Genomic DNA, 55,281 nt, shown 5'->3' on the forward strand with positions numbered 1-55,281 from the left:
GCGCCTGTACGCGCTGGTGGTCATGGAGATGTCCACCCGACGAGTCCACCTCCTCGGCATCACCGCGCACCCCACCGGGCAATGGCTCGCCCAGCAGGCCCGTAACCTCGCTATGAAGCTGGGCGAGCGTGCCAACCAGTCCCGGTTTCTCGTCCGCGACCGCGACCGCAAGTACACCGCCGCCTTCGACCACGTCTTCGCCGCCGAAGGCATCACCGTGGTCAAGACCCCACCCCGCACGCCGCGGGCCAACTGCTTCATCGAACGCTGGGGCCGCAGCCTCCACGACGAATGCATCGACCACGTGTTGATCTACAACGTTGCCCCCGACCCCAGCGGCATCCGCTCACCAGGTCCATGCCTCCGCTGGCCCGCGGCCCGCAGCGACGCGCGATCCCGCGGCATGAGAGTGTTCCTGATCTTGAATGCACCAGCCACCAGCCACCAGCCACCAGCCACCAGCCACCAGCCACCAGCCAGCCTAAACCCGCCCTCCCAGCGGCGTCTTGACATGAAGGGGTGCCATGAGAGTGCGCCGGAGCAGGACTCGCATAAGCGGATTTAGTTGCTGAGCGGTCCGGTAAGCCTTCCTCCCGAGAGTCGGCAGTGTTGCATGAGACCACGGTTTCTCGTTGGAGAGACCGTGGTCTGCGCACGTGCGGTTTTGCCGGTGTCAACCCGTTCGTTCGCTTATCCGGCGATGATGAGCAGGGGCGGTCTGGGCTTGGCTTCCTCAGCGTCACTGATGGAAGCGAAGCTGATGAGCAGGGTGACACTCGCGGCCAGGACCAGCAGGCGTTTCATACATCTCCTCCGAATCGTTCACGGCGCCACCGACCCTACATAAGGAATCGACGGACGCAACATCGACCGTTCGGACTCGACTGAAGGGCCCTCTCGAATCAGTTGCGCCGCCCCGGCCCGAGCAGCAAGGTCGCCCGCACGCCGATCAGCCGTCCGCACGCTACGCCAACGGTAGCCTGCGGGGGCACCGCGACTCCGGCAGCAACGTCGCCGTTGCGCGGAATGGCTCAGTGATGCTCGTAGGGCTCGGATCGCGGCATGACAGTGAGCCGGGATGCGCCGTGTCGATCAACCAACATGTCCCGCACCGGTAATCTGTCCGGATGAGCCGTGACTTCGCGTTGATCCTGCGTGGTCTCGTGGCAAACCGTCGTCTGACTCCACGAGTGATAAGCCGTGCCTCTGGCCTCGCTGAATCGACGATCCGGTAACTTCTCAGTGGTGCTATCCCGCCAAGAGTGGAAGTTCTCCAGGACATCTCAGATCGGGCGAACCTGACAGGAGCGTGCTCGACAGCCGTGACGCACCGAACGCGCGCACGATCGGCGGCATGGCCCATGAAGTTGACGGCGCCACACGCGCACTAATTTCGGAGCGGCCTTCAGTTCCTCAGCAACTGCAACTCTTCGCCCCAGCCATCGATTATGGGTTTGAGGACTGGTTCGGCGCGTCCGCTGTCGAACGCGCCGCACAGCGTTTCGATCCGCTCGGAAGTTGTTCGAATCGCTGAAGGGTCGCCATCCAGGGTGGCCGGCAGCAATGCCAGCAATTCCTCGGCGCGCCAGTGCAGAGACGGGTGCCGGCGGAGTTCCCATGGGCTGCCAGGCAGTCGGCGCCAGTTGCCGGACGTCATCGGTAGGATCGGGCCGCCACGCTCTGACTGTGGACGTCCACATATGCCCAGCGGGTGACACCGTCCGAGCCGTGGGCCCGCATGACGGTGCCTTCCTCGTCGAGGTCTTCGTAACGCCACCTTCGGGCTTGTCCACCTGCTGCTCCAGCCGATCGACTACGGCCGTAAGCCATTCGCTGTCGACCCGCGCCACCGCGCGGTGCCGTCGCCCGACCTCCACGCTGCCCGCGCGCGCTCCTGCGTGCCGTTCTCTGCCGGTCGCTTCCGGTACCAGCGATCGTGACGCCGGCGAACAAACCGAACGGCGTTGCCCGGCGCTGCCACCGCAGCAGATAGCCGGCGACGGAGATGACGGCCCGGCGAACAACCTTGGCCGTCGCCGTGTCGGGGCCTGCGCTGATGCGGTCGAGCTGTCCTGCCAAGCTGGGGCTCGCCAGGGCGAGAGCATCACGGACGTCAGCGCGAGCCCACGTCCTCATCAGCCACGTCAGACCCTCACCCAGCACCGCAGTGTCGCTGGCCTGGCAACGGCCTGATCTTCTGGTGAACGTCACCGCGAACGTCCCTCGCTCCTGCTGCCAAACGGTGGGCCTCGGAGCCATCTCCGCCGTGAGTCCCACACACCGTGGAGCGGGCCAGGGGCCAGGGTGACAAGGTGGAGCGCCCTACCGGACGAACGACCTTGGCACCCTGGCCCCTGGTCTGCTCGGCTCTGCCTGGGACTCATGGTGGAGATGGCGACCCGCGCAACCACCGACTACCGCACCGTCCAGACGGGCTTCGCCCCATATCTGTCGTAGATCCCCGCCCGGAGGGCAAACAGCTCTTTGCAGTCCGCCAGCGTGGCCGGCCGGCGCGGCCCGCTTCGCGGGCCGCCTTGATCCTTAAAGAGGTCAATTCGGCAACGCCACGTGCGTCCCCACCTGACGTTGCCTACGCGGTCTGGGATGGCTGGGCGTTCGACCACTCGGGCTGGGATCGCGAGCCGGAATGCTGGCGGCTAACACAGACATCGGAGGCCGCCCGCTGGAGCGCGTCAAGATCGTGGACCCGTGCTGGTCGCCGTCATCAACGAGTGGCTGTGATCATCGCGCTCGCCACGGGCCTAGTCGGCGCTGGGGACCATCTCGGCGAACGAGGTCACGAACGCGGTGATGAGGCGGGCGAACGCGGACCGGTCGGCGTCCGACCAGTCCGCCATCACCCGGGCGAAGATCTCCTGCCGAAACCGGTGCGTCCGGTCGAGCTGTTCCCGCCCGCGGTCGGTCAGGGTGAGCAGCGAGCGCCGGGCGTCGGACGGATCGGTCCGGCGATCCAGCCACCCCTCCTCGACGGCACGGAGCACCAGCCTGCTCGCCCTCGGCTGGTCCACGCCGAGCGCGGTGGCGACGTCCGTGACGGCACACGGCTTGTCGCGGTCCTCGATGACGTCCAGCACGCTGAACAGCGTGGGGTCGAACGGCTTGCCGCCGTCGGGCGGTGCCAACCGACCCAGCGATCGGCGGGTCTGGCTGCGGCGAATCGCCACCATTGCCCGTTCGACGGCAGCGATCGCCTCGTCTTGTTCCCTCTTCAACATGCATGCTATGTTACACCCAATGTAAAAATACATTCATTGGAGATTGTCGTGACCGACCTGACTCAGCTACCCAACGTCCGCGAACAGCGGCCGCTCGGCTACTGGTTGAGGTACATCGATGGCGCCATCGAGGAGAGCCTTGGGCGGCTGTTCGCCGCGGACGGCCTGAACCGGCGGGGGTGGCAGGTGCTGAACACCATCTCGTACGACCCGATTACCATCGCCAAACTCGACGAGACCATGGCGGCATTCCTGTCCGTCGACGAGCCGACCATGCGCCCGTACGTCGACCGTTTCGTCGAGTGGGGCTGGGCGCACGTGGCAGACGACGGCGCCGTGGCGCTGACCGACGAGGGCCGACAAGCACACCAGCGGGTTTCCGAGCAGTCCGGGGCCCTGAGGGTGCGGATGATGGAGTGCCTGTCGTCTGAGGAGCACGAGGCGTTGATGGAGCTGCTCCAGCGGCTCGCCACCCACCTTGACGCCCTGGCGGCCGAAACACTCCCGCAGTAGTCGTCGGCGCACTTCTCTCTGCGAGATGGTGGCTATCCACCTGGACAATCACCCTAAGGGACGTCTCGTAACTCGGTGAGTGGTCCATGGTGGATCATGTCGGGGTGCAGGTGATCTCGGCGTCCCGCCAGGAGTGGATCTTCACGTTCACCGGGCTGCAGCCCGCCCAGTTCCGCAGGCTGGTCCGTCTGGTCGCCGAGCGTGGCGGGAATGCGATCGCTGACGGCCGGCCGGGCCGGCAGTGGTCTCTCGACCTCGCCGATCGGGTGTTGCTGGTCGCCGCGTACTGGCGCACGAACCTGACCATGCGGCAGATCGGTCCGCTGTTCGGGGTGTCGCACTCCGCCGCGCACCGGGTCATCGACACCCTCGGCCCGATGCTCGCCCTGGCCCCGGTACACCGGCGTCAGGTCGACCAGCTCACGATCGTCGACGGCACCCTGGTCCCGACCCGCGACCACCGGCTGGCCGCACCGAGCAAGAACTACCGCTACAGCACGAACCTGCAGGTCGCCATCGACGCCCACACCCGCCTCGTGGTGGCCCTGGGTGACCCGCAACCCGGCAACCGCAACGACACCATCGTCTACCGCACCAGCGGCACCGACCAGAAACTCGCCGGACGGCCGGTCATGGCCGACGGCGCCTACCGCGGCAACCCCGACGTCATCATCCCGTACCGCAAACCCACCGACGGCAGCGAACTACCCGACTGGAAAGCCGACCTCAACAAGCAACACCGCAGGGTCCGAGCCCAGGTCGAACACGCCCTGGCCCGCATGAAAACCGTCAAGATCCTGCGGGCCTACCGGCGAGCCGCCCACACATTGGCCGACACCGCTCCCGGCATCGCCCACCTCCACAACATCATCCTCGCCGGATGACGCCGACGCCGCTGGAAGGCAACGCCTTCACCGAGTTACGAGACATCCTTTAGGGTGCTCGTTGCGGCCGTCCAAAATCGACTGGGACCAGCACTTTCGCAACACTTCTAGTTCTTGAGGTCCTGGGCAGCGCGGACGATGAGTCTGCGGGCGTCTTCTCCGGTGACGGCTTCGTTCCAGAGTCGTTCGATGGCCTTGGCGTAGGCGGCGGCTTCGTCGTCGCGGTGGGTGGTTTCGCCGACGAGGGTTTCAACGATGGCGACGTCGTCGTACATCTGGAAGGAGTTCTGCGGTGTGGTGGCGAGTTAAGGTACTTGTGGTACGGAACGCACTCGTCCCTCCAGCGTGAAGATCACATCGAGTAGCCATGGCACGGACTCGGCAGCGTCGAGGCGACGTTCCAGCGGACGCCCCTCGCGATGGTACTTGAGGGCGCGATAGGCGTAGTTGAGCCAGCCATCAAGTCTGACATGCCGGACGAGGATCGATTCCGCTTCGTCGGCCGTGACCGTGGCTTGACGACGCAGTGTCGACGCCAGCCGCCCTTCGGTTCGGTCGAACAGCACCGGGGCCCACGCGAACGCCCGTTCGGAACCACCAACAACGACGAACTGTTCGGGCGGAGCACGTAATTTCCGCCGCCGATCGAGCGAGAGGGGTGAGTGCCGAGCAGGAAAGTTCTGCAGGGCCGGGTTCGTTCCGGCTATCCTGCCTCGATAGTCGATCCACAGTTGGGAGTTGGCATGCGCCTCCTCAAGGTCACGGTCACCGCTTCGCCGCGAGAGCACACCGCGCGTTAGTCGGTCCACCGTCGGGCTCTCGCCCACGGTGTGGTGCTCCTCGCCGCGAAGCGGTCGCTCACGCGACGACCGTTTCCCCTTGCTCGAGGAGCTGTTTTGCGTGCCCTTGTCTCCGCGCGTCTCGGCGCGAACTTCACCAAACTCTGGACCGCCTCGGCCGTCTCCAACATCGGTGACGGAGTCACCATGGCAGCCGGCCCGCTGCTGACCGCCTCCATCACCACCGACCCAGCGCTCATCGGCGGCGCCGTCTTCGTCCAACAACTACCCTGGCTACTGTTCTCCCTGATCAGCGGCGCCTACGTCGACCGGCTCGACCGCCGCAACCTGGTTGTCACCGTCAACACACTGCGCGCGGTGACGCTCGCCGCGTTGACCGTCGCCGTCGCTACCGACACCGTCACGGTCGCTGTGGTCTACGCGGTGTTCTTCCTCCTCGGTACCGGGGAAACCCTGGCCGACACCGCCTCCGGCGCGTTCCTGCCCGCCATCGTGGCACCGGACCGGCTGGCCACCGCCAACGCCCGGTTGATGGCGACCTTCACCATCGCCAACCAGTTCGTTGCCAAGCCGCTGGGTGCGTGGCTGTTCGTGATCGCCGCCGCCGTGCCATTCGGCGTCAACGCGCTGACCTTCGCCGTGGCCGCAGCGCTGGTAGCCACGATCAGACCAATCCCCGCGCTCCCGCCCACACCACGCAGGAGCCTGCACGCGGAGATCGCCGACGGTGTCCGCTGGCTCTGGGAACACCGGCTGCTGCGCACGCTCGCCGTGAGCATGGGGCTGGCGAACGTCGCGTTCTGCACCGCCTTCGCCACCCTGGTCCTCTACGCCCGGCAACGGCTGGGCCTATCCGACGTCGGCTACGGCTTCCTGCTGACCACCTTCGCCGTCGGCGGGCTGCTCGGCACCGCGCTCGCGCCGAGGCTGCAAACGACTTTCGGGGCGGGCACACTGCTCCGCGCCGGCCTCGTCGTCGAGGTCATCACCCACACCACCCTGGCGATCACCACGACACCGCTCATCGCCGCCGCCATCCTGATCGTCTTCGGGATACACACCATGGTCTGGGGCGTCATCGTGGTGACCCTGCGCCAACGCGTCGTGCCCCAGAAGCTGCTCGGCCGGGTCGGCAGCGTCTACTCGCTACTCGATCTCGGCGGCGCGGCCATCGGTTTACTCCTCGGCGGCACCCTCGCCCGCGCCTGGGGGCTCACCACACCATTCTGGATCGCCGCCGCCGTGACGGCACTCATCGCCACCGCCGCCTGGCGACCGCTGCGTCAGGCATCAACCGGCTGACGCACTCGACGGGTTTCGGCTGGCCGATCGCCTACACGCCGGGCGGAACCCGCGCGGCAATGCGATCTGCGCTTCGCACTCATCGACCCATCACGGCGGACAGCCGACGGCTTCGCTGTCGACGCGACCTACCAGACAGGTACACCAATGGCAGACTTCGCGACATTGGCGGACCTCATCCGTCATGCACTGCACCGCAACGAACTCCAGCGCGCCGTCCTCAGCGGAGCCGCGCACGGCACACACAGTCTGTGGCGTCGCGTCATCGTGCGGAAAGCCGCGCTCCGGCACGCGGCGCTAACGCAGGTCAGTTGGCCGTGACACCGCTACCGACGATGTACCCGCGCTCGCTGTCCACCACGACGTGAACCACGTACTCGCATCACCGCGCTGTCACCACGACCTACAGCGACAGCTACGGCGTTCCGAACGATGCCTCCGGCCTTCCGCGACCTCACCCGCGACGGGATCGTTAAGGAGCAGTTGGGTGGCGTCATCACCGACGCGCTGCGCGCATCGCTGTTGCGGGTCGTCGGCTACACCGCTGACGGATATGGCCCAGCTCTCGCCCTACCTGACCTCCCAGATCCTCCGGTTCGGCGCCTACGCAACCGACGAACTCCACATCCCGCCGGGCGTGTTCGACCCCGCGCGGGACGAGGTCGACTTTCGCGGCGAACAGCCCGCGGCCGCGTAGCAGGGCACGATCACGCAGCAGAGGGTGCCCTCCCCCATGCAGCGCGACACTGGAGAGCCGAGAATTCTCCATCGCTCACGCAGCGACGTATCCCACGCAAATGTCTGCGGCCGAGCGCTCGTCCGGGATCGGCGCCGGCTCGATGCTGGCGGCAGCGCGACTGGAACCATCCCGGCGCTTGATGCCGGCGGGGCATCGGCGATGCTGTGGGCGTGGAGTACGTGTCCAGAGTGCCGCGACCGCCGCTGGACGGGCTTGTCGACGACCTTTACTACCTGGAGGGTGCGTCGCCGTACGCCCGGCTGACGCTGCCGCCGATGCCGGGGGCGTTGCTCATCGTCAACCTCGGGGCGCCGTTCCGCATCCGCGCCGGCACCGACATCGAGTCGGCCGAGTTCGCCGACGGCTGCGTGGTCACCATGCCCACCCGCGCGTTGGAGTTCGGCTACCCACTCCGGACCCGGTCCGTCGGCGTGCACTTCAAGCCGTGGGGGCTGGCACCGTTCCTGCCGATGCCCGCAGCCGAGCTGTGTGACCGGCCGGTGACGGTGGAGCAGGTCTGGGGCCGGCCCGCCATTGCTGAGCTGCGAGACCGGCTGGCCACGGCGAACGGACCGCACGAGATGCTGACGCTGCTTGAAAAGGAGCTAACACGACGGCTGTGCGAGACCGCTGGCCTGGGACTGGTCCGTCATACGAGCAGCGTCATCGCGGCGACCAGCGGGGCGGTGGCGATCGGCGACCTGAGGGTGGCAGCCGGTGTCAGCAGCACTCATCTGGCACAGCGGTTCAAGGAGCTCATCGGCGTCACGCCGAAGCGGCTGGCCCGCACCTACCGCTTCGCCGCCACCGTGTTCGCGATCAACCCCGCCGGACCGATCGACTGGGGCGACCTCGCCGGTCGCGCAGGCTACTTCGACCAGGCCCACTTCGGCCACGAGTTCCGAGCGTTCACCGGGCTCACGCCGACCCGGTACGTCGAAGTCCGGCGGCGGTTCCTGCGCGAGCATCCCGGGCACGTGCTGGACAGTTGGCCGCTGCCGGCCGATTGATTTCTTACAAGAGCGACAGCTCACGACACACTAATTTGGGGGCATCCCAAAGCAGAGGAGCGCCCCATGGGCAAGGTGGTCATGTACAGCTCGGTGTCGGTGGACGGCTTTGTCGCGGACGAAGATGACCAGCCCGGACCTCTGTTCGACTGGTTGTCCAGCGGTGACGTCCCGTTGGACGAGAGCGGCGAGGTAAAGGTGTCGCAGACGTCCTACGACTACACCCGGACGTACTGGGACCAGATCGGGGCGACAATCGTCGGCCGCCACGTCTTCGACATGACGGACGGCTGGGGCGGAAAGCCTCCGGGCGGGGTCGACCACGTGGTCGTCGTGACGCACCGGCCGGAGCCTGAGGGCTGGGACCCCGAGGCGCCGTTCCACTTCGTCGACGGCGTCGAGGCAGCCGTGGCCAAGGCGCAGGAGCTTGCGGGTGACCGCATCGTCGAGGTCGCCGCTGGCGAGGTCGGTGGCCAGGTGCTTGCCGCAGGCCTGGTCGACGAGGTGCGCATGGACGTCGTACCCGTCGTGTTCGGGTCCGGCAAGCGCTACTTCGGGTCCGTCCACGCGCAGCACCTGTTGGAGGATCCTAACGTGGTGATTCAGGGCAACCGGGTGCTTCACCTGCGCTATCGGGTGCGCCGCTGACCGATCCGAGCGGGTACGCGAAGAAGTCCACGACGATCGGTGACACAAGATCGGGCCTCGGGCTGCGTCTCCGCCTCGCTGTCCCTGGTCGGGCCGCCGACGCCGATTCGCCCCAGCACCTCACCTGCGGCAACTTGCCCTCGGGCACCCTTAGGAAAGCAATCGCGGGGCCCCGATGATCTGTGTCGACGATGAACGCGTTATCGGGCTTCTCGAAGCCAGATTTTTTGCCATAGCCGAGGGCCAGCGTCCAGAAAGCAGCGCTTCGCTGCGGATCCTAGGCATCGCGTCCAAGGTCTTAAAAGTCGCCCTGACGCCTACGTTCGGGGGGCTGCGGCCCGCAGTCGTCGGCGAAGCCGTGAGCGTCGGCAATGTCCCGAAGGCCATGTACGCGGCGAGGATGTAGTTGGGGTGCCGGTCGAGGTTCTTGCGGGCGCGGTCGTAGCGCATGGTGGTTCGCGGGTCGGCGTGGCGGGCGGCAATTTTGCATGTCACGAAGGCTGAGGCCAGCGCGCCGGTCGCTGCGACACCGACCACGCTGGGCATCGACACCGACGCGATGGAGGGCCGCGCGGTGTTCGGCATGCTGTCGGTCCTGTCCGAGCTGCAGCGCGAGCTGACAGCGGCCAACACGATGGACGACTTGGCCTCCGCCCGCGCCCGCGGCCGGGTCGGCGGAAGCCGGCCCAAGCTCACCGCCGACCAGGCCGCCCTCGCCCAGCAGCTGGACGACACGCGTGACAAGACCGTCCAGCAGATCGCGGACTTGTTCGGGTTGCCGCACTCGACGGTGTACGGGCATCTGAAGGGCGAAACTGTGCCCTGCCAGCCAAAAAAACCCTGGAAAGGGCGTAGTCGGGACGGGGCCGAAGTTTTGTTTGTCGTGGTCGACGTACCGGCCTCAACGCAGCGAGACCCGGAGGAGGAATCCGTCCACCGCGCACTGGAGGGCTACTACCGCACCGGCAAGCCACCGTGGGACACCGGCGTGACGCCGCCCGAGCTGGTCGACCTGGTAGAGGGGCACGGCGCGCTGCCGCCCGGCCGCGTCCTCGAACTCGGCTGCGGCACGGGGACCAACGCCACCTACCTCGCACGGCACGGCTGGGAGGTGGCGGCCGTCGACCTGATCGACCGCGCCGTCGACCAGGCCAGGAAGAAGGCGGCGGCGGCGGGAGTGGCGGTACGGCTGCTGCACGGAGACGCCACCCGCCTCGACGAGCTGGATGTGCCGGGTCCCTTCGACCTGTTCTTCGACCTGAGCTGCTACTGCGGGGTCCCGCTGCACCGCCGCGACGCCTACGCCGCCGGGCTCACCCACCGCGCCGCTCCCGGAGCACGGTTGCTGATGTTCGGATACGGCCCCGAGCCGCTCGGCAATCCGATCCCCGAGGTCACGTCGTGGGCGGCGGGCGTCACAGCCGACGAGCTCCGCGCCAGGTTCCCCGGCTGGGAACTACTCGACGTCACACCGGGCACCAACTCGGTGCCGACCTTCTGGTTCACGCTGCGCCGCGATGCCTAACAATCTCCCGGTCGCGGTTTTCGCGGCCGGGGCTCCAGCGGCTGAACCCCGAATCACCTGAACGGCGAATCCGTGCTGTTCAACCGGCTCGAACACCCTCGCCAAACACCGCGGTGCCCTCGGGAGCTACTAGAACGTGGAGATCACCATGACAACCGACACCGTGACCCTGCGACCAGTCGGCCGGGTGGTGGGCGGTCGCAGCGAGATACTCGAAGACGACTGGCACGACGTTCGAGCCGTGATCCGGCTGGACGGTGATACTTTCACCGCCTCAGCCGTGCTCGGCCTGGAGGGCTTCTCCCACCTGGAGGTCGTCTTCCTTTTCGATCGGATCGACCCAGCCAAGGCACCCACCGATCCCCGTCCCCCACGAGGGAACCCGAGCGCGGCCCCGTTAGGGATCTTCGCCCACCGGGGGCCATACCGTCCCAACCGAATTGGTGTCTCCCGCTGCCGACTCCTCGCCGTGGACGGCCTGGACCTGCACGTCGCCGACCTCGACGCGCTGTCATGCACCCCCATCCTGGACATCAAGCCGTACCTGATCGAGTTCGCCCCCCGCCATCCGGTCACCCAACCGACCAGGGCCACCGAGCTCATGAGCTCCTACTACTGAGGTTGTGGTGACGCGCACGGTCGGCGGCTAGAAGAGGATGTCCGCGGGTTAGTTGCGGCTGGCGTACAGGTACACCGTGACCACGTCGGGTGCGTCGAGGTTGAACAGGACCGACCGGCCCGTGCCGTCGGCGGTGGGTTGCTCCTCGACGACGCCGGAGACGGTCCAGGCGGCTTCGGGGTCCCACAGGTTGCCGCCGCCGACGTTGTGTCTCGCATCGACTGCCCGAACCCCTGGTGCCGGAGCCGCCGTGAACTTTGCCTCGGCGATGAAGGCGTCGAGCGCAGTACGGGGGATGCGGAATTTCGCCGAAAGCTGGGTTTCCAGGCCGTTGCTGTAGGCGGCGGACAGCAGCACGGTTCCGGGAGGCAGGGTCACGTGAGCGACGGCTTCCACCTGAGCCGCGCTGGCGACCTGCGGCCCGGACTGCACCGGCAGCGGATCTAGCTCGTTGCCGAATACCAGCCCGGCCACACCGCACGCGATCACCGACAGCACCAAGCTGACGCACGCCAGTACGAATACGCTGTTGCTGCGCCGATTGCGGGTCGTCCGCGCAGCAGTCTCGATCATGGTCAACACGATAGGGTGCGCACGCACGTCGGCCGAGTGGGCTCATCGTTGCGGCACGTAGCGCGCGGATCGCCGCCGACCGGGAGGTCAGACGCACGCCTTCGGCCAGCTCGGGCAATGCTCCCCCTGGCTCACCGAAACCGGGTCGTGGACCGGCTCACCGACCTCGGCGAGACGATGACCCACATCGGGGTCGCCAGCCTGCTCAAGGCCGGCGGAAACCCGTCCCCCGGCCTCGCGCTGGCCCGGCTCGTGAACCGCGACGCCGGCGACGACCATCCCGGCGACCCCGTCGCCGACCGGCCGGCCCGGCGCCGCATCACCTTGCTGGCACGCGGCGCCGGTCACACGGTCCCACAGCCGACCGGCCGGCGCCGACCGCGCTGGTGAAATCCGCGCGGTGGCTCGCCGGGCATGCCGCCTTCACTGCCACCGCCACGAGTTTGCTGGTCGACCTCGGACGGCTGGACAACCTCGACGAGATCGCCGACTTGTGTGCGGGCCGGCCCGTCCTCGCGGTCCGCACCGCCGAGCACGTCGCCGACCGGCTGCGCAGCCTCCGTGAGTGGCCCGCCCCGGCCGTCCTGACCGCCACCATCGCCCGGCTGGCGCACCACGGCGACCTCGCCGGCGGGCTCTTCGCCGTGGCGCTGATCCGAACGGAGCCCGGCTTCTGGAAGACACCGTGGCGGGACCTGCTGATCGGGCTACGCCGGCACTCCGTCCCCGACGTACGCGACGAGGCTTACACCATCGACATGAGCTGAACGCCTCGCTGACGACCGGACGTCCACCGGCGAGCCTGCCTGATTGCGATGCCCGGCATCGCCGTCGCCCGGCCAACGGTCGTCGAGTGGATCCCAGTGGTGGGCGTAGCGCAGCAGGGATTGCGCCAGGTGGGGATGACTGGCCGCCCATCTCGTATCGAACAGGTACCACTGCTGGTAGCCGAATGACTCGCCGCAGTGCATCGCCATCTGTGCCAGGTGCCCGGTGACACGCAGCAGCGAGGCATCCGATTGGCGGCGGTCGGTGAATTGGGCGGCATCGACCCGTTGGACAGCCTCGCGGTGGGCGGCGGCGTGCTCGTCGGGTAAGTCGGGCCAGGGAAGCCGGGCCATCGGTTGCAGCGGCCCAATGCCGGTCCGATGCTGTCCTCGCCGGAGGCGCTGAGCGCTCGCAGGACCCGAAGCTCGGGCGGCCACTGCCCGTCGGCGTCGGGTTGTGCGCCGCGCAGGTGTTGGGCGAGCGCGGGCAGGCCGACGCCGGGGAAACGCCAGTGTCGGCGCGACGGCCAGGCTCTGCCCATCGTAGAACGTGAGGAACACGGCGAACGTGGTGAACGTATCGGGTCCCGGTTCGGTCACCACGTTCACCGGCGCCTCGACAGCGAACGCCGCGCGGTGATCGGTTTCTTCCGGCAGTGGCCATGACGGATGCAGCAGGTACGTCAGCCGCTGCGGCGCCGCGGCCACGATGTGGTCGTCGAGGAAGAAGTAGGCCAGCTCCACCTCATCGTCGTCGGTGCGTACCCGCAGGCTGTGCTCATCGAGCCGGATGGAGTCTTCGTCGCCCTCGACGTAGAGATGCTCGTGCAGCAGCACGCGAAGCTGATCGGCCGTCTCGGGGCGGGGCAGCCGCTCCCGGCGGGCGGCTTCGAAGATCGAGTCCAGCCCGTACACGTCGCACCCGAGTTCGGTGGTGACCCACTCTGCGGGTTCGACATGGGCTGCCCAACCGCGCTGGAACCAGGCGAAGCACCGTCTGGTTCGGCAGCCGGACGACGTGCTTGCTCAGCAGGCCCTCGTAGTGGGAGCGGTACACGAAACGCATCCCCGCGACGGTACGGCATCGCTCTGCCCAGCCAGCCACCTCACGCACGCACCGACAGCTTGTCCGCTGCCCGCGCAAGCATCGGACGCCACGGCAACCGACCGGCGCGAAAGCGTTCTGCTCCGAAGATATGCGCTGATGGGCCGTGCGCGGACGCGGGTCAGTCTGGCTGGCCGTCGGTCAGTTGGATGTGCTGGAAGCCGGGGCCGAAGGTGGCGACGTGGTCCGCGGTGCCGTGGTGCGGCTTTGGCGGCGTGAGGCGGCCTTCGCTGACCGCAATGTCGTAGGCACCTCCGTAGGAGTACTCGGCGAGGATGCCGGTCACACGGTGCTGTTCCGCCCAGGCGAGTGCGGCCTGCGGCGTGTCGAACACCGCGGAGGAGAGTCCAAGTTGGTGCCGCTGCGTGATGGGTGTTTGCTGAGCCAGTTGTTCCCTCGGCATGCGGATTTGCCGAAGAGTGCGCACCCTCGTGCTGTCGGCCGGAGTTGATCGGCTGCGACGGATCTCTGACGACGTCATGGGTCGGGTGAGCCGTTGCGACAGGAGGACCCTGCGCGGCCGCCTTGTACTCTCCGGCCGGTCGACGCTGATCTGACGCTTCTGATGACTGGTCTGCAGCGAGGCCACGGGGGCATCCGGCCGTGCCGCGGGCGGGGGCCGTGAACCAGATCGGTCTCCCAGGCGACTGTCATTGTGCGGCAGGTCGACCGGATGGGAGGCGACGTGGATCGGGTCGGACGTGATGCGCTGCTGGTGGTGCGCGCGCAGCTCGGAGACCGGAGGGCGCTGGCCGAACTGGTCGGGCATTGGCACGACCCGGTGTGGCGGTATGTGCGGCGCATGCTCGACGGGCCGGGCCAGGCAGACGACGTGAGCCAGGACGTGTGGGCGGGTGCGCTGAAGGCGCTGCCACGTCTGCAACAGCCGGAGCGGTTCGCCCCGTGGCTGTTCACCATCGCCCGGCGTTCGGTGATGGACCACCTGCGGGAGAAGTACAGCCAGGCGGACCCAGTCGACGGCGACGGGGCCGGCGACGACGATGTTTCGGCCGTATTGAACCGGGCGCAGGTGGCCGAGGGCCTGGCTGGGTTGCCGGTCCGAGAACGCGAAGTGCTGATCTTGTTTTATCTCCATGACCTGGCATTGGAGGAGTGCGCGCAGGTGCTGCAGATTCCGCCGGGAACGGTCAAGTCCCGGTTGTTTCGGGCACGGCGACTGTTGCGTGACTCCCTGCTCGAGAAGGGGTACTCGTCATGACCGAACGACCTGGATACACCCCGGACCAAGTCGTACGCGCGATGTCACTGCCGCGCCGCGTCGGTGTCCTCGTGGCCGGACTGGGCGGCCTGGCCGGGTCCACCACCATCGGCCTGTTGTGGGCCACCGAGCCCAAGGCGTTGCCGGCGGGGACCCAGCTCGCCTTCGCTGCGATGATCCTCATTGGCGTGACCTGGGCGGGCTTCGCTGGTTGGGCGCTGGTCCGCCGCCCACTGTTCGCGGTGGATCGGGTGATCACAGGCTGGCTCGCGGCCATCTTCAGCACACTCACGACCGTCGGCACGGTCGCGATCGCAGTCACCCGCACGAGCACCGCCGGTGTCCTGGCCGCTGGGGGCCTGGGCCTGATCCTGATCGTCGTCTCGAGCACGATGCTGATCCGCGCCCGCGCCTACCGCGCGGCCCTGCTCGCCCGCAAGCGCGAACTGGAAGGCCACCAGTCGTAAGCGAGCACGCCATCGATGCTCAGCCAAGCCAGATCACAACTCACCACACCGCAGAGGGAGAAACCATGAACGCACGCAAGCCCGCCCCCATCGGCCCGCTGGCCCTGGCCCTGCGCCATCTTCGACCCGAGTCCGCCGGCCGCCATGTCGCCGTACTCGCCGCGGTCTTCGCCGTGGCCCTGCTGGCCGGTATCGCCCTACTCCTACGCTGATCACTGGCGGACAGCCACCAACTCAACGGTAGCGGCCATCTCCGACAACGACTCACTGGAGTGTCGTCGGGACGTCACCACTCGTCAGTGCCACGCTCGGAGCGTCACGATCCACGGCATCCGCATCTGCCGCAGACCGAGCGGTTGAGGTGCGCGGCTGGATCGCGGGCGTAGCCGGCTCGTACGGCGTCTGGCCGTCAGATCCTGCCCCGACGGTTCGCCGAGCGATCGGCTTCCCCGCAGTCCGGCGAGTCGGTCTGGGCCCACCGGCAGAGGCTGCGGCAACGGCGCGCGATAGCCTGCCCCCATGGCGAGCGTCGATCTGGATGAGTTGATCGTCGCAGACGTCGACGCGCTTCGCGCATGGTTGGCAGCCAACCACGCTACGTCGCCCGGCGTCTGGCTCGCCCTGACCAAGAAGGGCGGCACAGTTACCACCCTGACGTGGCAGCAGGCGGTCGACGAGGCCCTGTGCTTCGGCTGGATCGACGGGCAGGCCCGTAAACGGGATCAGGAAACCTCCTGGATTCGGTTCACCCCTCGCCGGCCCCGCAGTTCCTGGTCACAACGCAACGTCGCCCACGTGGCCCGGTTGGAGGCACAGGGACGAATGCTGCCCCCAGGTCGCGCCGCGGTGGAAGCCGCGAAGGCGGACGGGCGGTGGGCGGCGGCCTACGCCCCGCCGTCGGAAGCCGAGGTACCGGCCGACCTCCTTGCCGCCATCGCCGCCAATCCCGCCGCCCAGGCCATGTTCGACGTACTCACCAAGACCAACCGGTTCGCCCTCATCCACCGACTCAATGCCGTCAAACGGGCGCAGACCCGCGAGCGGAAGATCGGCGAGTTCGTCGCCATGCTGGCCCGCCACGAGACGATCTACCCGCAGAAGGTCAGGCCTCCGAATTCACTCTAATCGCCATCTTGAACCGCCCCGGGTTCCGTGGAGACTCTGATGTTCCCCGGGTTTCTCGGAGCCGTGTTGGTTGGCGTCAGGCTGCGGACAGGGCGATCGGGTGGAGCCTTTCATACTCGATCGGGGTGAGCATGCCGAGCGAGCTGTGGCGGCGTTGCCGGTTGTGGAAGATCTCCAGGTACTCGAAGATCGCGTTGGCCAGTTCGATGCGGGTGCGCCAGCGCCTGCGTTTGAGCAGTTCGGTCTGCATCCGGCCCCAGAAGGACTCGATCATGCCGTTGTCGTAGCAGTCGCCGATCGTTCCCATCGATGGGGCCAGGCCGGCTCGTCCAGCACGACCGCGCAGTACACCTTGCCTTCTCGGGTCGGGTGCTCGGTGATGTCGGTGACCCGCAACTGGTTCGCCGACGATCTGGCGAAGTCGCGGTTGACCAGATCACTGGCGGTCGGCTTCTGGTGCCCTGGCCGGGGCGGCGACTGCCCGGAAGGCCGCGGATGCCGGCACGGCGCATCAGCATCTCCACCGCGTGATAGCCCACGACAAGGCCGCGGCCCAGCCGCAGTTCGGCGTGCACCCGGCGAGAACCGTACGTGCCGCGAGACGCCTGATGCACCCCGCGGATCTGTTCGGTCGACCACGCGTGACGCAGCGCCCGCTGCGAGAGCGGCCGGTTGCGCCAGGCGTGGTACCCGGACGCCGGACCGTCGAGGACACGGCAACAGACCTCGACAGGAAGCCCCTCAGCGGCCATGTGCTCGGCCAGAAGGCACCGTACGCGCGGCGACGGGGAGAACATGGCCCTGGTGAGCCGGGTGGCGAGGTCGTCCGGGACGGGGTCGGCGCGTTCGAAGGTGGCGTGTTCGGCGCACAGCCGCGCGAGGGCGGGCATATCGGACGCGGCTGCGGGGCGAATGGTGCCGCCCGCATCCTGAGGGTTACTCAGCATGCGCAGGAGATGGAGTCGACCGGTGCCGTGAGGCGGTCAGCGGGCTGCTTCTCGATTCCGTGATCCGTTTCGATCGGCAGCCCTTCCCGAATCCAGTACTCGATGCCACCGATCATTTCCTTGACTCGATAGCCGAGTTGAGCCAGGGCCAGGGCGGCACGCGTCGCTCCGTCGCAACCGGGACCCCAGCAGTAGGTGACCACCGGTACGGACGGGTCAAGCAGGCCCGCCGCCTGGGCGGGGATGGCCGATGTGGGCAGGTGGATCGCCCCGGGCACGCGCCCTTGTCGCCAGCCCGCCGGGCCCCGCGAGTCGACCACGACGAAGCCGGGGCTCGCCAATCGCAAGGACGCAAACACGTCGGATACATCGGTCTGGAACCTCAGGCGTGCGGTGAAGAATGCGGCGGACTCCGCCGGTGGAGCCGGTGGTACCTGCAGCACCGGGCTGGTATCAGTGATCGTCATAACGGACACGCTATGCGGCAGGTTGCCAACGCGGAACCGACGACCGCGCGTGAGGGCCTTGATTTGCCGGGGGATTCCCTGTATTCAGCGTCCATGACCGTGGAACCCCCGGACGAGGTCGACATGCGCATCCTCGAAGTCCTCCAACATGACGGACGGACCACCTTCGCTGACCTGGCACGCGCGGTGTCCATGTCCGCCAGCGCCGTCTCCGAACGCGTGCGCCGACTCGAAGACACCGGCGTCATCACCGGTTACGCCGCACGCGTGGACGCCGAACGACTCGGCCTGACCATCCTCGCGTTCGTCCGGCTGCGTTATCCGCTAAGCAACTACAAGCCCGTCCACGACCTCCTCAACACCACCCCGGAGATCCTGGAAGCGCACCACGTCACCGGTGAGGACTGCTTCATCCTCAAGGTCGTCGCCAAGTCGATGCGCCACCTGGAACAGGTCACCGGCCGTATCGCCGGACTCGGCGCCGTGACCACCACCATCGCCTACTCCAGCCCGTTGCAGACCCGCGCCATCACCATCGACGCCGTGACCAACAACGCAAGCCTCTGAACTAATCGATGGTTTTCGCTGGAGGCTACGGCCGGGCCCACCACGAACGCGCCGGAGGTCAACACTGACGAAGGTGAAGGGCAGGGGCTGTCTCGCCAACGACTCTGTCCCATATTCGGTGGTGACCGAAGGCAGTCGATGTCGTTGAGGTCATGTGTGCAAGATCGGTCTCCTTACGAAGATGGTGTTCTCGGGGCTGCTGCCGCTGGTGATCGACGATGTGACGGACGAGGGCGAACGGATTCTGGTGCGGGCTCGGACTCCCGGAGGGTTGGTGGTGTGTCCGGGCTGCGCGGTCGTGTCGGGCCGGGCGCACGGGCATCACCAGCGAACTGTCGCGGACGTGCCGGTCGGTGCCCGGCCCGGTGGTGGTCCGTGTGACCTGCCCGTACGAGGTGCTCTGCCCGACCTGCCACGCCCTGCCGAATCAGCCGTGCACCCGGCCCAGCGGGCACAATCTGGCCGAGAACTTCGTCGGCATGCACAAGACCCACGGCAGAGCCGGCAACGTGTCCACGGCGTATTCACATCCTTCGTGACAACCTCAAGAACGCTGCCGGCTCGATGTGCCGCAAGCCAAGCCCGCGGGTGCGTGGCAGATCGTCCAGCCTCGACGGCGGCACCGAGGAGGGCGTACGCGCCAACTTCGTCCGCGGCCCGGACGGGACGGTCCAGTGGTTCCGTTTCGGCGGCCGCCTCTCCCGCCGCGGCGCGCCTTCCGCCGCCGCCCGTGGCGGACGGCGGGCCACCACCTTCAAACCGTGGTCGCTCCTGTCCTAGCTTGGCGGGGCTGCCTGGATGGGGGGCCACGGTCGCATCGTTCAGTGTCGCGGCCATCCGGCACCCTCCTCACCGGGCACATCGCCCGGCGGGTCAGGCCGGAAACACCGTTCGATCCACACACCCGGTCTGCGACGTTGTCCGCCACACGTACCATGCCGGCGTGCGACAGCTTATGAACGTCGTGTCTGGTGCCGGCGCCCTCGGGGTACGACTGGGGCTCCTGGTGCTGGCGATCGCCGCGATCATGTTCCTGGTCGCGGCGCACCGCCAGGCATTGTCAAAGGCGCTGGCCAGCACGATGGTCAGTGGGTGCGGCGAACTGGCTTCGGCGCGGAGTTTACCGAAGCGGGTGATTGTCGCGGGCCGGGCACGACCGCACCCGGCTAACGCGTTGATAGCGCCCATCTCCGGCAAGGCGTGCGTCTGGTACCGCGTCGTCGTGTGGCACGGCGGCCCGGGACACAGCCCCAGGAGCCGCTATGTGTACAGCACGTCCGATCCGTTCAGTGTCGAGGACGACACGGGCACGGTCCACGTCTCGGGCCGGCTGGTCTCCCGATTCCTGCACGACGATGACATCTACAACGGGGTCGCTGCCGACCTGGTGGAGATAACCGCGCTCGCCGCCGGTCGGCACGCGGACGCATTGGAACGGTTGGAGCGTGCGGGCGTCTTCTCCTTCAACCACCGTCGGGACGTCTACCAGATCACCGAGTACCGGTTGGAGCAGAACCGGGCGATCACCGTGCTCGCCCGGCCACAACGGGGCCGGCTCGGTGTCATGCTTACCGCGGGTGTCGGCGTCTGCGGCGTCGCGGGCCCGCCGCTCGACGAGCTTCTTACCGACGCCCGATATCAGGCGAAGGGCACCCGCTCGATGACCCGCGGCCTCACCTACGGCGGCGGCGCGCTCCTCGCCGTCGGACTGCTGCTCCAGGTGCCGACCTGGATTGCCGGTTGAGGTCGAGAAGCCGGGAGGAGGCTCGCCTCCGTGCTTTCACAGGTCTGTGACGTAACAGGCTCCGTTACCCCAGCCCTTGTCAGCGTGTTGTCGGTAGTCGCTATCGCTCGACTACCCCGCAGCAGCGGATCAAGCGTGCCACTTCGCAGTTGGCCGGCCGCACGGGATCGATGTTGAGGCGCTACCGGACGAGGGCTCGCTGCCCGGTATGAGGGCGGCGCCACGGGGACAGCCGAGATGGTCGTACTCTGCTAAGACTTCCTCATGTCGACCATCATTGCGCGCCGATTCACCCATGCGGCGTTGGCGCTCGTCGTCACGGTTGCCGCGACCGTGCTCGGCGGAGTAGTCGCCCACGCCGCAGCGCCGCGACTCGCTCTTGCCGCTCTCTCCTTCGAGCAGCCCACGGTGGATGCCACGGAGGGGTATGTCGCCAACAAGCTCACATGGACCGTGACCAACACCGACCCGGATGCGCGGTCGGTCCACGGCACGGTGACCATGCGCATGCGCAGCTCGGTCACCGGCCAACTGGTCGGCCACGACTGGGTTGTGCGCTACGAGTTCGAACAGACCTGCTGTGGTGACGCCAGCTACGAGTCTGGAACACCGCAGGAATCCACCTACACCTACCATCTCCCGGTCCGCAGGTACGCGGACGCGGCGACCGCGGCCTGGGAGGTCACCAGGGTGACGATCACCGCCGGCGGCACCACGGCGACCGTCTCGGGCACGCGGCTGCAGTCGTTCGGTTATCGCTTTACGGCACAGACAATGATCGATTCTACCGGGCCGACCATTGATTACATCAGCCTGGCCCCGTCGCGAAGGCCCTACGTCTACGTCGGCGCCGGCCCGGTCACGGTGGCCTACGACTTCACCGTGCAGGACGGCGAGTCCGGCTTCTGGAAGGGCACGATCCGCCTGAACGGCCCGGGCGGACAGAGCGTCACCACCCCGTTCAGCTGGGAACGTGAGGTCTACAGCACCGGCTTCCGCTGCGGCGCGGTCAGCGGCGGTGAGCAGGACGGCCGGTACATGCCGTGCTCCATCGGGATCACCCTGCCGGCCGGTGCGGCGCCCGGCAGCTGGCGGATCGCCCGTCTGGTACTGCGGAACAACGCCGGCGGCACCACCACGTACCAGAACCCGAGGGCGCCATCGCTCACCGTGACGTCGAACACGACGGTCCAGGCGAGCGGTTTCGCGGTCAGCCCGAACCCGGTCGACAACTGGCGCGGTGCGGTGCAGACGGAACTCAGCATGTCGGTCACCGGCGCGACCAAGGGCGTCTCGGCGGTCCACGTCGACTTCGACAGCGGCTGCCAGCAGTGGGGCGGCCCGACCGCCAAGGCGGACGGCCGGATCGTCGTACCGGTGATGGTCTATCAGCAGACCCAGAGCTGCCGGGTCGAGGGCATCGCGGTGATCGACGGTGCCGGCAAGGCGGCCCTGTACGGCGACGCGTACGGGGCACCCGATCCCGAGCTGACGATCACGCGGGTGCCGAGCACCAACCCGCCGGTGGCCCTGGGCGCGACCCTGGACCCGTCGTCGCTGCCGGCGAGTGAGGTGAACCAACGCTCGATCCAGCTCACCATTCAGGCGCAGGTGCAGGTGGCACCGATTGTCGGCCTCGGCGTCTACCTGTACGACAGCGACGGCACGGTGGTTTACCAGTCGTTTGGCGGCACCAGTCAGGCCACCAACGGCACCGTGACGACCTGGTTGCACCTCTGGGAGCCGCTGGAACCGGGCGACTACACCGTCGGCTTCGCGCTCGACGACGCGGGCCGCCTGGGCAGCCGGTGGAACATGCCGGACAGCGCGGACAGCCAGACCCTGCCGGGTGGGCCGCTGGTGCTCACCGTCACCGCGGGCTGAGGCAGCACGAGAGGGCGAGCCGGCCGACCGCCGGCTCGCCCTCTGCTGTTCAGCGCCAGCGGGCGGGCCCGCCCCGCCTCCGCGCCCGCGCCCGTCGCCGGACCGGCCACCGCTTGAGAGAACGGAACGCGGGTCGAGGCCGGCCCGGAGCAAGCACTCCCCTGGCGGACCGATCACGTGCGCCACGGCCAAATTTCTTACCGCTGAGCGGAATCTGCCGCTGCGCCAGGAGCCGGAGGGCATACCGCTCGATGAGCCGGCGGTGGCAGGCCGGGGATCGCCCGGTAGCGGCATGAACTGGACGTACGCGGGCCCGGCACCAGCGAGCGACAGGCCGCGAGGCGATGGAGTTGGCCGCCGCGACGTACGCCTCGGCGTTTCACGGCACAGACGCGAGCGGTGTCCGGCCGCCTCACTCGCGCTGAACGCCCGTCGCCGAGCCACTACGATCGGTTAGGTGACGCGTTTTCTCCTCGTGCCAGGCCGAGGTATCCCCGGGCCGGAGCACTGGTCACGACGGTGGGCCGACGCTCATCCGGCGTACCGCTGGGCGCCTGAGCCGCCAGGCCCACCGCTGATCCTCCGAGAACGTGTCGGCGCGCTACACGCGGCGGTCAGCGAGTCGGATGAAGCCGCAGTGCTCATCGCGCACAGTGCCGGCTGCATCACCACGGCCGCGTGGGCGGCCAACCACACGGGCCCGGTACGCGCCGCTCTGCTGGTCACACCCCCACGTATCGACGGCTTCAAGCCGGACGATCCTTCGGACATCCCCTGGGTGACACCTCGAGGCAAGCTGCCGTTCCGCGCCGTGCTGGTCGCCAGCCGCACGGACCCGTACACGACCTTCGAACAGTTCGAGCAACTCGCTGAGGACTGGGGCGCGGAGCTGGTCGATGCGGGCGACGTCGGCCACCTCGACACTGCCACCGGCTTCGGTCCCTGGCCGCAAGGCGAGCGCCTGCTCAACGAGCTGCGGTGAGTTCCACGCGGGCATCCTGCGGGCGCAGCTGGATGTGCACGGAACCTGTATCCCGGGCAGGTACGTCCGGACCAGTCTGCGGCCGCCGCCGCGTCGCGACCAGCCGGATCGGCAAGCCCGGGTTCAGCCTGCCGGGCAGCGGCCGTAGTCGCGGCCGAGGCTCCGGATCGGCCGTCGCCGCTCCTTCCAGGCAGCGGCGGTGGCTGCTTCGAGGAGTCGTCAGGTGATGCCGAGGGGCCAGGGGCGGGTGCCACGCCGACCTGAGCCGCTTCCTCCGCGCGCTTGCGGCGGGACAGTTGCTCAGACCAGCTCGGCTCGCTGAGCCGAAACCAGCAGTTTGCGCGCCTCGCCGCGCTCGGGTGCACCGAATTCCGTGAATCGGGTCTGAGCTTGTCGCCAGCGGGCTCGTGCCGACCGGAGGTTACCGAGACGGTGGTACGCGTGCCCCATGGTGAGCAGGGTTTGCGCGTACGCGAGCCGTTGACCGTAGCGTTGTTGGGCCTTTTGCGCTTGACGGCAGTGTGCGAGGCACGCGGTCAGGTCGCCGATGCCGAGGCTGGCGGTGGCGAGTTGGCTGTGTGCCTGCGCGATCGCCAACGCGTACCCGGAGGTGCGGGCCTGGTCCATCGCCGCGGTCGCGTGCTGCGACGCGCCGTGGTGATCGCCCTGTGCGTTGTGCAGTTCGGCGCGGGTCAGCACCGCCTCGACCTTGCCGGGTCGATGTCCGGTCCGGTCGGCGATGTCCATGGCGAACTCGAGCGACACCGCCGCGTCCGCGAACCGGCCCTGTCGGATCTCGACGCTCGCGAGGCCGGTGTGTGCGAAGCCTTCCACCCTGGTGTCGAAGCCTCGCCGCGCGAGGTCCAGGCTCGTGGTGAGCGCGTCAGTGGCTTCGTCGTACCGGCCCGCGTCGCGATGCACCAGGCCCAGTGTGTGCAACGCGGAGGCCTCCTCGCGGTACGCGCCGATCGCCCTACTGATGGCCAGGGACCTGTTGAGCGCGGCGAGGGCATCGTCGAGGTGGTACTGCTGCCGCCGGACCATGGCGAGGTTCTCATGGGCGATGGCCTCACCCTGGTGCTGGCCGATCTCGGCCAGTATGGTCACGGCGAGTTCGGCGCACTCGGCCGCGGTGGCCAGGTTACCGACCTGCTCATAGGCCGCGGCGAGATTGTTCAACATGGTGCCTTCGCCGATCCGGTCACCGGTCTTACGGTCGATGGCCAGCGACCGGTTGAACCGGCGGATCGCGGACCAGGTCTGCCCGAGCTGGATCAGTGCGATACCGCTGTTGGCGAGGCCCGCCGCTTCACCCTTCGCCCACTGCACACGCCGAGCCAGCGCAGTGACCCGATCGCCCTCTTCGATCATGGCCGGGTAGTCGGCCATGCGCCAGCGCAGGTACCCGAGGCTGTGCCGCATCGCGGCCTCACCGAACACGTCGCCGGCCGTTCGGGCGGCGGCGAGACCGGTCTCCACGATTCGCAGCGCCTGGGCCGGCGGCGCCTGCATCTGCATGAAGCCGCGCAGGGCGTCGGCGAGCTGCCAAACAAGGCGATGGCGCTTGAGTTCGACGGCATGGTCCAGCGCGGCGATGAGGTTGGTCCACTCGGCGGCGACCCATTCCCGCGCGTCGCTTTGCTCGACGAACTCCACCGCGGTGACACCTGCTGGTGCGCAGTCAAGTGACGGCTGCAACCTCGTGCGTCCGATCAGGACGTTCGCGGCACGGTTGGCGGTGTGTAGGTAGAAGTGCAGCAAGCGAACCGTGGCGGCGTCTCGTTCAGCGGGTTCGTCGGTTTCGGCGGCGAGTTCAGCGGCGTATTGCAGCAGCAGATCGTGGCAGAAAACCCGCCCGGTCGCGGTGACCTTCACCAGGTGCAGGCGGGCCAACGCGTCGATCAATGATTCGACCGCGTGTACCGGCAGACCGGTCAGCGCGGCCGCAGCCGTGGTGACGAGCCCGGCCGGCGCGGGCACCAGGCTGACCAACCGGAACACCCGCCGCGCTTCTGACGACAATGCCTGGTACGACAGCTCCAACGCGCCTCGCACCGTGGCGGTGCCGCCGCCGTCCACGCGCAGCCCGGCGATCCGGCCCTGCGTCGCCAGCTCCGTGACATGCCGCCGCAGGTCCAGGTCCGGCCGGTCCGCGAGCTGGGCCGCAGCGATCCGCAGCGCCAACGGCAGATGTCCACACAGCTTTGCCAACTCGGCGACGGCGGTCGGATCGGCCTGCACACGTGCGGAACCTGCGGAGCGGGCGAGCACAGCGATCGCGTCGGTCGGTGGTAGCCCCTCCAGGGTGATCCGGTGGGCGCTGTCCAACGCCACGAGCGTGCTGAGCCGGTCTCGACTGGTCACCACGACCAGACAGCCGGAATCGCCCGGCAGCAACGGCCGCACCTGATCGACATGGGCGACGTTGTCCAGCACCAGAAGCACCCGCCGACCGGCTAGCACAGAGCGATAGAGAGCGGCCTGCGCATCCATGCTGACCGGCACCTGGTCGGCGGCCCACCCCAATGCCGTCAGCAGTAGGGGCAACGCTTCGGCGGCCGGCATCGCTGGCCCGGTATGGAATCCCCGCATGTCGACGAACAGTTGCCCGTCCGGGAACCGGTCCCGGACCAGATGCCCGAACCGCACCGCCAGGGACGTTTTTCCGACTCCGGCCGCACCGGTCAGAACGCAGACGGTCACCGTCGCAGGCGGGGCGGTTTCGGCCCGCGACAACGCCTGCAGCGCCGCGAGTTCGGACGCACGCCCGGTGAACCCGGCGCTGTCGGCCGGCAACTGTCGAGGCACTGGAGTGGCTGGCGTCCGCTGTGCGCCGTCCACGCCGAGTCCGACTGTGTCCGCGATGACAGACGCGTGTACCGCTTGGAGTTGCGGCCCCGGTTCCAGCCCGAGCTCGGCGAGCAACACCCCGCGGGCTCTGCGGTACACCTCGAGCGCGTCGCCGCGACGGCCGCTTCGGTAGAGGGCGACCATGAGTTGGCCGTAGAGCCGCTCCCGTAGCGGGTGTTCGTCGGTGAGCCTGGACAGTTCGGCGATCACGCCCTCGTGCCGGCCCGCGTCGAGTTCCGCGTCGATACGGTCCGAGTTCGCCGCGAACCGCAGCTCCTCCAAGCCTCCGCACAGCCGTTGCCGCACCACACCCGTCGCGGCGTCGGCCAACGCCGGCCCCCGCCACAGCTCCAGTGCCGAGGCCAGGCGTGTGGACCGCAACGTCGGCTCCGTAGCCGCACGCGCCTGCTGGACCAGCCGGGCGAACCGGTGTACGTCCACCTGGGTCGGTTCGACGCGCAGCAGGTACCCGCCGCCACGGGCCACCAACGATGGCGGTTCGCTGCCGTCGGTTACCGACGCCAGCGCAGCCCGGACCCGGGACATCAGGGCCGGCAGCGCGGACCGTGCCGCCGACGACGGAGGTTGTTCCCACAGCAGGTCGACGAGCCGTTCAGCGGTGACCACCCGTTCAGGCTCCAGCAACAGCACGGCCAGTGCGAGGCGTTCCTGGCGACGCCGCAGCCGGACCGTTTCGCCGGTGCCGCTATGAATCTCGACCGGGCCCAGCACGCGGAACTCCACACGCGAGACGTTAGCGCCGTCGCCCGGCGAGCGGCCATCCACGTGGCAAACAACTGGCAACCTTGATCGGCGAACCTGGTCGCCATGAGATCCGTACGTCTCCGGCGGCTCGCGCGTGCCGCACTGCCCGGCGTCGTTGCCGTCAGGGCCAGCGCACTGCTCGCCCCTGGCGACGGGCGGGCACAGCCGGCCGACGCCGGTGTGCCGGCCGCAAGCGACGACTCCGGCGCCGCGAAGGCGGTGACCGACGCGGGCGCGACCGCCGAACAGGTCGCCGACAGCACCGCTCGGCTCCAGGCGGTCGTCGGCGAGTTCGATCGCGTAGCCGGCATCCCCCACACCGCCTGGGGTGTGGACGTGGTGAACCGCCAAGTGATGGCCGAGGTGGGCAGCGGGGCCGGCCAGGCCGATCTGGCGAAGCTGCGGGCCATCGCCGTGACCCATCGAACGCTCGTGCGGATCGCTCGATTCGGCGGCACGATCGCACTCGGCGTCAACGGCGCAGACCACATCGAGTTGCGGGACGGCAAGAGACGTCCGGCCGACTCCAACGTCCCTGACAAAGGTAACCGCCACGGCCGATTCCTTGTCAGCGCGGTCCACTGAACTCAGTACACCGGCGACTGGTTCAACTCACCGCGACCGGGCCCGGATCACCCCAGAGCCGGCAACCCTTCCCGCAGCAGAGACTCACGCCAGCAGCGTGAACAGTGCACCAGAAACAGGTAGGAGTAACACATGCGACGAATCCTGGCAATGGCCTTCGCGGCGCTCGTTGCCACCACCGGGGTCGTGGTGACGAGTGCCGGCCCGGCAAGCGCGGTCAACGTGCGCTACCGGGCGGCGCAGTCCTGCACCGTCAACGGCAAGTCGTTCCACGCCGACATTCACACCTACGGCAAGCCGACGCCGGAAGGGGCTCCCGCCTACACCGAAGTCCAGCTCTGGGGCTTCTACTTCGAGGCGGGCGCGCAGCCCAGGCGCGTCGAAGCCCGCAAGGCGGTCTGGCGGGATGGCTCCTGGCAGGACGCCGGACCGCTCGGCTACGAAACGGACGTGGTCTCCGGCGGATGGCGAGCGGGCAACATCGACACCAAGCAATCAATTGGCTACATCACGCGCACCATGCCGACCGCCATCCTGATCCGCGGCTTCGCGGGGCCCCTACACAACATCGACATGTGTCGCGTCATCCTGCGGCCGTACGACCTGTACTGGGTAGGCTGACCTTACCTCGGGAGACTGGAACGTTCGAGCGTGCCCGCCAACGTGCGGGCACGCTCGCCAGCGTCGGCCCCCACGCCGTACCTGGTCGCGACCATCGTGCGCGCTCGACGAACGGCCCGGCTTCTGTGCATCGTGTGATGATGCGCGCCGCCACCCCCACGCGTGGCCGGGGTCGCCGACACTGCAACGGCTGCGGCGACGGGCCCGGGAGGACGCCAGGGAACGTCTAAAAAAACTCCAGCGTGACCAGCTCACATCCCCATGCCGGCTCTTCGGAGAAATCACTTCCCGGACCCGCCAAACCCCAACCTAGAACCCCACTTCCGACGGCGGCTCTACACACAGAGGAAAGCCAATAGAGTGCATCTGATCTTGTCGGTCCGGACGGTTGAAGTCGCGGCCGATTAGTCGCCCGCGATCTCGGCGAGTCTGCCGAGCACCGCACCGGCTTGGGCTTGGCCCCAACGGTCACCGACCCGTTGGAACAGGGTGCGGCTTTTTCGGCGTCCTCGGCGGACCCGCTCATGTCGCCGCGGACGTGGCGTTGTAGGGCGCGGACGCTGAGGGCGGCGGCGAGGCCCCATCGGTCGCCGATGTCCTCGAACGCGGCCAGCGCGGCATGGACGAGTGTCTCACCGACCGGCATGTCGCCGAACCTGGTCGCGGCGTAGCCGAGGAACCAGCCAGCCATCGCGCGTTCGCGAGGGTCGGTGACGGCGTCGTGCAGACGCAGCGCGGCGGTGCTGTCCGTGGGCTCGCCGGTGAGAAGCCGGAATCCGGCGTGCCAGGCCGCGAGCGTGGTACTGCCTGCGACTGCCGTCGCTCGCCGTGCCTCGGTGAGCCGCCCACTCAGGAACCAGTACCACACCAGCGCACGCGTCAGGCGAGGCGCGCAGCGGTCGTCGCCGAGCGCGCGGCGCAGGTTGCTGCTCTCGGTGTCGAGATGGCGCAGCCAGCGCTGCTGGTCTGACCCGCAAATCGTGCGCGTCTCGCCGAAACTGATGGCGCACGCCCGGGATGGCGCACGCAGCTACGGCGAGTCCGACCCGATCGACGCCCTGGCCGTCGCCCGCGCCGCCCTACGCAAACCGGGCTGCGCCACCCTCACCGTCGCGAAGGTCCTCGGGCGAGACCGCTGACATCCCCCGCTTCCGCTCCCGACACGCCTACGCCTGCCACAACAGCACCACCGCTGTCGGTGTGGTCCGGTAACCCTGACCGACATCGCCTATCTCGAACGGGAAACCGGCAGCTCAATGCCGCCCTACACCTCATTGTCCCTCACCCAGGCCCACTACCACCCCAACGCCCGCGCCCATCTACAGCAACGCCGCACCATCAAGGAGTCCCTCCGAGCATTCGTGCGCCGCCTGTCCGACGTCGTCTACCGAGCCCAGCTTGCCGATATCACCCGCCTACCAACCCTGACTCCTCAAGCTGTTTGACATAGGAGCAAGGGGACATGCCCACCGTGGGCGACGCGGCTGCGGCGCAGCACGAGCCTGGGAAGAAAAGGTCCAGCCCTCTGGTGCGCCGTTCGGTCGGTTCGCTTGCCCGAAACGCTACGGCCGCTCGCCGGACTGAACGGACCGGACGGCGCGGCTCGTCGAACGCCCATGCGCCGGCGGCTTGGTCACGGTCGAGGAGCTGGACTGTCGAAGAATTTCGGTTCACGGTTGCCCGCTAGCCACTGCCACGCCGAACGACACCCCTATACATCGAGGTGCCACTATCTTCGATGCTCGGGAGGCACCCATGGCCCGTACCTTGCGCTGGACCGCCGCGCTGCTGGCCGCTGTCACCGCCGTCACCACCCTGACCGCCGCTCCCGCCTACGCCGAGACCTACTCCGCCGACCTGCGCACCGCGGTGGCAGACCTGCCCGTCGCCGCCGAGGTCCGTACCGGCTACAGCCGAGACCTCTTCCCCCACTGGAAAGACGCCGACGGCGACGGCTGCAACACCCGATACGAAGTCCTCATCGCCGAAGCCACCACCACACCGACCATCGGCTCCGGCTGCACCCTCTCCGGCGGACGCTGGTACTCCTACTACGACAACACCTACTGGACCCAGCCCGCCGACCTCGACATCGACCACCTGGTCCCCCTCGCCGAAGCCTGGGACTCCGGCGCCCGCACCTGGACCACCAGCCGCCGCCAGTCCTACGCCAACGACCTCGGCGACAACCGCCCCCTGGTCGCCGTCACCGACAACGTCAACCAAGCCAAAGGAGACCAGGACCCCGCCACCTGGATGCCCTCCCACAGCCCCGCCCACTGCCGCTACATCACCGAATGGGTCGCGGTGAAGATCCGCTGGCACCTCACCGTCGACACCACCGAGAAGAACACCCTCACCAACTGGGCCAACACCTGCTCCAACGTCACCATCACCGTCGTCCACGCTTTCTGACAGCCCCCCCTTGCACGCTGGTTCGACAACCCCAAGCGCGCAGAGACGAGCTGAGACGGACGGGCCGAGACCGGTCCCCGCGCCGCATCGGCGCGGGGACCGGTCGCCGTTGGCCTGCGGCCGACGCTGCTCCACCTGCACATAGCCTGGCCAGCAGCCCAGCGGCGACCCCGCGACCTGCTCAGATTCGCCGGCAACCCACCGCACCCGCCACCTCCCCGCGATGAGCTGTGGACAACTGTGGTGGATGTGGATAGCCCCCTGATCATGGCCGGTTGTGGTAGCAACCTCAGTGTCGGCGTACAGGTTCCGAGTGCAGAGGTAGGTACGGCTGCAGCTGCACACCGCGCCGAGTTCGGTCTACTCCGGCGACTCGCCGCCTGACAGCGGCAATCCAAGTTGGTGACGCTGCGAGACGGGTGTTGCTAAGTCAGGCGTTCCCTCGGCAAGTAGCCGAGCCGCTGGCCGTGGATTAGGTGCCGGCGGGACCACCGCTGTCGGTCGACGCGCCCCGGGCCTAGTGGCCGTCCGGCTGGCTACTAGACGGAGCTGAGGTGGTGGGCGGCGCGAGCGAACGATCGGACGAGTTCGGTCTCGTTGCCGGTGCGCCAGATCAGGCCCCATCGAGCCGGCGGGGCGTCCCGGATCGGCACATAGGCGATGTCTGGCCGCGCGTAGTAGCGGGCGGCCTGGGCGTGGACGGGCGATACGGCTTCGCCGGTGGCGAGGATCGGGATCATCTTTTGGAAGCTGGACACGGACGGGCCGACTCGGATCAGATGTCCACCTGGGGTGCGTATGGGCACCAGGATTTGGCGCCAGTAGTCAGGCCGGACCTCGCCCATGACCGTCTGGTCCGCCGGATCCTCGCAGCAGACCGACTCACGGCTGGCGCGCAGCCGGGCATCATGATCTGCCGCGAGTCGCGTGCCGCGCCCTGGTCGCCATGTCACCCTCCGTGACTTCGGTCAGCTCTGCTATGGCGCACGCTCGTGCCGAGATGAGGGCGCTCGGTCCATCCTGGAAGTGGGTCAACGGGTGCTCGCCCGAGTCCGTACGCTGAGTTCTGGCCGCGCATCGATTTCACCATGACCGAGGGGTGCCGTGAGTGATCTTGACGACCGGACGCAGGCTGGCGCACGCCGATGGGCGCGGCAGGCGCTGACACGGCTACGTTCCGAGGCCGCCGCCGAGCAACCCGTTCCGTTGCGCCGCTACCCGTTGCCGGAGCGGTGGCGCGTCTCGCTGTTCTTTCGGGACGAGTCCCGGCGTCCGACTGGAAGCCTGAAGCACCACTTGGTCCGGCGACTCATGGAAGATGCGGTCGCCCGAGGGGATATTCGGCAGGGCACCACCGTGATCGAAGCCACCGCCGGTAACACCGCGATCGCTACCGCCTACTTTGCGCAGATGATCGGCGTGCCTTTCATTGCCGTGGTGCCGGGCAAGACCTCGCCGGCGAAACGGGAACGGATCGAGCGATACGGCGGACGCTGCCATACGTTCGATCCGCCAGCGGCTATCTATGAGGAAGCCGCCCGTCTCGCCGCCGAACTCGACGGCCACTACCTCGACCACCTCGTCTGCGCGGTGCACGCTGAGGACTGGCGTGGCCCAGACAGTGTCGGTGCGGCTATGTTGGCACAGGTCATGGCCCAGGAAGGCTGCCCGCCTGCCTGGGCGGTCGTAGGCGCCGGCACAGGATCAACCAGCGCGGCACTGGGACGGCACATCCGTTACCACGGCTATCCCACCAACCTCGTGGTGGTAGATCCCGAGAACTCGGCTTATTGGCCCAGTTGGGTCACCGACTACACCGGCTACGGAACCGGAATGCCGTCCCGGATCGAAGGTATCGGGCGGCCTCGTGTAGAGCCAGCATTCCTGCCCTCAGTCATCGATCTCGCAATGCCGGTACCGGATGCGGCCAGTATCGCCGCCATGCGCTATCTCTCGATGGCCACCGGCTGGTCGATCGGTCCATCTACCGGCAGCAACTTCTGGGGTGCCCTGCGCATCGCTCACCGGATGCGGGAGGACAGTGAAATAGGCAGTATCGCCACGCTGATCTGCGACGGCGCCGACGCATACCGCGGTACCTACTATGACGACAACTGGATCCGCGCGAAGCACCTCGACCCAGGCCCATACACCGAGACGATCGACCGGTTCCTCACCGACGGCCAGTGGACCGAGCCCTCTTGACATGTGCTCGGTGCACGGATCTTCCGCAGATCGTGCGAGTGCTCGCCCGGCGCGAATCGTGGATCGATGGCGGGAAGTCAGGCGTCAAAAGCCTGCCATGGCCGAGCGAGCGGCAACGATGGTCGAGATCCCCATGGTCATGGCCGGCGCCGCCGGCGTACAGCACCTCCCACCCAGCCTGGAGGCGGCCTATCAGGTCGGAAACCGACCTGGCCCGCTTCTGCATGGAGCTGAAAGACTCCCTGAAGCTGGCCCGGACCGCGACCCCTCCTGGGTGTGCTTCCCCGCCATGACCCGGGGCCTGACGGGGTCGGACATCATCGAGGCATGGACGACCTTTTGATCAATCTGCTGGCAAGCGTCATCGCCGGGACGGCCGTCTGGCTCGCGGGGTTCCTGCTGCGTCGGCGCAAGCTGAACCGGGCACGCGCCTTCTTCGGGCTCACCGCCGGGGCGAGCTGTCTCCTGGTGGCATCCCGGCACGCGTCGTCGCCGCGCGAAGCCAGCGTCCACCGCCGCGACGTCGCCGCGCTGGTGGAGCTGGCGACCATCGCCCGGGAATGCGGCGCGTACGCGGACCGGGTCGGCGAGAACCAGCCGACCGGGGAGATTGGCCGGCTGACCGAGTTCTGTGTCGGCGGCCCCGGCGGCGCGAGCCCGCGCAGCGCCACACATGTACGCGCGATCCTCCGTGGTGTGACGTACGAGGTCTTCGACGAGGAGAAGCGCCGGATGTCGTTCACGGTCGGCGGCACCGAGTACGTCTTCAGCCCGGAGACCAGCTACGTCCTGCTCGCCCGGTTCTGGGGGCCGGCCGGCGGGCGCCCGGTGTTCTTCATTGGCGGCCTGAGCGCGGGCAGCAACCTCGCCGGTGCCCGCTACCTGTCCAGGCACCACTTCGAACTCGCCCGTACGTTCGGTGCCGACCGGCCGTTCGCGCTGGTGCTGAGAATCGTCGAGCCAGCCGCGTACGGCACCGACTTCACCGAGCTGGTCGCCGACGTGACCGACGTCGCGTTCCAGCCGCTTCCGCAGCCGGACGACGGGTCGACCTCCCAGCCACCTGAAATGCTAAACACACGCGCCCGCAGCTGAGCCCTCTTCCAGGACGGAACGACAAAGGCAGCGCGGAGTTGGGCGTCCTGATCTCCGCTGAGGGCATGAGGTTGGAATACCGTTGGAGGTCATGCCGCCGGGTCGGGCAGCATCGGGCGCATGATGCTGCTCGTTTTCTGCGACCCGCTGCGGCCGCGCCGTCCGGATGAGCATTTCGTGTCGGAGGCGCGAGCGGCTTGGGAAGCGGGCTTGGTCTTTGCTGTGGTTGACCACGACGCGCTGGCCCGAGGCGACGAGGCAGAGCGGGCGGTGGCGGCCGCGCCCAGCGGCGGCACGGCCATCTATCGAGGCTGGATGCTGCGCAGCGAACGGTACGCCCGCTTCACGGACGTGCTCGCCAAGCGGAGCGTTATGGTCCGCACGACTGCCGACCAGTATCGGCGGGCGCACGAGTTGCCCCGGCTGGTATCCCGCGCTGGCGGCGGTCACGCCACGCACGGCTTGGACTAGGGGCCCTCCCCTCGGGTCCATGCGATGCGCCCCAGAGTGGATCAGGTCTCTGGCGGCCTCTTGACCGAGCGCAAGGGATGCGCGGCTGTGCCGTCGACGAGGCGGTGCGCGACGATCAACCAATGCAGCGGTTCGACAGCGTCGGCCGTGACCTGGCAATGGGCACCGCCGTCCGCGCGACGATCATCAGCCATGAGCGTTGGGGAGTCATGGCCCAGGTTGTCGGGCACGAAACGGTGGGGGCGTCGGTCGACGCCGGCGTCATCGACAGCCCGTCAGGCTCACCTCGGGCACTGCCTGCGGAGTACCCGCCAGTCGGCAAGCAGGTCGACGCGGTCGTTCAGGAAATCAGCCGGTACCACCCACCTGCCTGGATACGCCTCACGATGCGGGCGGCGGACCTGCGTCGGGTTCAGCTGGCCGTGCGGATGCTGCGGCCAGCTCACGATTCTCAGCCCTGGCGGCGACGGCGTCACCGTCGATGTGCGCAGCAGTGAGGGACCGGGATGTGCGTCTTTTGCCGCGCACCGGTCCTGTCTGGTTGGCCGCCTCAATCCGGACTTCGACGGCGACCGGGCACGCGTCGAGGCCGTGGGACGCGACCAACCGCCACCTCCAGTGATCGGAGATCAATCGCCCTGTCAGCAGCACCAACCGCCCGGATGAACCCTCGCAGACGCACGAGATCGAGTACACGCACATGCCGCCGATCGTGCGTGCCGACAACGTTCGAGGTGTCTGGGCCTGGTGCGGGCGAGTGCGGACGCGGTGGCGAGAGGTCGGCCGAGCCGGCGGGCTGTCGGCCGCCGAAGCCGCAGGTTCGACGAGGGGGGGTCTAGCTTGGGCTGCGGCCAACGCACGGTCAACGCAGGGGTGCGAGCAGATCAAGGTCGCTTCCCGTGGCTGTTTGCGTTATGGGACGGTTGTCGTGGCGCGAACGAGCGCAGTCCGGGATAGCCTAGGCGTATATGGCTACCTATCGCAGCGCCTCAGTGCTTCTTTCCTCGGACGGCACCAGGACTCCTGGCACCGCCGCGCTCTTCGCCGAGCCTGCTCGCAAGGGTGGGACCCCGCCGTGGGCAGGTGACTTCCGACCCGCCAACAGTGCCGGCAGCGGTCCCAAGAACGCGGTCGGGCAGACCTTTACGTTGGAGCTGCCCGACGGCAGCACCGGCAAGGTCGTGGTCCAGAGTCTCAAGCGCGGGAAGGGCGGCGTCGTGCTGGCGTTGATGGGCGAGGACGCACCCCCCTTCTGATCAGGAACCTGATCGCGGCCGACGCCACCGGTTGGAGACGACCGGTGTGCGACCCTGCCGATGTCGATGCGTTCGGGTAGCTGCCGGGCGCATTGCCTCACCCGTGGCTGGGCGTCGACGAAGGTCAGATGTACCGATCTGCCGCCGACCGGGCGCGCCAGACGCGCGTCGCCCCTCACTGCGGGCGATCGGCGCTTCGCGACGCTCAGGCATCCTGAACTGCTGATGAGCGGTCACCCGGATTGTGTCCAGTAGGCGTTTCAAGTATGCCGAGGGCCCAGCGTTGTACGGCTGCGCCGATCAGCGGTGGATCCTGGCCCGGTGTCGGACCTGGCGTGGGCGACGCTGTTGGCGCAGACGATCGAGCACTCGACCCATGTGCGGGAAACGCTTCATGCGGTCGGGCGCGCCTCGGATTTGCAACGCATCGACTGACACACACCCAGGACGGGCGTCACGTAACGCGGTTGGTCTGGTAGGCCCACATGGCTAGTTCGACGCGGTTCCGGGCTCCGAGCTTGGTCATGAGACCGGTGAGATAAAACTTGACCGTACTCATGCTGATGTGCAGGTCCCGCGCGATCTCGGCGTTCGTCCTGCCCCGCGCGACCCTACCCATCTTCATCCCGGTCGGTCAGGGCGTCGACCGGCTGGGCCGGAGTGGTGGCACGGCCGCTGGCGGCGAACGTGGCGAGCAGCCGGCCGGTGATGGCCGGGTCGATGAGCGCGTCACCCTGCACGGCGGCGTGGATTGCCTGGATCAGCTGGTCCGGTTCGGCGCCCTTGAGCAGGAAGCCGCGGGCGCCCGCCTTGAGGGCTACGTCGATGTACTCGTCGGTGTCGAACGTGGTGATCACGACGACGGCGATCGGATTGGGGATTTCCTGTCCGGCGAGCAGACGGGTGGCCTCGATGCCGTCCAGGACGGGCATCCGGATGTCGAACAGGCACACATCCGGCCGCAGGTGGCAGGCGAGCGCGACGGCCGCACGTCCGTCGGCCGCCTGCCCGACCACCTCGATGCCGGGCTGGCCGTTGAGGATCGTCGACAGGTGTCGTGCAACTCCCGAGCCAGCTGTTCGCGTTCCTGAAGCTTGGTCTGCACGATCAGCTGTCCGCGGGCGATGGTCCGGTAGCGCACGGACGCCCCGAGGGCAGCGGCCAACAGCACCATGGCGATCCCGGCGGTCGTCTCGGCGAACCCGGGGAAGTCGACGCTGAAAATGGCGGTCAGTCCCACCGCCATGACCGCCACCCCGACGGCCACATCGCGGCCGGCACGCCAAGGCAAGAGCGAGTAGGCCAGCACGAACACCACTTATCCGCTGTGCAGGACCACGGGTTCGGTGCCCACGACGAACGTGGCGACGTCGAGGACCGCGAACCCTCCGAAGGCGAACACCACCGCGGACAGCGGATAGACCCGCCGGACCAGGACCGCGAGCGCCCGCGTGCCACGCGACCGGGCCGGCACGTTCGACAGGTTGGCGGCACACTGCCGGTAAGCATTTGGCGATCGGCGACACATAAGGAGGTGAGGGAACCCCGACGAGTGGTGGGAGATTCATGCGTTTCAGGACAAGGCTGGGTGGCTGCCTTATGGCGGTCGCTCTCGGGCTGCCGTTAGGTTGGGCGGTTCAGCCGGCTTCGGCCACATTGTTGCCGTCTGCTGCGGTGAGCACTGCGGGCTCGGCGCGTGTGGTGACGCTTGTGACCGGCGACAGGGTTACGGTCTCCGGTGGCGGGCGCGTGACGGTCGAGCCGGGGCGTGGCCGGGCCAAGATGCGGTTCGTCACACGGTCGGCCGGGGGGCGTCAGAGGGTGATTCCGCCGATGCGTTGCCGCTGGTGGCATCGGGTCGGTTGGATCCTCGGCTGTTCGATGTGACAACGCTGATGGAGTTCGGGTACGACGATCGCCGTAACGACCTTCCACTGATCGTTGGTTATGGGGGCGGGTCGGTGGTGTCGGCGCGGGGTGCTGTGACCGCAGCACGCGGCCGGTTGGTGCGGGAGCTGCCGGGGGCCCGCGGTGTGGCGGTGCGTTCGGCTCGGAACGGCGGCTTGTGGACCAGGCTCACCAAGGCACATGCGGGGAAGCGGGTTCTGGTTCCGGGCGTCGCCAAGGTGTGGCTCGATGGTGTGCGTAAGCCGCTGCTTGCCGAGAGTGTTCCGCAGGTCGGAGCGCCGGTGGCGTGGCAGGCCGGCTACGACGGGTCGGGCGTCACGGTGGCGGTGTTGGACACCGGTGTGGATGTCACTCATCCCGACCTCTCGGGTCGGGTCACCTCCAGCGCTAATTTCACCGAGGGGTTCGAGGATGACCGGGATCATGTCGGACATGGCACCCATGTAGCGTCGACGATCGCCGGCACCGGTGCGGCCTCCGGCGGGCGGCACCGCGGTGTGGCGCCAGCGGCTCGACTGCTCAACGGCAAGATTTGTGTGGAATTCGGCTGCCCGGAGTCGTGGATCCTGGCGGGGATGCAGCGGGCTGCTGAGCAGGGCGCTGATGTGGTGAACATGAGTCTTGGCGCGGCTGATGCACCTGGTGCCGACCCGCTTGAGGAAGCCGTTGAGCGGCTCACCGCTCAGTACGGCACCCTGTTTGTCGTGTCGGCGGGTAACAGTGGCGCCGACGCGTCGGTCGAAAGCCCGGCCAGCGCGGATGCCGCTTTGGCGGTAGGCGCCGTGGACAAGGCGGACGCTATCGCCAGCTTCTCCAGTCGCGGGCCGCGGGTCGGGGATGTCGCTGTCAAACCCGACATCACCGCTCCGGGTGTGAACATCACCGCCGCGCGTGGCGGCGACGCCGGTATCGGTGAACCGGGCCAACCCTACGTGGCGCTCCGCGGCACCTCGATGGCGGCGCCACATGTGGCGGGCGCGGCGGCGATCCTCGCGCAGCGCCATCCGGACTGGTCACCCGCCCAACTCAAGGCCGCTCTGATGGGCTCGGCGAGACCGAACCCGGGGCTGTCTGTGTTCGCCCAAGGCGCGGGCCGCCTCGATGTCGGGCGCGCCGTCAACACCCGTGTCATCGCCGACCCGCCAAGTGTCAGTTTCGGCCAACAGCTCTGGCCCCACCACGACGACACCCGAATTACCAAAAAGATCAGCCTGCACAACCACGGATCGATAGATGCCACCTTGCCGCTGCGACTGCGGGCTGCCGCGCCGGACGGCAACCCGGCACCCGCGGGAATGTTCTCAATATCGACGGCGAGTGTCACCGTGGCGGCCGGCAGCCGCGCCGATGTCACCGTCACCGCGGACACCCGCGTGGACGGCCCCGACGGGCGCTACAGCGGGCAGGTCATCGCCGAGCAGGGCGGTATCCCCATCACCATCCCATTCGGGCTGGACCGTGAGCCGGAAAGCTACAACCTCACACTCCTACACATGAACCGGACCGGGGAGCCCACGGACCTCTATGCCACGTCGGTGTGGCGGCCAGACCTCTTCGATGTTCAAGACCCGTACGATCCTGACGGCTCGGTGACCCTGCGGCTACCCAAGGCGTCATACATCATCACCAGCACCGTCGCCGACGTGTCATCCGAAGATGACCCTGTAGAAACAGCGATTACCCTGCTAGCCCATCCGCGATTGGAGCTGACGGAGAACCGGACCGTCGCGGTGGATGCGCGGCGCGGCGGGCCGGTTACACTGACCGTGCCGCGGGCTGACGCTACCGGCAGATTTCTCGACCTCGCGGCGGTTTTCAACACGTCGTTCAGGACCATTTCAAAGAGTGTTCTCGGCTTTCAGGTGGACGGCTTTTACGCAGGACAGCTAGGCCCAGACCAAGTCGTCGACGGCTTCGGGACAAGTATCCAAGCAACCTGGGCCACGACCGCCCCGGACGGCCGCTAATTGAACAGCCCCTACGCTTATCGCGGGGGCTGGTACGTCCCGGGGCGCCTGACCAACGGGTTTGCACGGCGAGTCACCGAACGAGACCTGGCGATCGTCCGTTCCAGCTACGCCAGGCAGGGAGCCACCATACTTGGAAACAAAACTGCATTCCCGGTGCTCGATGCGCATCCGGACGCCGGTGGTGTAGCGTTCAACCTCCCGCTTGAATTGCCTTTCACCCGCACCGAGTACTACATCGGAGAGGGCGTACGGTGGATCGGAGAACATTCCGAGCAGGAGTACGACGATGAAGGCTTCCCGCTCGTGGCCGGGAGAAGCGAGTCCCCTCCGTTGACGTATGAGCCGGGCCGCACCTACACCGAACGCTGGAACCAGGGCGTGTTCGGCCCCGCGTTCGGTCAGCCCCGGCACCTTCTCCCGAATGAGTTCGTCACTCGGCTTGGCAACACCATCACCGTCGCGCCCGCCCTCTACGGCGACGGCAACGGCCGAAGCGGCTGGGACGATACAGCCAACACTCGAATCAGTCTGTTCCGTGACGGCACCAAGATCGGCGAAGTCGTGGCGTCGAAGGCTAGTTTCCAAGTGCCAGATACGGCCGCAACGTACCGGCTAGCAGTCCGAGGTCAGCGGGAGGCGGACGACCTGTCTACAGAAATCGACGCAGTATGGACCTTCCGGTCCAGCCACGTCGCTGGAGACAAACCGGTACGGCTGCCGCTCTCCGCCGCCACATTCAGTCCCCCACTCGACGAGTACAACCGGGCACCATCCGGTCCACTCGCCGTTCCCATCAGTATCGGAGCACAACCAGATTCCAACGCGGGTAGCGTCGAACACCTCAACGTCACGGTTTCCTTCGACGACGGCCGGACCTGGCGCGACACGCCCGTGATATCCACGAATGGAAAGCGCTTCGCCAAGGTCATTCACCCAGCAGGGCATGGCCATGTCTCACTACGCGTCCAACTGCGCGACAGCAAAGGAAATAGTGCCCGGCATACGATTATCCGCGGCTACCGCTTCGGAGGTGGAGAGGTTGCCCCGCGACGCCCCTGAGCGAGCCCGCTCCGAAAGGGCGGCAACCAGCCATACGCTTCGGATCGGCTGCCCGCTGCTATCTCGGTAGGTTCAGCGATTGGCGCGGGTGAGGCCGACGACGATGCCGACGCCGGCGTCGCGGACCGGAGCACTGTTGCTTTGCAGGGGCGACCACGCGGCTCCGTCCACGACGTAGCCGCGTGGTCCTCCTGGGCGGTTTCGGGCGATCTCCCGCGTGCTGCGTAGGGTGTCGCGAGTCCAGTCGACGACGGGGTCAGAGGAGGCCGGCTTCGTGTACCAGGATTGCTGCCTGCACTCGAGCCGCTGCCCGACAGCTTCGAGGACGAGCTCGTCGAGCCGGCAGAACGTGGTCAGGGCAGGGCAGGCGAAGCCTGCATGAGGGGTAACGTCAGGCACGTCGGGGTCTTCCGGATGGACGACGAAGGACGTGGCGAGGTCACACGCCGGGAGAAGTTCCACGCTCCCCCATTGCAGCAGGCCCGTCGAGGGATCGCCGGAATCCATCGACGGGCCCGGTCGCGAGGCTCAGCCCCAGGTCTGGCCGGCCGGTTCCTTGATGGTGCGGTTGATCCGGTTGAAGAAGTTGGTCAGTGCGATCTCCAGGCTGATCGCGCCGATCTGCTCCTCAGTGAAATGGGCGTTGACCTCTTCCCAGATTTCGTCGGTGACTCCCTGCGCGCCGTCCTGCAGCCGGGTGGCGGCCTCGGCCAGCGCCAGTGCCGCGCGCTCCGCGTCGGTGTAGAACGGCGCCTCACGCCACGCCGCTACGTTGTGCAGCCGCTCGTCGGTGTCACCGGCCTTCTTCCCCCCGGCGACACTGGCGTAGACGCACGCCGAGCAGCTGTTGATCTGGCTGGCGCGCAGATGAACCAGCGCGAGCAGCTTCGGGTCGACGCTCCCAGCGGCGATCGCCTTCTGCAGGTGCCCGATCGCCTTCCACACGTCGGGGTTGTTGGTGTTCTTGTTCTTCAGTCGGTTCTGCATGCCAGGGTGCTCTCCTCGGTCGGGGTTACCTTGCGGAGCTGGTGCCCGTCACCCCTATGACGGAGCAGCTTCCAGGGAGGTAACACCATGTCCGGCGCCCATCCAGCCGATCCGATCGCCGAGGCCTTCGAGGCGCACCGAGACCGGCTCACAGCCGTTGCCTACCGCGTGCTCGGCTCGCACGCTGACGCGGACGACGCGGTCCAGGAGGCGTGGCTGCGTCTGTCCCGCCAGGACACCGACACCATCGACAATCTCGGCGGCTGGCTGACCACCGTGGTCGGCCGCATCAGCCTCGATTTCCTACGCTCGGGTCGCACGCGCCTGACAGTCCCACTCGACGACCAGCTGCCCGAACTCACCGTGACCCTCGACGAGGGTCCGGCTCCGGAAGAGCTTGTGGCGCTGGGCGACTCGGTGGGCCTGGCGCTGTTGACGGTCCTGGACACGCTGCGCCCCGACGAACGCCTGGCGTTCGTGCTGCACGACGTGTTCGCCGTTTCCCACGGGGAGATCGGCACCATCCTCGGCAGGTCCGCCGACGCGACCAAGATGCTCACCAGCCGCGCCCGCCGGAAGGTGCAGGCCGCCCGGCATTCGGCAAGCGACCGACAGCGGCACCGCGAGGTGGTCGGGGCGTTCTTGGCCGCGGCCCGCGAGGGTCAGTTCGAGCGTCTGCTGGAAGTTCTCCACCCCGAAGTGACGTTCACCGTCCACACCCCGAACGGTCAGTTCGTCACAATCGGAGCCACCCAAGTCGCCACCCGCGCCCGACTGGCCGGCAGCGCAGCACGAGGACACGCGGCGACTGTCAACGGCCGCCCCGGCGTCATCTCCTGGAACGAGGACGGCACCCCACTGTCCCTGCTCGCCTTCACCGTCGCCAACGGCCGCATCACCGAGATCACCGCTGTGATCGACCCAGCCAAGCTCGCGCTCATCGACCTGCCAGACCCAGTGTGAACCGCCAATGCCCCGCGCCACGCCCTACACCCTCAACTGCGAAGCGCCCCATTGACGCGGTCGCCGGCCTGGTGTCCGGCCGCATGATCACCTGATAACCGATCCACCTCACGGCAGTCCAAAAGCCCTGGCAATTGCGAACTATGGGTCACTCACGTTCCCGGTGAGTTTTCCCGGGATGTTCTTCGGCCCGAAATCGATCGGCCACGTGCTGTCGGGGTTGGTTCTGCGCCGTCCTGATGTGCTCGGCCACCGCGCTGTGGGCCCTACTGCTGGTGCGGTTCGCGTGGCTGTGCCCGGCGGGCCTTGGCGGCCAGAAGCGCGCCGCGCAGGCCGGGCGCTCGGGCGGCGAGAACATCGATGCCCTCGTGTAGGTAGTCGTAGCCGGTGGAGGTGCTGATCTGGTTGTCGGTCGCCAGTTGCGTGATCCGGGTGCCGTCGCAGAACCAGCGCAGCACCACAATCGCCTGGTCACGGCAGGACAGCGCGCGGTGCCCCGGCGTGCCCGTTAACGGTTGAGCAGGTCGGCCAGGTAACGGTCTCCTCGCGTACCGGCAGCACTGGTGTATGAAACTCATGTCGACGCAGGACCTCTATGAAGTTGATCTGTTGCAGGACCACCTTCATATCGAGGTCCTCCGTCGTTTCGACGCCGCCACGTCCCTGGTGCGTCGGCGCGATCCGGACAAGCCGGGCGCTTACCTACCGCACATGCCTCTTGTGCGGAATGGCTCGACTGTTGGAATGCGGAGATTCAGCCGGCCAACAAGTTCCTGGTAACTTCACCAGCCTGACGGGTAGCCCGTCGGCCGCGCCCGCGGCAAATCCGTCGATCCACGCGCTGCTTTTCGTTAGGGTGTCCGCTCATGGCGACCGAGACGAAAGCGGTGGAGCACGGACACGCCAGTCGCGGCGAGCCGGACCGGCGGATTCCGCCCTTGGCGCAGGCGACGCTGCCATGACCACCGGCGAACCACGAAACTTCGACGCGCCCTCTGGATCCAACGGGGAGTTCTGCTGGATGGACTTCAAGACCCGTGACGTCTCCGGGACCGCGGACTTCTTCTCCGCGGTCCTGGGTTGGCGGTTCGCGGTGGATGAGGACGACTGGCGCCGCGCCACCGTCATCACCGTCGGCGACTACCGCATCGGCACGGTCAGCGACCTGGCGGCACCGATCTACCCTCCGGACACACCGCCACACGTGGCCTTCTACCTCGCCGTCGACGATGTCAACCAACGCGCGGCGGCCGCCGCCGCTCATGGCGCACAGATTCTCGTCACCGCGTTCGACGCTGGTGACCAGGGGCGCATCGCCACCCTGATCGACCCGCTCGGGGCAGTCGTCTCCCTCTGGCAGCGAGCACCCGGCTACGGGTGGCGGCACCCTGTCGGTCTACTCAACGCGCCGCACCGGATGACGCTGCACTGTGCAAATCCGAATCTGGCGCGCCGCTTCTACCGCGAGACGCTCGGGGCCGACCTGCGTCACGCCGACTTCCTATCCGTCGAGCACACCACGGGCACGGCCGGCCAATGGCAACTCATGACGACCGTCGCCGACCTCGACCAGCTCGCCAAGCGTGCCGGCCGGTTCGATCACTACGACAAGCAACCTCCGCCGCAGCTCGGATCGGAGACTCTGTCCGTACGCACCCGCGAGGGAATCACCATCTACGCCACTACAAGGAGCACAACCGATGGTGAGCCGGCTCGATGAAAACCAGCGTGCCGCGCCACATCAGCGGTTGAATTGACGGCTCGGCAGCGGCTGTCCTGGCCGGACCCGGCCGATCCTGTCGGCCCTGGCCCGCCGCCTGCTGCCCCGCCGGATCATGACCCCGGGCGACGTTGCTGGCCTCGCGCCCCGGCTGCCTGCCTACGCACCGGACCCTGCGTCGTTGGCGTGGCTGTCGAGGAGGGCGAGGAAGGCGTTTGCCGCGGGGGTGCGGTCGAACTGGTTCCAGATGACGTACTCGACGCGGGCCGGCGCGTCCGTGACCTTGATCGTGGTCACGCAGGTGAGCTGCGGCGCGTAGGCGGACGGGAGCATGGCCACGGCGAGTCCCTGCTCGACCAGCCGGGACATGAGGTAGGCGGTGGTGACCTCGAAGGCGACATCGCGGGTGAGGTTGGCGGCCGCGAAGGCCTGATCGGACTGGATCCGCCCGGCGGTTTTGGCGGATAGGTCCACGAACACCTCGGAGGAGAGCCGACGCAGGCTGACCGCTTGCTCGGCAGCGAGGGAATGGTCCGGGGCGACCACGGCGACAAGTCGGTCGCGGGCGAGTTCGCGGGCGTTGACGCCCTTGGGCCGCGCGGTGGTGGGCACAGCCCGAGGAAGGCCACCTCGATGGCGCCCTGCTTGACCTGTTCGACGAGGTCCTCGCTGGCGCCCACGCGGAGGTTGATGCGTACGGACGGGTACCGCTGGCGGAAGTCCCGCAGGAAGCCGGCGAGGTCGACCGCGGCGACGGTGGGGATCAGGCCGACCGCGAGCCGTCCACGCACCTCACCGACGGCTGCGGCGACCTCGGCGGCCGCGCGCTCCGCGGCGTCCAGGCACTGACGGGCGGCGGGCAGGAACGCGGCGCCGGCCGGGGTCAGCCGGATACGCCGGCTGGTGCGCTCGAAGAGCTTCGCGCCGAGTTCCCGTTCCAGGCGCGCGATCTGGTGGCTGAGCGCGGATTGCACCACCAGGCACTGCTCGGCGGCCCGGGTGAAGCTGTTCGTCTCGGCGACCGCGATGACGTAGCGCATCTGCTGGAGTTCCATAGATCAATCGTGGTTCACGATCGATGGGATGACAAACGTGTGTTGGACTCATTGATCAATTCCGGGTGAAACTTCGAACAAGACCGGTAACTCACAGCCGCTGTCCGGGCCGGAACCCACGTCGAGCGGCCATTCGCGGAACCTCGCCATCGACGACCGTGGGCACCCGACGGCAGCACATCTCATTCGAGAGGACGAATTGACCATGAACGTCACTGCACCCGAGCGGCCGGCGGAGACCGTCGCCGACGTCTGGGTCGACCCCCGCTGCCCCTGGGCGTGGATCGCCTCCCGCTGGCTGTTCGAGGTCGAACAGGTCCGATCCGTCGAGGCGCGCTTCCACGTGATGAGCCTCTCGGTGCTCAACGAGGGCCGCGAGGTGCCGGAGAAATACCGCAAGCCAATGGTCGAAGGCTGGGCCTCGGTGCGTGTCTGCATCGCCGTCGAGCAGCAGCACGGCCCCGAGGCCCTGCGGGCCCTCTACATCGCGATGGCCACCCGGATTCACCACCGCAGGGCCGGCCTGGGCCGGGACATGATCCTCGCCTCGCTCGCCGACGTCGACCTGCCGGCGGAACTCGCCAACGCGGCGAACACGACCGACTATGACAAGGCGCTGCGGGACAGTCATCACGCCGGCATGAACCCGGTCGGCTCCGAGGTCGGCACCCCCGTCATCCACGTTCCCGGGCCCAGCCGCGAACGCATCGCGTTCTTCGGTCCGGTGATGTCCCCGGCACCGCGCGGCGAGGCCGCCGGCCGGCTTTGGGACGCCGTCCTCGCCCTGGCCGGCACCGACGGCTTCTTCGAGCTCAAGCGGACTCGTGACCGCGATGCCCTCTTCGACTAGAAGCAGGCCGAACGTCAACCCCTACGTGGTGTCCGACGTCGGCGCCGGAAATCCTGAAAAGGGAGGCGGTGCGGCATGAAGGGCGGCCATCGACTCCTCCCCGCAGGTGTCACGGCCCTGGCGCCGGCGATCTGGGGAAGCACATACCTGGTGACCACCGAATGGTTGCCACCCGACCGGCCACTGCTGGCCACCACCGCTCGGGCGCTTCCCGGAGGGCTGATCCTGCTGGCCCTCACCCGCCTGCTGCCGACCGGGACGTGGTGGTGGCGGTCGTCGGTGCTCGGCACGCTCAACATCGGCGCGTTCAACGTCCTGCTGTTCGTCGCGGCCTACCGCCTGCCCGGTGGCATCGCGGCGATGATCATGGCCGTACAGCCGATGATCGTCCTGATCCTGGCGGCGCTGCTCATCGGCGACAAGATCCGGGGCACGCACATGCTGGCCTGTCTCCTGGGCACGGCCGGTGTCGCGATGCTGGTCTACAGGGAGACAGCGGCCCTTGACACCGTGGGCGTGGTCGCGGCGCTCGCCGCAGCAGCCTGCATGGCCGTCGGCATCACGCTTACCAAACGGTGGGGACGCCCGGATCGGGTAGGACTACTGCCCTTCACCGGATGGCAGCTGATCGCCGGCGGACTCGTATCCCTGCCGTTGACCCTGATCCTCGAAGGGCTGCCGGCCACCCTCACCGGGTCCAACATCATCGGGTTCGCCTATCTCACCTCCGCCGGCGCCGTCCTCAGCTACGCGCTGTGGTTCCGCGGGATCGAGCGCTTGCCCGCACTGGCGGTCTCCTTCCTCGCCCTGGGCAGCCCGATCGTCGCGACCCTCCTCGGATACCTCTTTTTGCGCCAGACGCTCTCGATCGTCCAAATGGTCGGCGTCATCGCGATCATCGTCGCCGTGCTGCTCGCGCAACCACGGCCACCTAGGTCACGGCGGCGTCCCGACGACTCCCCGGACAACGACAACCCGGCGTCTGGACCGACTTCGCCGCCGACGGTCGGCGCACGCCGCCGATGACACGGGCGCCATCGCCGACCTCACGCCCCTCCGACAAGAGAGAAGACATGGTCACAACAGATGCGCACCCATACTCGACCCGGAGGTCGTGGCTGGGTGTCGCCGTCATCACCGCCAGTCTGTTCACCTTCGTCACCACCGAGCTGATGCCCGTGGGCCTACTCACCCCGGTGAGCGCGAACCTGGGTGTATCCGCGGGCGTCGCCGGGTTGATGGTCACGCTGTACGGCATCTCTGCCGGGCTCGGCGTGCCGTTCATCGTCGCGTGGACCAGGCGCATCAACCGGCGCGTCCTGCTGTCCGTGCTCCTGGCGATCCTGGCCCTGGGGAACCTGCTCACCGCCGTCTCGCCGAACTTCGCGCTGATCCTCACGACCCGGCTCGTCATGGGATTCGCCAACGGCGTCTTCTGGGCAATCGGCGTGAGCATGGCAATGCGCCTCGTACCGGGACGCCTCGCCCCCCGGGCATCAGCGATCGCGTTGTCCGGCATCTCGATCGCCGCAGTGGTGGGCATTCCGCTCGGTACGTTCCTGGAAAGCCTCACCAACTGGCGCGCCACCTTCCTCATCTGGGCCGGCCTCAGCCTGCTGGTGTTCCTCGCGGTCACCGTGGTCATTCCCTCGCTGCCCTCGGAGAACGTCGTCCCAGTCCGGGAGGTCTTCCGACTCCCGCTCCAACACGCGCAACTGCGCCGAGTGATGGTCGCCGTGACGCTGTACGTGCTCGGCCACTTCGGCGCGTACACCTTCATCCGGCCCTTCGCGGAGGAGCGACCCCAAGCCCTTCGTGTGGACCGAAACGGCTGACGACGTCCTCGAAACAATCGCCGCATACTGCCAACGAATCAACGACCCAGGACACTAGCTGTCGTGGTCGGTGGTCACCAGCCGCAGGGTGTCCTCCAGGTACCGGCGGCCGGCGGTGAGCCGGGGGTGCGGGTCGCCGTCACCGCAGTACTCCACACCCACCTCCGTCACCGCCGGTATCCGGGCGAGCCGCGCCAGCCACCGGTAGTTGTCGACGACTCCGGCGGCCGCGTCGACCGTGAAATCGGCGGCGCCGCCCCGGATCAGGCAGTTCTTCAGGTGGAAGTACGCCACCCGACCGGCCACCAGATCGATCACCGCCGGGTCGCGGTCGTCGGCGCCGAGCGCGACGGCGTTGGCGGGGTCGAGGGTGACGACCAGGTTGTCGTGGTCGGCGAGGTCGAGGAGGCGGGCGGTGGCGGCCACCGTGTCGTGGACCGTGTTGGGGTGCACCTCGACCGCCACGCGTACGCCTCGCTCGGCCGCGTACGCGGCGACCCGCCGATAGCAGTCGGCGACCCACTTCAGATGTACGTCGGACGCCAACGCGCTGCCGTTGCCCGTCCAGTCACGGTCCCAGTCCTGCCCGTCGCGCACCAGCCACCCGCCGGCGCCGTTGACGAGCGCGATGCCGTTGGCGGCGCAGGCGTCGACGACGGTACAGACCTTCTCCACCCACATCGCGCGCTCCGCCTCGTCGGCGGCGGTGAAGACCGCCCAGTAGTCGGCGCAGAACACCTCCACGCCGTACCGGCGACCGGTCCGCACGGCGGCGGCGATGCCACTGCGGACGTTTTCGGCGTCGAACTCCGGATCGAAGTGCCACGACGACAGCTCGATCGCCGGCCACGCGTCGGCGGCGGCGACCCGCAGCACGTGCCCCAATGGGTAGTCGCGCAGCGCGTAACTGTGCAGGACCGGGCGCACGCCGCTCACCGGACTTCGGCCAGCGGTGCGCCGCCGGACACCTGCACGGCGCCGGCGCCTGCCCTCGCGGCGGCGGTGTCCGCGATCACGTACAGGATCTCCAGGTCACGCAGCCCGCGCTCCAGGCTTACCTCGCCGGGCACCGGCTCGCCGGCCGCGCAGCGGGCAAGCAGCTCGTACTGGCTGCGGTACGGATCGACCGGCGTCAAGGCAGCGGCTGGGCGCCAACCCGAGGTGTCGCACATCTGCAACGCGCCGGTGCCGTCCATCTGCCAGGCCCCCGTGACCTGGATGATGCCGGCGTCGCCGACCACGGTGTAGCTCGCCACCTCGGCAGATGCGGGCTGCTCATGGAACGTGGCCGCGGTCTCGAAGTGCAGGTACCGGCGGTCGTCGAACCAGAGCGTGGCTTGCGCGTAGAGATCCGTTCGAGTCGGGTCGCCCACCGGCCAGGCGGCGGCCTGGCAGCGCACCGGGTCGGCGCCGAAAATGTCGATCGCGGTGAGCACCGGGTAGATGCCGAGGTCGGCGAGGCAGCCCAGACCGCTCTCGGCCGGCCTGCTGCGCCAGTCGTCCTTGCGCCATCCGAGGCGGGCCGCGACCATCGCTTGCGGCGTACCGATGGCGCCCGCGGCGACCAACCGGCGTGCCTCCCGGTTGTAGACGTTGTGCTTCGACATGTACCCGACGATGGCGGGAGCTGCGGCGCCGGCCCCGGCGGTCACGATGTTTCGTCCGGATGCGACGGTGTGCGCCAGCGGCTTGTCCACCACGACGGCGAGGCCGCGTTCCAGGGCGCGGATGGTGAAGCGCTCATGCAGGTGGTTGGGCGTGGCCACGTGTACCGCGTCCATGACGACGTCGAAGAAGGCGTCTTTGTCGGTGGTGAGAAAGGCGTCCGGGCAGTCCGGGGCCGCCATGGCAAGGGCCTGCGGGTCCGGGTCCAGCACCGCCGCGAGGCGGCCGCCGGGCATGTCCCGCAGTGCCGGGATCAGGGAGTGCCGGGTGAGGAAGCCGGCTCCGACGATACCGACGCGGTAGGTCATGTCGTACTCCAATCAGGATGGTGGGGCGACCGCCGGCTGCCGGGCGCCATAGAGGAAGAACGGCCCGTGGTCGAGGCTGCCGACTACGTTGCCGGCCAGGTGACCGACCAGGGCGTCCATGCCGTCGCGCAGGCCGGCCCAGTCCCTGCCGGCCCTCGGCGGGAGGTCCGGGCGCGGCCGGCACGACGCCGCGCCGGCGCTCGCGTGCCAGCGCCGCAACACCCTGCCCAGAGCGTGAGTGCCGGCACGCACCCGGCCGGCGTCCACGCCGAACATCGCCCCCGCAACCTCCTGGTCCGCGGTGATCGCGCGCAGCATGCGGTACCCCAGGCGCAGTTCGGCCGGATTGATGAGAAACCCGGCGTGCGGGCCCCAGTCCGCGAAGCGGTACTCAACCCAACCGGTGTCCCGCCAGGCGAGCGCGTTCACCCCGGGCGGGATCGCGCCGGCCTCGGCCAGGGCGCGAGCCAGCCAGGCGTGGTCGTACCCCCAGGCGAACTGCTGGGCTCGGGTCGCGCCGGGGGTTTTGCGCGCCTCGTCGACGACCTCGGCGGCCGGCACCGCCCACAACTCGCCGAGGCGGGACAGCAACGCCATCGCGAGCATGTCCTCGGAACTGCCGTAGGGAGTGCCCTCGTAGAACAGCGGGCCACGGTGGCGGATCCACCACAGCACCGGGTCCTGCCGGACGAGCAGCCCGACAGTGCGGCCGGTGATTAGGCTGCCGTGGGAGGTGACCGACAGCAGGTCGTACCCGTCGCCGTTCAGTGCGCCGGGCAGCCGCCGCGATGCGGTGGCGGGGGCGTGCCCGGTTGTCCCGGGCACGCCGTGAGTGAGCGTCGTCGCGCCGCCCGGCCGGCGCCTCAGCCAGCCGTCGAGGTCCGGCACGGGAACGACTCGGGGGCACGCAGCGATGGCGCGCGGGTTTGTGTCCAAGGTGGCCTGCAGCCGCGCCAACGCGCCCGGCGCCAGCGCGGTGTCATCGTCCAGGAAGAGCAGCAGCCGGCGCCGCAGCGCCGACCCGTCCGTGTGCGCGAGGAACGCGAGCCCGGCGTTGCGCGCCTGCGCCGCGGTGTAACGCGTGCCGGACGCCCGCGGCGCGGCGATGATGCGGTGTTCGCGGCCGGTGCCGCGCAGCAGTTCCCCGACCACCCGGGCGTCCGGCACCGAAAGTCCGTTGTCCACCACCAGTAGGGCGGCGCCCGGCACAGCGGCGAGCACGGTGGACAGACACAGCCACAGGCTTACGGTGCGCCCGCCGCCGGGCGGGCTGTAGGTGGGAATGAGCACGGTTACGCCGGGAGCCGAAACGTCGCCGTCGAACGACCGCGGCGCGCCGGTCTCCGCGCCCGGCGCGAACCGAGCGAGGTACCCCGGCGCGGTCGCGCGCGTCGTCGTGACGGTCGGCATCGCTGTGGTCGTCGACATCGCCGTCACCGGCCCTCACTGGTAGCGGCTAACGAAGCCGCGCCGCTGGAACACCTGTAGCGAGAACGTCGCGAACGCGAACGCTGCCACCATCAACGCGGCCGTGGCCAGCGCGGCCACGCCGATCTCGCCCCAGGGCGACGGGTCGCCGGTCGCCACCGCGCGGGCCGCGCTGAAGGTGTATGTCGTCGGCAACACGGCCGAGACCGGCCGGATCGCCTCCGGCAGCACCGACACCGGGTAGAACGCGCCGGACAGAGGCAGCACGATGAAGAGCAGCGTGAAGGCGAGCGTCTCGGTGCCCGAGCCGAGAAACATCACCACGCCCATCACGATCAGCGCGACCGCCCAGCCGGTCAGCAGCAGCAGCGCCATCACCGGGACGATGGCGCCGCCCGAGTCGGTGAGGTCGAAGCTGAACAGGACGGCCGCCGCCACGGTCACCGCGGCTATCCCCACGCCGACGCGGATCAGTCCCTGTAGGGCCGCGCCGGCCACCCACTCGACCGGGCGCAGCGGCGTGGTGAGCAGGCTCGGCAACTGGCGCGCGTAGATCTCCTCGAAGAAGCTGGCCGAAACGGCGATCTGGGACTGGTACATGACGTGCCACATGACGATGCCGGCCACCACGGAGAGCGCGGTACGGGTCGCGGCGTCGCCGCCCGCCTGGCGCACGTACATCGCGATCGAGCCGTACAGGAGCATGTCGAAGACCGGCCAGACCGCGACGTCGACGAAGCGGTACGGGCTGCGCCGGGTCACGTACCAGTGCCGGACCACCACGGCGGCGATCCGCCGCGGCGCGCTGCCCGCCGCGGCGGTCATCCTGGCGGCGCTCATGACGACGCTCCCGCGTTGGCGGCCTCGTCGTCCGCGGTGGCCTCCCGTAGGCGCAGGTACACGTCCTCCAGGCTGGACTGCCCGAGTTGCGCGGCGATCGTTTCCAGCGGCCCGTCGACCAGCACCCGCCCGGCCGCCAGGAAGATCACTCGCTGCGCCAACCGCTCCACCTCCACCATGTTGTGGCTTGTGATCAGCAGTGCGGTGCCCTGCCGGCGACACAAATCGAGCAGGCGGCTGCGTACCCGCAGCGCGACGTCCGGGTCGAGCGAGGCGGTGGGCTCGTCGAGCACCAGCAACGCGGGCGCGTGCATGGTCGCCTTGACCACACCGATCATGGTCCGCTGCCCGCTGGACAGGTCGCCGCCCCAGCGGTCCGCCAGGCCGTCCACATCAAACAGGCGGAGCCCCGCTCGGGCCTGTTCGCGTGGGCTTGTCGAGCCGTACAGCCGGGCGTACAGCGTCAAGAACTCCAAGACCCGCAGGTGCGGCGGGAGCGGTAGGTAGCCGGAGGCGAACCCCACCCGGGCCAGTGCCGAGCGGCGGGCCCGGCGGCTGCGCTGTCCCAACAGTTCCACCGTGCCGCCGTCCGGCTGGACGGCTCCGAGACAGCTCATCAGCGTGGTGGTCTTGCCGGCACCGTTGGGCCCGACGAGGGCCACCCGCTCGCCGGCGGCGATACTGACGTCCACCCCGTCCACGGCTGTCACCTGCCGGTATCGCTTGCGCAGGCCGCGTATTCGCAACACCGTGTCGCCAGTCATCTGTCAACCCCCTCGTCCCGTGCCCTCCACAGCAGATCGCGCACCGCCGCGAGCGTCGGCGCACACGCGTCGGCCTCGGCAAGCTGCGCCGGCGTGTGCGTAGTGGTGACCGCGAACACCGCGCATCCGGCGCTTTTCGCCGCCCGTACTCCGTCGGGCGCGTCCTCGATTACGACGCAGCGGTCCGGGGTCACACCCAGCCGACGGGCCGCGGTGACGTACCCCTCCGGAGCGGGCTTGCCGTGCCGGACGTCCTCGTCGTACACGGCCACCGCGGGCAGCGGCAGTCCGGTCGACCGGAAGCACTCACCCACGAACCACCGGCTACCGGAGGTCACGATGGCCCAGGGGAGGCGCCGGCAGGCCCGCAGCAGCGGCGCGGCACCCGAAACCGGGCGCACCTCGGCCATCCGTTCCCGGGTCAGGGCGTCCAGGGCCTGCCGTTCGACCGCGGGATCGAGATGTGGGGCGACCTCGTCCAACACGTCGGCCGTGCGGCGGCCGGACGTGCGTGCGAGCACGCGGCCCGGATCAAGCCCATGGCCGGCCGCCCAGCGGCTCCACACTCCCCGGAACAGGTCACCGGTATCCAGCAACACGCCGTCGACGTCGAAGAGCACGGCCGCGGGAGCGCGCACGTCACCCACCTCCCGTGAGTACTGTGGGGAACTCGGCCCGGTCCGCCGTGGCCAACGGCACCAGCAGGCTGCGGCCCGGCAGTGACCGGTGGGTGGCGGCGGCGATCCGGCGCAGCGTCCGGGCGGCGGCGCGGTCCGGCGGGGCAGCGCCGACGTCGGTTTCGGCGCCGCGGGTGACGATCAGCACCGCTACCGTCGGATCGGGGTACACGGCCTGGAAGGAGTGGTGGTTCCAGGCACTGCCCTCGTGCACCTCGCACGGGCGCCCGGTGGCTGCGGCGAATTGGCCGGCGGGCGGGATGTTCCGCTCGGCGTCCGACCAGTACCCGACGACGTGCAGCCGCGCCAACTCCGGTCGGGATGCCAGCCAGGCCGAGGCGGCACCGGGCAGGTCGGCCGCGGCGACCGGCGGGCAGGACGGGTCGTCGGGGTCGGGGTGTGCCAGGCGCTCCTTGTACACGCGCACGTTCGCGTGGTCGGCGACGCCGAGGCCCGCGCGCAGGCCGACGCTCGCCACGAACACCCCGGCGGCGTACAGCCCGTCGAGCAGCGCTGGCAGGTCGCGACGCAGACCGCCGAGGTCGAGGACGACGTCGGGTGGATCGGCGTCGACACCGGCGGGCGCGACCTCCACCGTGGACTGAAGCTCCACCGTGGGTCGAAAGCCGCCGGGCTTGCCGCCGAGCACCTGCCGACCGAGCTGCAGCAGCCAGCGCCGCAGTCCCGGCCCGGCCCAGGGCGGCACCACGAACCGCAGGCGCGGGGTGCCCTCCGGCGGCACCGCGACGGCGTGCCGGGCCGCCGCAGCGCCGATCCGGTGGTGCCGGGCCAGGAATCGCGGGTACGCGGCGGCGAGCGCGGCACCGTCCACGACGGCAGCGGCGGCCAGAAACGCGGTGGACAGCGGGGCGCCGAGCATCGCCACCTGGTCGGGGCCGCCACGCGGGGACAGCGGAAACGTGTCGGGCGGTGCCCCTTCGTCGCGCAGCCACACGAGCCGGCCGCCACCGCGTGGGGGTACCGCCTCGGCCAGCCGTCGGGTCTCCAGCGTCGCGCCGGAGCCGGATACCGCGAGGACCCCTCGCGACGCCCCGGCACCCGCGGCCAGTACCTGCTCGATCGCGGCGGGGTCGAGGCTGTCCAGCGTTGTCAGGCCAGCGCTGCCGCCGGTCGTCTCGATCAGCGCCCGCACGGCGAAACACCAGCCGCCGGTACCCAGCAGCACCACCTCGGCCCCGGCCGGCACGTTGAGGGCGGCCTGGACGGCGGCGACGCTCTGCCGAACCGCGCTCCACGGTGGCGGCGAGGCCCAGCCCAGCCGCGCCGAACCAGCGGTCGTGCACTGCTCGGCCACGACGCCCGCCGCGCCCGCGCGGGAGCCGGCCGCGGCGGAGAGTACCGCGGACCACAGCGCGTCGGAGTCGAGCGCGGCGAGGCGGGTCATGCCGCCGCGCGCTGGTCCGGCCGCGTGCGAGCGTCCGGTCATGACGGCGCTCGCAACTGGGGTAGCGCGGTGCCGTCGACCGCACGTACCAACCGGCCCGGCAGCGTCAGGTCGACCACCACGCGCAGCGCCGGATCGCCGTTCACGCGTCCGGTAGCCGCGAGGTCGTCCAGGACGGCCGGTGCGGCGTCGAGCGACACCACGTGGCTGACCAGTGGGCCCAGCCGCAGTCCGTGGGGGCCCGCGCAGAGGTCGAGCGCCTCGCGGTACTCGTCGGCCGAGGCACCACGCGAGCCGAGCAGAATGCCGGCGCGGCCGTCCGGCAGTCGCACCGTCCGCCGCTCTCCGCACCGGATCGGGTGGGTCTGCACCGCGTCGCCGCCGGGCACGCGCACGGTGTCCCCGGGCAGGAAGCCCCCGAACAGGTGGACCGTGGCACCGTCCGCCAACGCGGGCCACAG

61 protein-coding genes and 5 pseudogenes (1 of these 66 only partly in view) are annotated in these 55,281 nt (G+C 68.6%); 38 read left to right on the forward strand and 28 right to left on the reverse strand.

What is annotated here, in order from left to right; translation table 11 throughout:
• Window positions 1-565, forward strand: a pseudogene (locus E1193_RS31545) (hypothetical protein); the annotation flags it as partial.
• A gap of 840 nt (window positions 566-1,405) precedes the next feature.
• Here E1193_RS31545 and E1193_RS32310 read toward each other — a convergent pair.
• The 3 genes from E1193_RS32310 to E1193_RS00010 all read right to left on the reverse strand — a co-directional run bounded on the left by E1193_RS32310 (window position 1,406) and on the right by E1193_RS00010 (window position 3,236).
• Window positions 1,406-1,657 (reverse strand): hypothetical protein, encoded by a 252-nt coding sequence (locus E1193_RS32310; RefSeq protein ID WP_207922483.1) that lies wholly within the window; start codon window positions 1,655-1,657, stop codon window positions 1,406-1,408.
• Window positions 1,654-2,259, reverse strand: a complete 606-nt coding sequence (locus E1193_RS32315) for a lantibiotic dehydratase (RefSeq protein WP_347876997.1) — start codon at window positions 2,257-2,259, stop codon at window positions 1,654-1,656. The genes E1193_RS32310 and E1193_RS32315 overlap by 4 nt, the downstream gene beginning before the upstream one ends.
• Window positions 2,260-2,762: 503 nt before the next feature.
• Window positions 2,763-3,236 carry a MarR family transcriptional regulator gene (locus tag E1193_RS00010; RefSeq protein ID WP_132178957.1) on the reverse strand — a complete coding sequence of 158 codons (474 nt, stop codon included), beginning with the start codon at window positions 3,234-3,236 and terminating at the stop codon, window positions 2,763-2,765.
• A 48-nt stretch (window positions 3,237-3,284) separates the two neighbouring features.
• On the opposite strand from E1193_RS00010, the gene E1193_RS00015 reads away from it, so the two are divergent.
• Together E1193_RS00015 and E1193_RS00020 are read left to right on the forward strand one after the other, a co-directional pair.
• Window positions 3,285-3,749, forward strand: coding sequence for a hypothetical protein (locus E1193_RS00015; protein WP_132178959.1), 465 nt, complete (start codon window positions 3,285-3,287; stop codon window positions 3,747-3,749).
• 104 nt (window positions 3,750-3,853) lie between these two features.
• Window positions 3,854-4,633 carry a transposase family protein gene (locus E1193_RS00020; protein WP_132179231.1) on the forward strand — a complete coding sequence of 260 codons (780 nt, stop codon included), beginning with the start codon at window positions 3,854-3,856 and terminating at the stop codon, window positions 4,631-4,633.
• 107 nt (window positions 4,634-4,740) lie between these two features.
• Here E1193_RS00020 and E1193_RS31555 read toward each other — a convergent pair whose 3' ends face one another.
• Together E1193_RS31555 and E1193_RS00025 are read right to left on the reverse strand one after the other, a co-directional pair.
• Complete coding sequence (locus tag E1193_RS31555; RefSeq protein WP_165945538.1) at window positions 4,741-4,908, reverse strand: Scr1 family TA system antitoxin-like transcriptional regulator; 168 nt, start codon at window positions 4,906-4,908, stop codon at window positions 4,741-4,743.
• Window positions 4,909-4,938: 30 nt separating this feature from the next.
• Window positions 4,939-5,460, reverse strand: a complete 522-nt coding sequence (locus E1193_RS00025; protein ID WP_132178961.1) for a hypothetical protein — start codon at window positions 5,458-5,460, stop codon at window positions 4,939-4,941.
• 69 nt (window positions 5,461-5,529) lie between these two features.
• Here E1193_RS00025 and E1193_RS00030 point away from each other — a divergent pair, with 69 nt between their 5' ends.
• The 4 genes from E1193_RS00030 (at window position 5,530) to E1193_RS00040 (ending at window position 9,132) form a co-directional block, all read left to right on the forward strand.
• Entirely contained in the window at window positions 5,530-6,735 is a 1,206-nt protein-coding gene (locus tag E1193_RS00030) for an MFS transporter (RefSeq protein WP_132178963.1), read from the forward strand.
• 553 nt (window positions 6,736-7,288) lie between these two features.
• On the forward strand, window positions 7,289-7,432 hold the full coding sequence (locus E1193_RS31560; protein WP_165945539.1) for a hypothetical protein: 144 nt from the start codon (window positions 7,289-7,291) through the stop codon (window positions 7,430-7,432).
• 212 nt (window positions 7,433-7,644) lie between these two features.
• Window positions 7,645-8,484: a helix-turn-helix domain-containing protein gene (locus E1193_RS00035; RefSeq protein WP_243707168.1), complete on the forward strand. Its 840-nt coding sequence runs from the start codon at window positions 7,645-7,647 to the stop codon at window positions 8,482-8,484.
• A 66-nt stretch (window positions 8,485-8,550) separates the two neighbouring features.
• Window positions 8,551-9,132: a dihydrofolate reductase family protein gene (locus E1193_RS00040; protein ID WP_132178967.1), complete on the forward strand. Its 582-nt coding sequence runs from the start codon at window positions 8,551-8,553 to the stop codon at window positions 9,130-9,132.
• 150 nt (window positions 9,133-9,282) lie between these two features.
• Here the strand turns inward: E1193_RS00040 and E1193_RS32320 are convergent, their stop codons facing one another.
• Window positions 9,283-9,717: a hypothetical protein gene (locus E1193_RS32320; RefSeq protein ID WP_207922484.1), complete on the reverse strand. Its 435-nt coding sequence runs from the start codon at window positions 9,715-9,717 to the stop codon at window positions 9,283-9,285.
• Here E1193_RS32320 and E1193_RS00055 point away from each other — a divergent pair.
• Together E1193_RS00055 and E1193_RS00060 are read left to right on the forward strand one after the other, a co-directional pair.
• Entirely contained in the window at window positions 9,716-10,657 is a 942-nt protein-coding gene (locus tag E1193_RS00055) for a methyltransferase domain-containing protein (RefSeq protein ID WP_243707169.1), read from the forward strand. The two genes, E1193_RS32320 and E1193_RS00055, sit on opposite strands and share 2 nt — an antisense overlap.
• A 148-nt stretch (window positions 10,658-10,805) precedes the next feature.
• The gene (locus tag E1193_RS00060) at window positions 10,806-11,276 is read left to right on the forward strand and encodes an SAM-dependent methyltransferase (protein WP_132178969.1); all 471 of its coding nucleotides are present in this window, start codon (window positions 10,806-10,808) and stop codon (window positions 11,274-11,276) included.
• Between the two features lie 48 nt (window positions 11,277-11,324).
• Here E1193_RS00060 and E1193_RS00065 read toward each other — a convergent pair whose 3' ends face one another.
• Window positions 11,325-11,855: a hypothetical protein gene (locus E1193_RS00065; RefSeq protein WP_132178971.1), complete on the reverse strand. Its 531-nt coding sequence runs from the start codon at window positions 11,853-11,855 to the stop codon at window positions 11,325-11,327.
• Window positions 11,856-11,966: 111 nt separating this feature from the next.
• On the opposite strand from E1193_RS00065, the gene E1193_RS00070 reads away from it, so the two are divergent.
• A complete protein-coding gene (locus E1193_RS00070; RefSeq protein ID WP_132178973.1) occupies window positions 11,967-12,239 on the forward strand; it encodes a hypothetical protein in 273 nt (90 codons plus the stop codon).
• A complete protein-coding gene (locus E1193_RS00075) occupies window positions 12,236-12,616 on the forward strand; it encodes a hypothetical protein (RefSeq protein ID WP_132178975.1) in 381 nt (126 codons plus the stop codon). Before E1193_RS00070 ends, E1193_RS00075 begins: the two co-directional genes overlap by 4 nt.
• On the opposite strand, the gene E1193_RS00080 is transcribed toward E1193_RS00075, so the two are convergent.
• Both E1193_RS00080 and E1193_RS00085 read right to left on the reverse strand, forming a co-directional pair.
• Window positions 12,557-13,531 carry a hypothetical protein gene (locus E1193_RS00080; protein ID WP_132178977.1) on the reverse strand — a complete coding sequence of 325 codons (975 nt, stop codon included), beginning with the start codon at window positions 13,529-13,531 and terminating at the stop codon, window positions 12,557-12,559. The genes E1193_RS00075 and E1193_RS00080 overlap by 60 nt on opposite strands.
• 311 nt (window positions 13,532-13,842) lie before the next feature.
• A complete protein-coding gene (locus E1193_RS00085) occupies window positions 13,843-14,310 on the reverse strand; it encodes a hypothetical protein (RefSeq protein WP_132178979.1) in 468 nt (155 codons plus the stop codon).
• A 66-nt stretch (window positions 14,311-14,376) separates the two neighbouring features.
• On the opposite strand from E1193_RS00085, the gene E1193_RS00090 reads away from it, so the two are divergent.
• From E1193_RS00090 to E1193_RS00100, 4 genes are all read left to right on the forward strand, one after another.
• Complete coding sequence (locus tag E1193_RS00090; RefSeq protein ID WP_243707170.1) at window positions 14,377-14,940, forward strand: sigma-70 family RNA polymerase sigma factor; 564 nt, start codon at window positions 14,377-14,379, stop codon at window positions 14,938-14,940.
• 71 nt (window positions 14,941-15,011) lie between these two features.
• Entirely contained in the window at window positions 15,012-15,407 is a 396-nt protein-coding gene (locus E1193_RS00095; RefSeq protein WP_132178981.1) for a hypothetical protein, read from the forward strand.
• Window positions 15,408-15,472: 65 nt separating this feature from the next.
• Window positions 15,473-15,619, forward strand: a complete 147-nt coding sequence (locus E1193_RS31565; protein WP_165945541.1) for a hypothetical protein — start codon at window positions 15,473-15,475, stop codon at window positions 15,617-15,619.
• Between the two features lie 307 nt (window positions 15,620-15,926).
• Entirely contained in the window at window positions 15,927-16,532 is a 606-nt protein-coding gene (locus E1193_RS00100; RefSeq protein WP_132178983.1) for a YdeI/OmpD-associated family protein, read from the forward strand.
• Between the two features lie 76 nt (window positions 16,533-16,608).
• On the opposite strand, the gene E1193_RS31570 is transcribed toward E1193_RS00100, so the two are convergent.
• Both E1193_RS31570 and E1193_RS00110 read right to left on the reverse strand, forming a co-directional pair.
• The gene (locus E1193_RS31570; RefSeq protein ID WP_165945542.1) at window positions 16,609-16,839 is read right to left on the reverse strand and encodes an integrase core domain-containing protein; all 231 of its coding nucleotides are present in this window, start codon (window positions 16,837-16,839) and stop codon (window positions 16,609-16,611) included.
• A gap of 633 nt (window positions 16,840-17,472) precedes the next feature.
• The gene (locus E1193_RS00110; RefSeq protein ID WP_132178987.1) at window positions 17,473-17,946 is read right to left on the reverse strand and encodes a rhodanese-like domain-containing protein; all 474 of its coding nucleotides are present in this window, start codon (window positions 17,944-17,946) and stop codon (window positions 17,473-17,475) included.
• 12 nt (window positions 17,947-17,958) lie between these two features.
• On the opposite strand from E1193_RS00110, the gene E1193_RS00115 reads away from it, so the two are divergent.
• The 7 genes and pseudogenes from E1193_RS00115 (at window position 17,959) to E1193_RS00140 (ending at window position 23,123) form a co-directional block, all read left to right on the forward strand.
• Window positions 17,959-18,513, forward strand: coding sequence for an Lrp/AsnC family transcriptional regulator (locus E1193_RS00115; RefSeq protein WP_243707171.1), 555 nt, complete (start codon window positions 17,959-17,961; stop codon window positions 18,511-18,513).
• A 181-nt stretch (window positions 18,514-18,694) separates the two neighbouring features.
• Window positions 18,695-18,865 (forward strand): annotated as a pseudogene (locus E1193_RS00120) (ISL3 family transposase); the annotation flags it as partial.
• 25 nt (window positions 18,866-18,890) lie between these two features.
• Complete coding sequence (locus E1193_RS32660; protein WP_243707198.1) at window positions 18,891-19,052, forward strand: hypothetical protein; 162 nt, start codon at window positions 18,891-18,893, stop codon at window positions 19,050-19,052.
• A 49-nt stretch (window positions 19,053-19,101) separates the two neighbouring features.
• Window positions 19,102-19,293: a hypothetical protein gene (locus E1193_RS00125; RefSeq protein WP_132178989.1), complete on the forward strand. Its 192-nt coding sequence runs from the start codon at window positions 19,102-19,104 to the stop codon at window positions 19,291-19,293.
• 163 nt (window positions 19,294-19,456) lie between these two features.
• The gene (locus tag E1193_RS00130; RefSeq protein WP_132178991.1) at window positions 19,457-20,257 is read left to right on the forward strand and encodes a hypothetical protein; all 801 of its coding nucleotides are present in this window, start codon (window positions 19,457-19,459) and stop codon (window positions 20,255-20,257) included.
• A 264-nt stretch (window positions 20,258-20,521) separates the two neighbouring features.
• Window positions 20,522-22,141: a hypothetical protein gene (locus E1193_RS00135; RefSeq protein WP_132178993.1), complete on the forward strand. Its 1,620-nt coding sequence runs from the start codon at window positions 20,522-20,524 to the stop codon at window positions 22,139-22,141.
• 475 nt (window positions 22,142-22,616) lie between these two features.
• Complete coding sequence (locus E1193_RS00140) at window positions 22,617-23,123, forward strand: alpha/beta hydrolase (protein WP_243707193.1); 507 nt, start codon at window positions 22,617-22,619, stop codon at window positions 23,121-23,123.
• A 300-nt stretch (window positions 23,124-23,423) separates the two neighbouring features.
• Here E1193_RS00140 and E1193_RS00145 read toward each other — a convergent pair whose 3' ends face one another.
• The gene (locus E1193_RS00145; RefSeq protein ID WP_243707194.1) at window positions 23,424-26,519 is read right to left on the reverse strand and encodes a BTAD domain-containing putative transcriptional regulator; all 3,096 of its coding nucleotides are present in this window, start codon (window positions 26,517-26,519) and stop codon (window positions 23,424-23,426) included.
• 282 nt (window positions 26,520-26,801) lie between these two features.
• Between E1193_RS00145 and E1193_RS31580 the strand changes: the two genes are divergently transcribed.
• From E1193_RS31580 to E1193_RS00165, 4 genes are all read left to right on the forward strand, one after another.
• On the forward strand, window positions 26,802-27,323 hold the full coding sequence (locus E1193_RS31580; protein WP_165945544.1) for a hypothetical protein: 522 nt from the start codon (window positions 26,802-26,804) through the stop codon (window positions 27,321-27,323).
• Window positions 27,324-27,455: 132 nt separating this feature from the next.
• Window positions 27,456-27,944 carry a hypothetical protein gene (locus E1193_RS00155; protein ID WP_132179001.1) on the forward strand — a complete coding sequence of 163 codons (489 nt, stop codon included), beginning with the start codon at window positions 27,456-27,458 and terminating at the stop codon, window positions 27,942-27,944.
• 980 nt (window positions 27,945-28,924) lie between these two features.
• The gene (locus E1193_RS00160) at window positions 28,925-29,083 is read left to right on the forward strand and encodes a hypothetical protein (protein WP_207922460.1); all 159 of its coding nucleotides are present in this window, start codon (window positions 28,925-28,927) and stop codon (window positions 29,081-29,083) included.
• A 616-nt stretch (window positions 29,084-29,699) separates the two neighbouring features.
• A complete protein-coding gene (locus E1193_RS00165) occupies window positions 29,700-30,359 on the forward strand; it encodes an HNH endonuclease family protein (protein ID WP_132179003.1) in 660 nt (219 codons plus the stop codon).
• Window positions 30,360-30,898: 539 nt separating this feature from the next.
• Here E1193_RS00165 and E1193_RS00170 read toward each other — a convergent pair.
• The gene (locus E1193_RS00170) at window positions 30,899-31,099 is read right to left on the reverse strand and encodes a hypothetical protein (RefSeq protein ID WP_132179005.1); all 201 of its coding nucleotides are present in this window, start codon (window positions 31,097-31,099) and stop codon (window positions 30,899-30,901) included.
• A 364-nt stretch (window positions 31,100-31,463) separates the two neighbouring features.
• On the opposite strand from E1193_RS00170, the gene E1193_RS00175 reads away from it, so the two are divergent.
• From E1193_RS00175 to E1193_RS00195, 5 genes are all read left to right on the forward strand, one after another.
• Window positions 31,464-32,564, forward strand: a complete 1,101-nt coding sequence (locus E1193_RS00175; RefSeq protein ID WP_132179007.1) for a pyridoxal-phosphate dependent enzyme — start codon at window positions 31,464-31,466, stop codon at window positions 32,562-32,564.
• A gap of 327 nt (window positions 32,565-32,891) precedes the next feature.
• Complete coding sequence (locus E1193_RS00180) at window positions 32,892-33,659, forward strand: hypothetical protein (RefSeq protein WP_132179009.1); 768 nt, start codon at window positions 32,892-32,894, stop codon at window positions 33,657-33,659.
• Between the two features lie 120 nt (window positions 33,660-33,779).
• A complete protein-coding gene (locus E1193_RS00185) occupies window positions 33,780-34,130 on the forward strand; it encodes a hypothetical protein (protein WP_132179011.1) in 351 nt (116 codons plus the stop codon).
• A 77-nt stretch (window positions 34,131-34,207) separates the two neighbouring features.
• On the forward strand, window positions 34,208-34,627 hold the full coding sequence (locus tag E1193_RS32325; RefSeq protein WP_207922461.1) for a hypothetical protein: 420 nt from the start codon (window positions 34,208-34,210) through the stop codon (window positions 34,625-34,627).
• 471 nt (window positions 34,628-35,098) lie between these two features.
• Window positions 35,099-35,386, forward strand: a complete 288-nt coding sequence (locus E1193_RS00195) for a hypothetical protein (protein ID WP_243707172.1) — start codon at window positions 35,099-35,101, stop codon at window positions 35,384-35,386.
• Window positions 35,387-35,840: 454 nt separating this feature from the next.
• Here E1193_RS00195 and E1193_RS32665 read toward each other — a convergent pair.
• Together E1193_RS32665 and E1193_RS32670 are read right to left on the reverse strand one after the other, a co-directional pair.
• Window positions 35,841-36,438: pseudogene (locus tag E1193_RS32665) on the reverse strand (response regulator transcription factor).
• A gap of 266 nt (window positions 36,439-36,704) precedes the next feature.
• Window positions 36,705-36,860 carry a hypothetical protein gene (locus E1193_RS32670; protein WP_243707173.1) on the reverse strand — a complete coding sequence of 52 codons (156 nt, stop codon included), beginning with the start codon at window positions 36,858-36,860 and terminating at the stop codon, window positions 36,705-36,707.
• A gap of 409 nt (window positions 36,861-37,269) precedes the next feature.
• On the opposite strand from E1193_RS32670, the gene E1193_RS00205 reads away from it, so the two are divergent.
• Together E1193_RS00205 and E1193_RS00210 are read left to right on the forward strand one after the other, a co-directional pair.
• Entirely contained in the window at window positions 37,270-39,261 is a 1,992-nt protein-coding gene (locus E1193_RS00205; RefSeq protein ID WP_132179013.1) for a S8 family serine peptidase, read from the forward strand.
• A complete protein-coding gene (locus tag E1193_RS00210; RefSeq protein WP_132179015.1) occupies window positions 39,262-40,323 on the forward strand; it encodes a hypothetical protein in 1,062 nt (353 codons plus the stop codon).
• Window positions 40,324-40,395: 72 nt separating this feature from the next.
• On the opposite strand, the gene E1193_RS00215 is transcribed toward E1193_RS00210, so the two are convergent.
• Both E1193_RS00215 and E1193_RS00220 read right to left on the reverse strand, forming a co-directional pair.
• Window positions 40,396-40,785, reverse strand: a complete 390-nt coding sequence (locus tag E1193_RS00215) for a hypothetical protein (protein ID WP_165945534.1) — start codon at window positions 40,783-40,785, stop codon at window positions 40,396-40,398.
• Window positions 40,786-40,851: 66 nt separating this feature from the next.
• A complete protein-coding gene (locus E1193_RS00220; RefSeq protein WP_132179019.1) occupies window positions 40,852-41,310 on the reverse strand; it encodes a carboxymuconolactone decarboxylase family protein in 459 nt (152 codons plus the stop codon).
• Between the two features lie 87 nt (window positions 41,311-41,397).
• Between E1193_RS00220 and E1193_RS00225 the strand changes: the two genes are divergently transcribed.
• Window positions 41,398-42,273 (forward strand): sigma-70 family RNA polymerase sigma factor, encoded by an 876-nt coding sequence (locus tag E1193_RS00225; RefSeq protein WP_132179021.1) that lies wholly within the window; start codon window positions 41,398-41,400, stop codon window positions 42,271-42,273.
• 302 nt (window positions 42,274-42,575) lie between these two features.
• Here the strand turns inward: E1193_RS00225 and E1193_RS32675 are convergent.
• Window positions 42,576-42,900, reverse strand: a pseudogene (locus E1193_RS32675) (hypothetical protein); the annotation flags it as partial.
• Between the two features lie 394 nt (window positions 42,901-43,294).
• On the opposite strand from E1193_RS32675, the gene E1193_RS31585 reads away from it, so the two are divergent.
• The gene (locus E1193_RS31585; RefSeq protein WP_207922462.1) at window positions 43,295-43,993 is read left to right on the forward strand and encodes a VOC family protein; all 699 of its coding nucleotides are present in this window, start codon (window positions 43,295-43,297) and stop codon (window positions 43,991-43,993) included.
• A gap of 159 nt (window positions 43,994-44,152) precedes the next feature.
• On the opposite strand, the gene E1193_RS32680 is transcribed toward E1193_RS31585, so the two are convergent.
• Together E1193_RS32680 and E1193_RS32685 are read right to left on the reverse strand one after the other, a co-directional pair.
• Window positions 44,153-44,605 (reverse strand): LysR substrate-binding domain-containing protein, encoded by a 453-nt coding sequence (locus E1193_RS32680; RefSeq protein WP_243707174.1) that lies wholly within the window; start codon window positions 44,603-44,605, stop codon window positions 44,153-44,155.
• Window positions 44,606-44,649: 44 nt separating this feature from the next.
• A pseudogene (locus E1193_RS32685) lies at window positions 44,650-45,048 on the reverse strand (LysR family transcriptional regulator); the annotation flags it as partial.
• A 205-nt stretch (window positions 45,049-45,253) separates the two neighbouring features.
• Here E1193_RS32685 and E1193_RS00245 point away from each other — a divergent pair.
• The 3 genes from E1193_RS00245 to E1193_RS00255 all read left to right on the forward strand — a co-directional run bounded on the left by E1193_RS00245 (window position 45,254) and on the right by E1193_RS00255 (window position 47,733).
• Window positions 45,254-45,898 (forward strand): disulfide bond formation protein DsbA, encoded by a 645-nt coding sequence (locus E1193_RS00245; protein WP_132179023.1) that lies wholly within the window; start codon window positions 45,254-45,256, stop codon window positions 45,896-45,898.
• A 75-nt stretch (window positions 45,899-45,973) separates the two neighbouring features.
• Window positions 45,974-46,924 (forward strand): EamA family transporter, encoded by a 951-nt coding sequence (locus tag E1193_RS00250; RefSeq protein ID WP_132179025.1) that lies wholly within the window; start codon window positions 45,974-45,976, stop codon window positions 46,922-46,924.
• Window positions 46,925-46,971: 47 nt separating this feature from the next.
• Entirely contained in the window at window positions 46,972-47,733 is a 762-nt protein-coding gene (locus tag E1193_RS00255; protein WP_132179026.1) for an MFS transporter, read from the forward strand.
• 54 nt (window positions 47,734-47,787) lie between these two features.
• Here the strand turns inward: E1193_RS00255 and E1193_RS00260 are convergent, their stop codons facing one another.
• The 8 genes in view from E1193_RS00260 to E1193_RS00290 are tightly spaced (at most 15 nt apart) and all read right to left on the reverse strand, a layout consistent with a single transcriptional unit that may run on beyond the window.
• On the reverse strand, window positions 47,788-48,660 hold the full coding sequence (locus tag E1193_RS00260) for a TIM barrel protein (protein ID WP_165945546.1): 873 nt from the start codon (window positions 48,658-48,660) through the stop codon (window positions 47,788-47,790).
• 5 nt (window positions 48,661-48,665) lie between these two features.
• Window positions 48,666-49,706, reverse strand: coding sequence for a Gfo/Idh/MocA family oxidoreductase (locus E1193_RS00265; RefSeq protein ID WP_132179030.1), 1,041 nt, complete (start codon window positions 49,704-49,706; stop codon window positions 48,666-48,668).
• 12 nt (window positions 49,707-49,718) lie between these two features.
• Window positions 49,719-51,134, reverse strand: coding sequence for a glycosyltransferase (locus E1193_RS00270; protein ID WP_132179032.1), 1,416 nt, complete (start codon window positions 51,132-51,134; stop codon window positions 49,719-49,721).
• A 15-nt stretch (window positions 51,135-51,149) separates the two neighbouring features.
• Window positions 51,150-51,974 carry an ABC transporter permease gene (locus E1193_RS00275; RefSeq protein WP_132179034.1) on the reverse strand — a complete coding sequence of 275 codons (825 nt, stop codon included), beginning with the start codon at window positions 51,972-51,974 and terminating at the stop codon, window positions 51,150-51,152.
• Window positions 51,971-52,738, reverse strand: a complete 768-nt coding sequence (locus E1193_RS00280) for an ABC transporter ATP-binding protein (protein ID WP_132179036.1) — start codon at window positions 52,736-52,738, stop codon at window positions 51,971-51,973. The genes E1193_RS00275 and E1193_RS00280 overlap by 4 nt, the downstream gene beginning before the upstream one ends.
• Window positions 52,735-53,376 (reverse strand): HAD-IA family hydrolase, encoded by a 642-nt coding sequence (locus E1193_RS00285; protein ID WP_165945547.1) that lies wholly within the window; start codon window positions 53,374-53,376, stop codon window positions 52,735-52,737. The genes E1193_RS00280 and E1193_RS00285 overlap by 4 nt, the downstream gene beginning before the upstream one ends.
• Before the next feature lies 1 nt (window position 53,377).
• Window positions 53,378-54,862 carry a hypothetical protein gene (locus tag E1193_RS31590; RefSeq protein WP_165945548.1) on the reverse strand — a complete coding sequence of 495 codons (1,485 nt, stop codon included), beginning with the start codon at window positions 54,860-54,862 and terminating at the stop codon, window positions 53,378-53,380.
• Window positions 54,859-55,281, reverse strand: the 3' portion of a protein-coding gene (locus E1193_RS00290; protein ID WP_132179040.1) for an ROK family protein. Its footprint extends 1,758 nt past the window's final position; only the last 423 of its 2,181 coding nucleotides appear in the window; its start codon lies beyond the right edge, outside the window; its stop codon occupies window positions 54,859-54,861. Before E1193_RS00290 ends, E1193_RS31590 begins: the two co-directional genes overlap by 4 nt.

The sequence above is a fragment of the Micromonospora sp. KC606 genome (genome assembly GCF_004348675.1).
Lineage (GTDB): Bacteria > Actinomycetota > Actinomycetes > Mycobacteriales > Micromonosporaceae > Micromonospora.

Coding starts and splice junctions, on each gene's coding strand:
- E1193_RS31555 (WP_165945538.1), bottom strand. CDS start 4,908: ATGTACGACGACGTCGCCATCGTTGAAACCCTCGTCGGCGAAACCACC.
- E1193_RS00115 (WP_243707171.1), top strand. CDS start 17,959: ATGCGGCAGGTTGCCAACGCGGAACCGACGACCGCGCGTGAGGGCCTT.
- E1193_RS32315 (WP_347876997.1), bottom strand. CDS start 2,259: ATGGCTCCGAGGCCCACCGTTTGGCAGCAGGAGCGAGGGACGTTCGCG.
- E1193_RS31585 (WP_207922462.1), top strand. CDS start 43,295: ATGGACTTCAAGACCCGTGACGTCTCCGGGACCGCGGACTTCTTCTCC.
- E1193_RS00270 (WP_132179032.1), bottom strand. CDS start 51,134: ATGTCGACGACCACAGCGATGCCGACCGTCACGACGACGCGCGCGACC.
- E1193_RS32310 (WP_207922483.1), bottom strand. CDS start 1,657: ATGACGTCCGGCAACTGGCGCCGACTGCCTGGCAGCCCATGGGAACTC.
- E1193_RS00135 (WP_132178993.1), top strand. CDS start 20,522: ATGTCGACCATCATTGCGCGCCGATTCACCCATGCGGCGTTGGCGCTC.
- E1193_RS00010 (WP_132178957.1), bottom strand. CDS start 3,236: ATGTTGAAGAGGGAACAAGACGAGGCGATCGCTGCCGTCGAACGGGCA.
- E1193_RS00180 (WP_132179009.1), top strand. CDS start 32,892: ATGGACGACCTTTTGATCAATCTGCTGGCAAGCGTCATCGCCGGGACG.
- E1193_RS00265 (WP_132179030.1), bottom strand. CDS start 49,706: ATGACCTACCGCGTCGGTATCGTCGGAGCCGGCTTCCTCACCCGGCAC.
- E1193_RS00070 (WP_132178973.1), top strand. CDS start 11,967: ATGCTCCCCCTGGCTCACCGAAACCGGGTCGTGGACCGGCTCACCGAC.
- E1193_RS00185 (WP_132179011.1), top strand. CDS start 33,780: ATGATGCTGCTCGTTTTCTGCGACCCGCTGCGGCCGCGCCGTCCGGAT.
- E1193_RS00250 (WP_132179025.1), top strand. CDS start 45,974: ATGAAGGGCGGCCATCGACTCCTCCCCGCAGGTGTCACGGCCCTGGCG.
- E1193_RS31560 (WP_165945539.1), top strand. CDS start 7,289: ATGGCCCAGCTCTCGCCCTACCTGACCTCCCAGATCCTCCGGTTCGGC.
- E1193_RS00165 (WP_132179003.1), top strand. CDS start 29,700: ATGGCCCGTACCTTGCGCTGGACCGCCGCGCTGCTGGCCGCTGTCACC.
- E1193_RS31580 (WP_165945544.1), top strand. CDS start 26,802: ATGAGATCCGTACGTCTCCGGCGGCTCGCGCGTGCCGCACTGCCCGGC.
- E1193_RS00060 (WP_132178969.1), top strand. CDS start 10,806: ATGACAACCGACACCGTGACCCTGCGACCAGTCGGCCGGGTGGTGGGC.
- E1193_RS00155 (WP_132179001.1), top strand. CDS start 27,456: ATGCGACGAATCCTGGCAATGGCCTTCGCGGCGCTCGTTGCCACCACC.
- E1193_RS31570 (WP_165945542.1), bottom strand. CDS start 16,839: ATGGGAACGATCGGCGACTGCTACGACAACGGCATGATCGAGTCCTTC.
- E1193_RS00195 (WP_243707172.1), top strand. CDS start 35,099: ATGGCTACCTATCGCAGCGCCTCAGTGCTTCTTTCCTCGGACGGCACC.
- E1193_RS00275 (WP_132179034.1), bottom strand. CDS start 51,974: ATGAGCGCCGCCAGGATGACCGCCGCGGCGGGCAGCGCGCCGCGGCGG.
- E1193_RS00055 (WP_243707169.1), top strand. CDS start 9,716: ATGCTGTCGGTCCTGTCCGAGCTGCAGCGCGAGCTGACAGCGGCCAAC.
- E1193_RS00145 (WP_243707194.1), bottom strand. CDS start 26,519: ATGTCCCGGGTCCGGGCTGCGCTGGCGTCGGTAACCGACGGCAGCGAA.
- E1193_RS00220 (WP_132179019.1), bottom strand. CDS start 41,310: ATGCAGAACCGACTGAAGAACAAGAACACCAACAACCCCGACGTGTGG.
- E1193_RS00255 (WP_132179026.1), top strand. CDS start 46,972: ATGGTCACAACAGATGCGCACCCATACTCGACCCGGAGGTCGTGGCTG.
- E1193_RS00225 (WP_132179021.1), top strand. CDS start 41,398: ATGTCCGGCGCCCATCCAGCCGATCCGATCGCCGAGGCCTTCGAGGCG.
- E1193_RS00110 (WP_132178987.1), bottom strand. CDS start 17,946: ATGACGATCACTGATACCAGCCCGGTGCTGCAGGTACCACCGGCTCCA.
- E1193_RS32325 (WP_207922461.1), top strand. CDS start 34,208: ATGCGCGGCTGTGCCGTCGACGAGGCGGTGCGCGACGATCAACCAATG.
- E1193_RS32320 (WP_207922484.1), bottom strand. CDS start 9,717: ATGCCGAACACCGCGCGGCCCTCCATCGCGTCGGTGTCGATGCCCAGC.
- E1193_RS00170 (WP_132179005.1), bottom strand. CDS start 31,099: ATGATCCCGATCCTCGCCACCGGCGAAGCCGTATCGCCCGTCCACGCC.
- E1193_RS31565 (WP_165945541.1), top strand. CDS start 15,473: ATGAACGCACGCAAGCCCGCCCCCATCGGCCCGCTGGCCCTGGCCCTG.
- E1193_RS00040 (WP_132178967.1), top strand. CDS start 8,551: ATGGGCAAGGTGGTCATGTACAGCTCGGTGTCGGTGGACGGCTTTGTC.
- E1193_RS00280 (WP_132179036.1), bottom strand. CDS start 52,738: ATGACTGGCGACACGGTGTTGCGAATACGCGGCCTGCGCAAGCGATAC.
- E1193_RS31590 (WP_165945548.1), bottom strand. CDS start 54,862: ATGACCGGACGCTCGCACGCGGCCGGACCAGCGCGCGGCGGCATGACC.
- E1193_RS00100 (WP_132178983.1), top strand. CDS start 15,927: ATGGCGAGCGTCGATCTGGATGAGTTGATCGTCGCAGACGTCGACGCG.
- E1193_RS00245 (WP_132179023.1), top strand. CDS start 45,254: ATGAACGTCACTGCACCCGAGCGGCCGGCGGAGACCGTCGCCGACGTC.